We start from the raw sequence: 57,671 nt of genomic DNA, 5'->3' as shown, positions 1-57,671 counted from the left end.
GAAAGCAGGCATCTGTTAACCATAACCGGACCTTCTACCGCTTCCAGCACATCTTTTAGTGTGATCTCCGCAGGTTTTTTAGCCAGAGAGTAACCTCCCCTGTTTCCACGCTGGGATTCGACGATTCCCGCTTTGATCAGTTGAGGAAATATTTTTAGTAAAAAACGAGTGGGGATATTCTCGTCTTCTGCTATGAGTTTTGCTTCCACTACTTGGCCGCGGGGGAGAAGAGATAAATAAAAAACTGCTCTAAATGCATAGTCGGTTGCCTGATTAATTTTCATTGTAGTCTCCCTTGGCGGGTTTAAAGTATACTTATTGAGTGAACTTTGGTAATAATATACCTTAGATAAAAACAGATGTCAAGTAGATATTATAAAATTTTCATGAGAAACAATCTAGCTTTTTTCAATAAAGGCAACCAGTTTATTTTCCCAGGTGCGCAGTGTAATCTCATTATGTTCGTTGAAAAACAGGTATTGAGGTTGAATAGGGACTTTACCCAATCCGCCGTTGACATTTACTATATAGCTTGGAATAGCCAGTCCTGAGGTATAACCTCTTAGTTTCTCCATTATTTCCAAGCCTACTGATAGTTTTGTGGAAAAGTGCCGTGTTCCTTTGACAGGCATGGCGTGAAATAAATAATATGGTCTTACCCTGATTTTAAGCAATTCCTGGTTTAATTTTTTTATTATATGGGGATTATCGTTGATTTCTTTTAATAAAACACTCTGGTTGCTCAGAACCACACCTGCTTGAATCAACTTATTGCAAGCGGTTGCTGCCTCAGGCGTAACTTCCAGCGGGTGGTTAAACTGTGTATTGATATAGAGGGGGGGATGATTGCCGAGTATGCCGCATAATTTTTCTGTAATTCTCATAGGCAGGGTCACCGGGACACGTGTGCCGATTCTCTTGATTTCTACGTGATTAATGTTATCTAATTCTGTAAGCAGCCAATCCAGTTTTTTGTCGCTCAATAAAAGAGCGTCACCTCCGGTAATCAAAACATCCCTGATTTCAGGATTTTTTTTAATGTAGTCTACCGCTTTTTCAATGTTCCCGCTGCTTGTATGCAAATCCTGTTTGCCAATTGTCCTTTTGCGCTGACAGTGCCGGCAAAAGGAGGCGCACTGGTTGGTAACTTTGATAATTAACCTGTCCGGGTAGCGCCTTACCACTGCTTTCGTAGGAGAGGTATTCTTTTCATCAACCGGATCGCTCAAGCCCAGTTCATCCTGCAGTTCCAATATGCTGGGGATAAACTGTTTTCTAATAGGGCAGTTGACGTTGTCTACAGCGGACAGACTCAAATAGTAAGGTGAAACTGCCCAGCGATATACTCGTTCAACTTTTTTTATATCTTCCAGTTGAGGGCAGGTATTTAAGATTTTTTGCAGTTGTTCAACATTACTGAACCTGTTTTTAATTTGCCACTTCCAATTTGACCAGTCCTTATCAGTGGCCTTGAGAGTCGTTATTATTTTACTTTTGGTTTGAGAGTTTTCCTCAATCCGTTCAAGCCCTGTTTGAATATTATCCCGAGCATTTAAATAATCATTTATTTTACTTTTTAGTTCCTTGGCCCTTTTCATAGAATTAACATGTTCTTGATCGTTCATTATCTATACGCCTCCTGAAAACTAAGGGCTTCTTAGGCTTTTTCGCACTCTGGGAAATTATGCTTATGATGAATTTGTGGATAAGCCATTGCATAATGAAGTAAGAATTTATATTGCATAATCAATGTCAGCACTGCATAATTTTCAACGAGCACGAGTGCCTGTGGCTGCTCGAAAGTCGCTTTAAGCGACTTTCTTGAGCGCATTCCGTATTTGCTGATCAATCTTCAGATTGAAGTATTTGTGAGACAGCTATTTCTCCTGCCAGTTTATGCTCCAGTCTACTGCAAATTAATCCTGCTGTCTGTTGAACTAAATATAAACTGTATTTTATTGGTGTTGCGTAAAATTTATAGGCCTGGCTTTCACTGCAGAGATCTATATAGTCCATAATACTGGGCTTACTGTTAACCTCTAACAACCATAACCTTCCTTTAGTGTCAATAGCCACGTCAAGTCCTAATATCCCCTGTCTGCCAAAAGAGCACTCAATAGCCAGTGCGATTTTTCGGGCAAAATCAACCAGGTATTGCATACTCATTCCCGGTATATGGTGCTCCAGTTCATGTAGCGGCGGTACAAACTCGGTTCCGCCGGAGCTTATATTGGTGATTAAGCTGCCATATGGAGCCAGCCTCAGGGAAACCAGATTGATTTGCCAGTTTGCTTTATCATCTTTTTGCATCACTATACGCAGGTCGAAGGTTTTGCCTTTATAGGTGCTAAGTTTAATAGCTTGTTGAACTACCGCCATTGTTTCGCCATACTTAGTTTCTATGAATTGAAATAATTCTTTAAACTCCTTAAAGGTAGTGTATTTATTCCTTCGACCGCCGGTTTCGCATTTAAAAATTCCATCAGTTTCCTCAATATAAGTGACTTCATGGCCATGGCTGCCATATTCGGATTTAACAAAGACACGTTTCCAATTGAGCAGTAGTTCTTGAAGATTGTCAATGGTTAAATGGCGCGTTGCAGGTATTAAATCTTTGGTTTGATTTAAAAATTTTATAGACTGAATGGTTTGATATTTACCAAAAAAACGGCGGCTGTTGATTAGAGCTGTGTTTTCTCTTTTTCTAAGCAGTCTCATCATTTCTTTGGCCGTTTCCCGCACAACTTTTTCTGGGAAGGAACCGAGATCATATACTATATCAGGAAGTGGAAAATATTTATCCTCCCATTTCCCTGTTATTCTGTTGAAAAATATCCCAACCATTTTTTCATCAGACCAGTTTATATCCTGAGCAGTGAAATAAAACAGCGTGCAGCCAAGTTCGTAAGCAACTTTTTCAATATATTCGATCTCTTTATATTTGGTATTTTTAATATATTTGTATTCAATAGGTGACTTCAAGACTGCCAGAAGTGGTCCAAGGCAGATAACATTATTGCTGCAGGCAAACATATTTATTTTTATACCCGAGCAGCAGCCCATTGCGGTCATAATATCAGAACTGATACCAATCTGTTTATGATTTACCAGCGAATTGCTGATATGAACACCTGCAGTAATTTCACTTGAACCCAGTTTGATCAGAACAGGTTTTCCCGGATCGATTGTCTGAAAGACCTCGCTTTTATTGATAGTTATAGTTTTTGGGGGCAGTGTGGTAAGCTCAATCAATTCCATAGTTCCAGCAGCTGAGTGTGATTCTGTACTTTTGCACGGAAAGCCATCTAAAAAAGCTCCGAAGAGGCAAGGATAGCGATTTATTTTAATATCAACAGGCTTGCTGTTTAATCTTTTCATGCTTACTTTTAGAGGTTTTCCGTTAACCTCAATCATCCAGATAGAGCCATCTGAATCTACTCCCATGTCGATACCCAGTTCGCCAATTAATCCATATTCCGCTTCCATCGCCAGTCCTATCTTAATAGCATAGTTTTCAATGTTTTGCTTGATTTCTCTTTGCCTGCCGATTTGGCCCGGAAAAGCGCTGGATAAAGCTTCTGAGAGACGTATAACCTGGCCCCCGCTGCGTGGGCTGGTAATTAAGCAATTCTCAGGGCCAACTCTGGCTAATACCCCGCTGACCTCCCATTCTCCTAGACCGTTTTTTTGCAGCATAACTCGCACATCAAAAGGATTGCCTAAAAAAGATGCCAGGCTAATGCTTTTTTGAATAACGTATCTTTGACTTAAATGTCCAAAATCCTCCATTAAATCAATAACTGACATTAAATCACTGGTTGATTTTCTGGTGAAAAGCTTATCACGATGGTGTTCCAGAGAAAAATATTGACCGGTTCGGGATACTTTGATAATGCCTTCACCCTTATATAAAAGATCTGGTTTAATATAAACACTATCATATTTCTCCATAAAACCAGTTAAGCTCTGAAAGCTGAACTCCGAATAGGGGAGAGTTATTTTTTGCAGATCTTTATTCTTTGAACATAATTCATAGGTCTCTAATTTCCCTAATTTAACCATGCAATTATATATTTTAATATCTGTTAATCCAAATTCATTTATCTTTTCCCGAAAATCAGCCCCTACTAATCTACCCTTAGATCCAAAGCAGCGGTCGTAAATCACTCTGGGAAAGGGAACGCATACCTCATGGTACAGGTTATCCGTGCCAATTAAATGTCCTTTGATTAGCAATTCATTCCAATCAATATCATCTATAGTGAAGAAGACAAGCAATCCCCCAAGATTCCTCATATGATTAGTTAATTTTATGTAAACATTATCCTGATATCCTTCCAGCACATGCTCTTTTTTAGCGGCAGAAATTAATATTCCTAAAAAAGGACCAATTCTCATGCAATCTGATTCATCGTAAAATATGTTTATATGCTCCAAATTTTTTATTTTATAGAATGTATTATTAAACTTTGCATGTTTGAGATAACTGTTATAGATAACATCGCATCTATGTATACCCCAAAAAATTTGACTGGTATTATCAAAATAGTTCTGGTTTAAATCCAGCATCAGGTGATTATTTTCCTGTAATATTTTTACTAACATGGGATACCTCCAGTAGATTTCATAGAACCAAAAAAGAATAACGGCATATCTATAATATATGGAAAAACAAAAAATCTGACACCATTATGCATAATTATTGTAATGCTTGGATAATAGAGGGTGGGGGTTAATATGAAAAACCTGAATCTAAAAGAGATGCTTTCAATAATAGAGGGGAAAATAATACGAGGTACTGACGAACTATTAATTGATCATGCAGCAATAGTACCGCATAAGTTAAAAGACAATTCACTTTATTTTAATATGCAGGATGACCCTGTAGATTTTAATAGTTTTAAAAATTGTGCTATGGTTATAAATAGTGAGCATTATAATGTTGAAAACAGTAAATGGACTGTTGTTGCGGTAGAGGATGTAGAAAAGGCTTTCTGGCGATTCGTAAAATATTATCGCAATCTCTTTAATATTCCTGTGGTTGCTGTAACAGGAACTTGTGGTAAAACCACTACAAAGGAAATGATCAAGCATATTCTGTCACTGCATTTTAAAACAGCAGCCACTTACAAAAGTATTAATGGGTGGAGGATGCACTTGCCTTATCTGCTTGAAATAGATGAAACAACGGAAGCGGCGGTTTTCGAGACTGCTGTGGCATACCCAGAGGATTTAATTGAGAGTTGCCGGTATTTCAAGCCTGATATAGGCATTATAACGAATATTGGTGTTGATCATTTGTCCGGCTGCAGTACATTTGATAATTATTTAAACGCAAAAGCAGAAATGATGGAGGGTTTAGGTTATAGAGGAACATTGATATTAAACGCTGATGATAAAAACATCAGCAGGATTGATTTACAGCCTTATAAAGGAAGAATTATTTATTTCGGACTGAGTAAAAAATCTCATTTTAGAGCATCTGAAATTAGTTTGACAGACAAGGGGATGCAATTTTCACTGGAATATAAGAAATTAAGATATGATATATTTGTTCCCGGCTTCGGTACGCATAGTATTTATAATGCTCTTGCAGCGATTGCTTGTACTCACGTATTGGGATTGGGTATTAAGGAAGCGGCACTGAGGTTGGCTTCCTACAAGCACCTGGAACGTCATTTACAAGTTGTTCCAGGTGTTAACGGAAGCACAATTATTGATGACACCTGGAGCTCCAACCCCACATCTATGCAAGCAGCGCTGAAGACCCTGCAAAATCTTTCCGGGAACAAGAGAAAGGCAGCTATACTAGGGGATATGTTTTACCTATATAGCTGGGAAAAGGAATTACACAGGGAAATTGGTAACCTGGCAGTAGAGATCGGACTGGATATATTATTAACAGTAGGTGATGCCGCTTCAGAAATAGCCAGGGGAGCTCTGGAAAAAGGAATGAATAGTGAAAATATATTTATTTGTGCAGACGCCGATGAAGCCTATCAAGTAATTTGCCCTTTGCTGGATGATAATACAATAGTCTTGGTGAAGAAATCTATGAAGGTTTCTTTCAATAATTTAGTTAATAAAATAATGAATAATGAATAATATTTTTATACTACCCAATTGGCCAATTTGTTTGGGTTAACAATTTTAATATCCTTACCCTCTACAGTAATACTCTGTTCCTGTTTGAATGTATTAATCAAAGAAGTTACTGTTTGTCGAGACGTACCAATCATATTGGCTATTTCCTCATGAGTTAGGCGCAGCTTAATCAGTGTTCCGTTCTCTGTGTTGATACCGCAGCGCTCGCCTATTTTCAGCAGCATGAGAGCCAGCCGGCCCGGTACCTGCCAGCAGACTAGTTCGTGAATAATTGATTCTGCCTCACGCATACGAGTTCCCAGGAGTTTGGCCACCTTAATAGAGAGATAATGATGATCAGTCATAAGCTTTAGAAAGTCCTTGTAAGTAACCACATATAATACTGCATCAGTCATAGTACCGGCAAAACAGGTTCTTTCAGTTTCATAAAGAGTCTCTGCTATGCCCATAATTTCTCCCGGGTTACGTAAACTGCCTACATTAACCTTTCTGCCGTCAGCATTTAACCTGTATATTTTTACATAACCGCTTTCGATATAATATATTTGGTTAGCTTTATCACCGGCGGAAAAAATCACATGGCCTTTGGGGTAATTTATTTTTAGACCGGTTTGCATTATAGCCTTAGTTTCTTCTTCCTCTAAAACTAATGTGTCCATATTGTTATTGTTTTCAATTAATTCTGTATTCTTAGTGTCTTTCATGCTTCTGATCGTCCTTTCTTATGCTCAATAAATTAAGACATTATATATTCTACAACATATTAATTGATTTAACAACAATCTGAAATAGTTAATACAAAAGTTAATATTAATTTGTATGAATTATAAACTAATGCAGATAATATAAAAGGGACTGAATTAATCAGTCCCAGAAATTCATATCTACGCATGTGTTAAGTATTTGACTGTGAAAAAGTTGATATAAATATCTAAAAGTTAACTGCCAATAAATTTTTTTCTATAATAACTGGAGTATACCACACCTAAGGGGTTATGGGCCAGTACCCTGTCTTTAGCGACAAAGGTAGTTACCGGTGCTTCTGAGTATTTTTGAAACAAAATATCATGCCCGACACACAATCCCACAGATATATTCAGCTCGGTATTGCCCTTATTTAAAATCATAGCCTGACCTATCGGATTGCACAGTGCTTCAAACTTTTTATCTTTTTTAGCATAAGGCACTTCATAGTCTTTTTTATCCAGACCGCAAACCTTACAACAAACAGAATCCACATTAAATCCCTTATTTCCCAGCATCTTAGCCAGAATGCTTGCCTCGTCTGCTAAGCCGACACAAAAAGCCATGCCCAGTTTTTTATATTGCATTCTGGAAGCAAAGTTAACCAATTCCTCAAAACGCGTTAATTTATTTCCAAATTCAGCCTGCAGGTGTCCGCTGATCACGTGGCAGCCTTGGTTGAAATCTTCCTTATAGGGAGTTAAATCCTGTTTGCCTCCGGTACAGTCAAAACCTTCCTTGTCACACCTGTTTTTTTGCTCCTGTTTACAATCGGCACATTTCATAAAAAAAGACCTCCTTACCTTCCTAAACCCTAATTAGCTTAAATGACTATTACGGATTAAATTATATTACATTTTAAAACCTGTTAGTTGAAAAATTAATTTGCCAAACACATATTGAGTGCCGGAATAGGTTAAGATTACTGCTAAGAGACCTTTAAGATAAATTGCTTTAACATGTTTTGACAGTTTGGGTCCAAGGTAGGAGCCTATAACAATACCGACTAATTCAAAAGCTAACATATTATAATCCACGGTGCTTCCCAACTGCATATAATTTGCAATACTTGCAAGTGAAGTAATTAAAATGGATAGTGCTACGGTGCCTGCAACAATATACATGGGAAAACCCATGAAGCTTGAGATAAAAGGTACCAGCAGGAAACCTCCGCCAACACCCATGGAAGAAGATATAATGGCCACTACAAAGCCTGCCAGGAAAGGAACAACGGTTTTATATTCAAAAGTTTGTCCGGCAAATGTGAACTTATTGTTTCCCAGACCGGATTCTATAAAATTAACACCGATATTTTTAATCTCACTCATTCTGCCGCTTGCTTTCAGTTCTTTAACCTTTGCTTCAAATGTTTTTGTTGCTTCCTTAACTTTAGCCTGACCGTTTCGGAAACCGGGCGTCAGTTCATACCAAAGTCTGGCTGCCACTATATAAGTTACCAGACCAAAGAAGGGCTTATAACTACCCATATCAGACAGAAATGAGTGCGATAACCAGGAACCCAATAAAGCACCGACAATTCCGCCAACTGCTAAAGCTATAGAGACCTGTATAACCAATCTTTTTTCACGAATGTACATGGGTGATGAAATAACCGGACTGACGGTAGTTAAAATTTGATTCATAGGCTTAACTATATTAGCGTTTTTAATACCAAAAATAGATATATGGCCTATACCTCCAAGGATCCCTCCTGCGGCACCTACCGAGGAAAACACATAGCCTGTAACAATTGACCAGAGTATAAGCAATACCGGGCTTACTGTAACATCAGCCACACTGAAATACATAAAATTTACCTCCTTATGATATAGATGTTTTGTCCCTTGCAATCTTATATCGTCCTGTTTTTGACAAGGACAGCCCTGATTAATTTAAGAGTTGCCTTATAGAGAATAATAGCGGCTGGATACCATAATAAAATGCCAATCCTGTAGCTCCCTATAATTATTTCACTAAAGATAAAACTAAGCAGCCAGATACATAATATATGAGGCAATAAAGAGTATAGGTTTTCACAGAAGGAAATGGCCAGCAATTCCATATAAGTTTCTTTGTATAGGGATTGAACAGCCTTGTAAGCCTCCACCTCGCCTAATGTATAAGCTGTTGACGACAGTTCCTGGTAACTTTTTAATTGGGTTTTTAATTCCATAACTTTTTTAGTATGAGGATTTCTTTTAGTAAAGCCACTAAAACATTTTTTTACCAGATGCATATTGCATACCCTCTCTCAAATAAATTTCGATAGCCCACCTCCTGTTTCGGTTTTGGGGATCATAAATCTGTTATAACTAAGGTAATGAATACCAAAACCAAACAACAATAAATATAATTTATGTTAGTAAAAAGCTATATTTATTTATCATAAATATTATGACATGTCAATGATGATTCGTCTGTCACTTTCACGACATAAAAATGTCACTTTCATGACATAAAAATGTCTTTTATCCGACAAGAAAGTTGTTTTAAGCTATTTCGAGGCAGCCATAGGCTTATTTAGTATAAATTTGTATTTACATTAAGGAATGAATTATCGGCAAATCTTTCATAAGCATGATTTGCCGGAGTGCAAAAAAGACGCCTTAAGCGTCTCTAATGCCGTATAATCCTGCATGGGTTATACTAAGCTAAAATTTATTTCTTGTGAAAATAGCAACCTGATACAATTTCATAGTTAAAAATATTTCTATAAAAGGTTATAATATAATATAACGTTATTATAAACTTATATATGGGAGGATTATCTGTATGCTGCCTCAAAATAACCCCCTTAAAAAGGTACTGGTTATTATTGCCGGGATTTTTGCTGTGATTTTAATTTCAAAATTAATTTTCGGTATAATTAAGTTTGCTTTGATTATAGCTGTTATTGGCGCAGTCGTGTGGTTTATAAGTAAAAGGTTAAGAGGGTAAGACTGTCCGGTAGAATTTTATTATTAAAGAATTTGACAATTAGTTTTTAGCTAAATGTTTTAAGAAAGGTGACTGAACATCCTCGAAAGCGGGATTATCAGTCATCTTTTCTTTAATACCGGCTTTGAATAGAGATTTGTCAACAGTTCTTATACAGTGTTTCTTCTTTTTGGGGTTAAGATTTATTATAATGAATTACCTGATCACAAAGGAAAAACGTTTTTGCATATTGAACTATGTATAATCAATTTTATGACTATACATGGCTATACAGAAAATAAGAAGGAGTAATTGCATGCAAATAGAGATTAACTGGCTGGAACTTATTAGAGCCAACGAGGGAGAAATTTTGGAGGCAGGACGTCGGGCCTTTAAAAATGCTTGTGGTTCAAGTGGACCGAAAGAATATACGGAAGACGCAAAGATCAATATGTATGGGGCAGTGGAACAATATGAAAACCACCAGGATTATTGTCCTTTAGATGTATGGCTGGGTCAGGCGGTCGCTATTTTTAGTTTCTCAAGGTTTGACCCCTGGGATTATGAACAGGAAGTAGAAAAAACTATTTTCGCGCTGTTGGATGCGATTCAAGCTGAGGAATTTCGAAAGTATTTGAAACAGCAAAACCTTGAGCGAATTGACAGAATTGATCTGGAAAATTGGTCAAAAACTGTTTGTGAAACTATAAACAGTAAGTACCTTGAGTATTATATAAACAAACATATTGAAGAACAGGTACAACAGCAATACAATAAATTTTTGGAGGATCTGATGAAGCCGTGCCCTTTATAGGTATTAGGCCGGTAAAAATTTCATATCTGCAATCTGATGCTGGTTGGGGGGTATAAGAAATCAAGGTATATGTTGAATACCGGCAGACCTGTTTCCCTGATCCTGATATGGAAACAAAAATATACTCTTCGGCAAATATATCATTTGACTGTTTTTTTCGTGAATGTAATAAATTAAAAGAAACCGGTGCAGGCAAACTTAATTTAGAACCGGTAATTAAGGAAATGCTGAGCCAGGGTGTAACTCGCAAAAACGGTGATATCATGTGTCTTTTAGGCGATTCTACTTGCAAGAATAAATTGTTTTATGATATTACTATAGAAAAACAGTAATTTGTAAAATAATTGAATGATTTGTATTTTATTATTTGGGGGAATTAAATTTGAGTTTAACGTGGGAAATGAATAATTGGAAATATGAACAGAGATGTATGAAGGCAGTGGAAGCTCTCAATAAAAAGGGATTTACAGCTGTTTATTGTGCTGACTCCGGGAAAGCGGTTGACTATATTTTAAAAGAGTCCGGAGAGGCTGTTACAATTGGCTTTGGCGGTTCTATGTCTGTGACAGGTTTACAACTGGGTGACAAGTTAAAGGAAATGGGCAAGCAGCTTTTAAACCATGGAGTGGCTGATTTATCCCAGGAAGAAAGACTGGAAATTATGCGCCGTCAGTTAAACTGCGATTTATTTTTGACCGGTACAAACGCCCTGACACTTACAGGTTGTCTGGTTAACACAGATGGTGCCGGAAACAGAGTTGCGGCTATGATTTTTGGACCTAGGAAGGTAATTGTAGTGGCCGGTCGCAATAAGTTGGTCAGTGATACTGAAGGTGCTTTGCATAGAATTAAGGATTATGCGGCACCTCCTAATGCCAAGCGGTTGAAGTGCAATACTCCCTGTGCTGTTACCGGTTTTTGTGCAGACTGCAGCTCCCCGGATAGAATCTGCCGGATAACCAGTGTTATAGAATACAAACCCAGGTTTACAGATATACATGTTTTAGTGGTCAATGAAGATCTGGGGTTTTAAAAACACCTGAAAGTCGCGTAAAGCGACTTTTTTTGTTGATTTCAGAACAAAAAGTCTGATAAAAAAGGCCATAAACCTCAGGTTAAGTTATATTAACATGTTCCTGAACATTTCACCGTTCGTTCACATAATGTTCACAATTGCCCTTTATAATTAGGCCCAGACAGCAGAGGAAATAAATATTAACATGACCGGAGAAGTGCTATTTGTAGATCTATACAGATGAAACTTCTATAAGATAGATCGAAATAAAGTTTATAGGAGGGAGAAGGTTTTGCATAATACGGATTCCGCTGTTAAGCAACCAAATAAAATTCTAGCTCTTTTAAAAGGTAAAAAATTTCTGTTTCGTTTATTAGCCATTCTGGCAGTAGGATTGGTTGGCGCCTATTTTTTTCAGAGATCTAATAAAACTGAGGTAAGTTATATTACTGATACTGTTAAAAAGGGATCTGTAACCAATACCATTCCGGCTACCGGTACCATAGAGCCGGTAAGCACAGTATCCTTAAGTTTTGAGAATGCTGAGGTAATAAAGAAAATATATGTAAAAACAGGGGATCCGGTTACTGCCGGACAACTGCTGGCTGAGCAGGAAGAAGATAGCCTGCAAGCTCAGTTGACTCAGAGTTCAGCAAGTTTAAAGTCAAATGCCGCTAAACTGGCACTTCTGAAAAAAGGTTCTACTGAAGAGGAGATAGCTAAGGCTGAGTCAAGTGTAAAGGTGGCTCGTTCAGCGTATGAACTGGTAAAATCAAAACTTGATAAGAATCAAAAACTTCTTGCTGAGAAGGTTATATCACAGACTGATTTTGACGATATAAACAATGAATTTATCAGCGCGGAGGGTAATTTAAAACAGGCTGAGGAAGCCTTAAAATCGTTGCAAAAAGGAAACAGAATAGAAGAAATAGAACAAGCTGAGGCTCAGGTTGAAAGCAGTAATGCACAGCTTAAAATAGCTCAAAAAGACCTGGCTGGTACAAAAATGATCAGTCCTATGGATGGTATAGTAAGCGAAGTAAATGGGGGGGAAGGGCAGAGGGCAACGGCCAACAATAACAGTACGAGCAGCGGGACAGGCTTTATAGTTCTGATTTCGAAATCTCTGCAGGTTGAAGCTCAAGTTAATGAAGCTGATATTGGCAAGTTAGAAATTGGCCAGACAGCGGAATTTACGGTCAATTCTTATCCAAACAAAGTTTTCACCGGAAAGGTAAGCAGTATTTCTCCGGAGGCAGAAACTGTATCTAATGTGCAGGTTTACAATATAATTATTCAATTAGAGGGTGAGCAGCAGGAATTGAAAGCCGGTATGCCTGCAAACCTAAACATAATAATTAATAAAAAAGAAAACACATTGACTGTGCCTAAAGGAGCAGTTACTTATGCCACCAGCTATCTCAGTAAAAATGAACAGAGCACTGCTTTAAAAACGGAAGCAACAGGCAATCAAACCAAAAGCAGCAACAGCGGCAACAATTCCGGCAGCTCAAAAGGTTCAATTAGATCCGGCAGCGGCCAGGCAGCTACAACTTCAGGAGCGGCCAAGGAAAGCAGTCAAAAAACACAGACCACTATAATCGGTAAAGATGAATCGGGTAAACCGGTTTCTCATCAAGTGCTATTAGGCTTGTCGGATTCGAAAAACTATGAAATATTGGAAGGTCTTAACGAAGGTGACATTGTAATAGTAGGGGACAGCAGCGCAACAAGTACCGGGACTGCGAGCACCAGTAAGAGCAGTAGTGGCGGCGGCGGTTTGCTGGGAGGCGGAGGGCCTCCGCGGTAAAAGTTTTTTATACTCGTTGGAAATTGTGCTTATTATGAATCCGCGGATAAGTTAAGGCTGCTATTGCATAATTTCCAACGAATGCCTGTGGCTGCTCGAAAATCGCTTTAAGCGACTTTCTGGTAATAAAAAGATAGTATAAAACAGAGCTTGGGATGGTGCTGTCAATGTCCGAAAAAACAGCGATTTTGCTGAAAGATGTAAAAAAAGTATATGACATGGGAGAAACGCAAATTTTAGCCTTGCAAGGCATTAATCTGGCCATACGGGAAGGAGAAATGGCAGCCATCATGGGATCTTCCGGTTCGGGCAAAAGTACCTTGCTAAACATTTTAGGTTGTCTGGACACCCCCACTGAGGGAAGATATGATCTTGACGGAGAAAATGTTTCCAGAATGGATAAAAATCAACTGGCTGCTATTCGCAACAGGAAGATTGGTTTCGTTTTTCAGGGTTTTAACTTGTTGGGAAAAGTCTCTGTAATGGCTAATATTCAATTACCGATGGTTTATGCCGGTACTCATAAGAAAGATATGGTGGACAGGGCCAAAGAAGCTCTGGAATGGGTAGGGCTCTCGAAATATATGCACCACTATCCCAGCCAGATGTCGGGCGGACAGCAGCAGAGAGTGGCTATAGCCAGGGCTCTGGTAAATAATCCTTCTATGCTTCTGGCGGATGAACCTACAGGTGCTCTTGATTCGAAAACCAGCATAGAGATAATTTCGGTAATTCAGATGTTAAATATCGAGAAAGGCATTACTGTGGTAATGGTTACTCATGAAAAAGATATTTCATTATATTGCCGCCGTTTAATCAATGTTAAGGATGGTCGTATTATTAACGATAGTCCTGTTTTGAAAAGAAGAAACGCCGCCATGGATTTAAGTGAATTTAACAGAGAAGCGGAGGGGGCTCTGATTTGAATTTTATTAATAATTTTGAAGTTGCTTTAAACGGAATTAAGGCCAATAAAATGAGATCTTCTTTGACCATGCTGGGTATTATCATTGGGGTTGCTGCTGTCATTATAATGATTTCCGTGGGGCAGGGCGCCAGCAAAAAGATTTCCGATCAAATTTCCAGTATGGGTTCAAACCTGCTGATGGTTTTCTCAGGAGCCGGAACGGGTCCCGTGCGGGGGGCTTCGGGAAACGTTAATACGCTCACCCTGGAGGATGCTGAGGCTATAGCGGATTTGAATATGGTCAGCAATGTTGTGCCTGAATTAAGTACCAGTGCAACTGTAACTTATGATAACCAAACCTGGACATCCACGGCTGATGGAACTACACCTGAAATGCTATCGATAAAAAAATGGTCTGTGAGTCTGGGATCATTTTTTACCAAGGAAGACATAACCGGTGCCAGTATGGTAGCTGTGATAGGTAATACAGTTGCGGAAAACCTTTTCCCGACCGGTTTTAACCCGGTAGGCTCAACGATTAGAATTAATAAGCTGGCTTTTACTGTTGTCGGTGTGCTTGCCTCCAAAGGAGCGGCTATGGCCGGGCAGGACCAGGATGATGTCATTTATGTGCCTGTCAGTACGGTTCAAAAGCGGATGATGGGTGTAAATTATGTGCGCACAATTAATGTGCAGACTGCTACGGAAGACAGTATGACTTATGTGCAGAGCAGCATAGAAACCCTGTTGCGTGAGAGGCACCGCATCAGCGGCGATAAAACAGATGATTTCAATGTGCGCAATTTGACCTCGGTACTGGAAGCCGCACAAACCACCACCGGTGTTATGACACTGCTTCTGGCCAGCGTGGCTGCCGTTTCTCTTTTGGTAGGTGGTATTGGTATAATGAATATTATGCTGGTTTCTGTTACGGAGAGAACCAGGGAGATAGGACTGCGGATGGCGGTCGGAGCAACTGAAAGCAATATTCGCAACCAGTTTCTGGTGGAAGCTCTGGTGCTCTGTATGGTGGGTGGTATTATTGGTATTATTACCGGAGTCATAGGGGCAAAAATAATTTCCCAAGTATCCGGGTGGTCAACCTACATAACTATGTCTTCAATTTTATTGTCAACCGGTTTTTCAGTGGCTATCGGAGCTTTCTTTGGCTATTATCCTGCTAAGAAAGCAGCCGGTCTTGATCCTATTGTGGCTCTCCGTTTTGAAAAATAATTTTTACCAATAACTGCATTTATTCAATTTCAGAAATAAACCCGTATTATCTAAAAAGATTACGGGTTTATGTATTGTATATTGTTTTCTATTTTTTATCTTCATTTAGGATTTGAGCAGTTTCTTTTTTTGGCAGCCTGCCGGCCTTGCCGGCCGCGTTTCGCAGAATGTATTCAATTTGTGCATTAACACTGCGAAATTCATCTGCTGACCACTTTTCCAATACTTCATATAGTTTTGGATCTATTCTGAGTAGAAAACTTTTTTTAGGCGGCACGAATATCACCTGCTAATACAGACTGCCAGCATTAATCACCGGTTGAGCAGCTTTTTCCGAAACAATTGCTACCATGAGGTTATTGATCATAGCAATTTTACGTTCATCGTCCAGGGAAACGGTTCCTTCTTTGAGTAACTTTTCTATGGCCATTTGAGCCATTCCGACAGCGCCTTCTACAATTTTTTGTCTGGCCGCTATGATGGCGTTTGCTTGCTGCCGCTGCAGCATGGCACTGGCTATTTCAGTAGCATAAGCCAGGTGGGTTAAGCGGGCCTCCGTTACTTCCACTCCTGCTAGAGTAAGACGGGATTGAAGCTCTTTGGCCAGTTCCGAAGCAACTTCCTCGGTATTGCCTCTCAGTGAGTAACCGGCTTCCTCAAAGTTGTCATAGGGGTATTTGGTGGCAACATGACGCAGAGCTGTTTCACTTTGTATTTCAACAAATTGTTCATAGTTATCAACATCAAACAAGGCTTTTGCTGAATCCACTACTCTAAAGACAATTACAGCAGCAATCTCAATAGGATTGCCTTCTACGTCATTAACCTTTAGCTTTGCGCTGTTAAAATTGCGGACTCTTAAGGATACCTTCTTGTGCTGGGAAAAGGGAATTGTCAGCCAAATACCGTTTGTATTGATGCTGCCCATGTATTTGCCAAAGAAGGTGACAGCTTTTGCCTGGTTTGGTTGAACAATAACCATTCCTGCCGATAAAACCACAAATAAGATAATTAATATTACTGCTATACCAATCCTAAGAAAGACTAATGAGCTGAGAACAGCTGCAAGAAGAAGCAGCAATAGCAATAAAGCCAGAAACCCGTTAATTTTCCAAGCCGAGCGTTCTTGCATTTTATGAGCCTCCTGTCTGATAGATATTTAAAGCATATTAATATGATATCACTTTATTGTGAATTGTCAAGAGGCTTGGTTTATTTGCTGTTCACAATATGTTCATAATATGTTCACAATTTAAGTTTATAATATAAAAATTATACATGATATTAATATGAGCATATCGTTAATTTCATCTTAATTAAACTGTACTGCTTCCGCATTGACATTTTTTAAATCAATCAACAAGGAAAAAATAATTACGCTATAGAAATTTATGTCATGACTAAGTATTGGGGGTTTTTTCTTATGGCTTCGGTAAAGAAAATTTTAATAGCTGATGATGAGCCGCGCATGTTAAAACTGGTATCCGATTTCTTAAAAAAAGATGGGCATAGCGTTTTCGTAGCTGATAACGGTCGACAGGCCTTGGATATTTTCAATGAACAGCAGTTGGATCTGGTTATTTTGGATGTTATGATGCCTGAGTATGACGGTTGGGCTGTATGCAGGGAAATCCGCAAAACTTCTCATGTTCCTATAATTATGCTGACAGCCAGGGCTGAAGAGTCGGATGAACTGTTTGGGTTTGAATTGGGAGCGGATGAATATGTTACAAAGCCCTTTAGCCCCAAAATATTGGTAGCCAGAGTTCAAGCCTTATTGAGAAGAATAGCGGAGCACAAAAATCAGATGATTTCCATTGAAGGGCTGGAAATAGATGAGAGCGGTCGTTGTGTGACAGTTGACGGGGTGCCTCTGGATTTAAGTATGAAGGAGTTTGAGTTGTTAAACTACCTTGTAAATAACCAGGGCAGAGCGTTGAACCGGGATCAGATTTTGAATGCGGTGTGGGATTATAATTATTTTGGAGATGCCAGGACCGTTGATACCCACATAAAAAATCTAAGGCATAAACTTGGTGCTAAGGGTTTGTTTATTAAAACTATTCGAGGTTTGGGGTATAAGTTTGAGGTGAGATCATGAATTTAACTATCACCAAGAAGCTATTTTGGGGAATGAGCGGTCTGATAATGATGTTTGTATTATTATCGCAATTTTTCAATAGCCGTTTTCTGGAGGACTATTACGTTTCTGAAATAAAGAAACAATTAACAAATATATATGCAAGTATTAATGATATATACCAAGGAGATGCTGAAGAAATTTCTTTGCAGTTAGAGAAATTAGAACGAACTACCGGTATTCATATTATTATTTTTAATTCAAATTTTGAACCGATATATCGTTTACAGCGAATACCTGAAGAACACTTTGAGGATCAAGAATATGATGAGCAATATCACCAAAGGAGTTCTGATGATAATCCCTTTATTCCTTCACCAAATAGGAATTTGCAAAATCCAGATCCCTCGCCTCCCGGAATAAAACAGGGTTTTGAGAAGAATCTTCTGCAATTGAATCAAAAGGAAGTTAAGGAAGGTAAAATGGTTTTTAATATTTCAAAAGATCCCAGAATTCAGACAAACTTTATCAGTTTATTGACTTCATTGAATAACGGTGATTACCTGATTCTTAGCACCCCTTTTGCTTCAATAAGTGAGAGTGTGCGGATAGCAAATCGGTTCTTTTTATTTACAGGTTTGCTGGTTTTTGTTCTAGGCAGTATTGTTATTTTTATCTTTTCCAAAAAGCTCACTATGCCTATATTAAAATTAAATGATATCGCACAGAGAATGGCCAAACTGGATTTTAGTCAAAAATATCAAGTTGAGTCTAACGATGAGGTTGGCCAGCTTGGTGAAAGCATTAATTCCCTGTCAACCCAATTGCATATTGCCATATCAGAGTTGACTGCGGCAAACCATAAGTTATTGGAGGACATTGAGCGGGAAAGAAAAATTGATGAAATGAGGAGAGAATTTATTTCCAATGTCTCTCACGAGCTAAAAACTCCGATTTCTCTAATCCAGGGTTATGCTGAAGGTTTAAGGGAAAATGTCAATGAGGACGAGGAGAACAAGAATTTTTATTGCGAAGTGATTGCCGATGAGGCTAATAAAATGGGCAAACTGGTAAGAGAGTTATTGGACCTTGCCCAGATAGAAGCCGGTACATTTAAGTTGGAAAAAAGCAATTTTGATATATCCCGGCTTATTGCAAATATTGTGGAAAAGTATAAACCCATTCTCTTAGAGAAAAAAATTGATTGTTCTTTGCAAGAAGAACCTGAATTTGCGGTATCAGCTGACCGTTTTCGAACAGAACAAATAGTTTTTAATTATCTTAATAACGCTATTAATCATGTTAATGATCAAAAGAAAATTACTATATCTATTCAGAAAATCAACAGCAAGGCCCGTGTAACAGTTTATAATTCCGGTTGCCCGATAGCCCCCGAATCGTTGGATAAGGTTTGGGAAAGTTTCTATAAAGAAGATAAAGCCCGGACAAGAGCTTACGGAGGCACCGGACTAGGTCTATCTATTGTGAAAGCTATACAGGAAATAGATAATAACAAGTACGGTGTATTAAATAAAAATGCCGGGGTGGAATTTTGGTTTGAGTTGGATATTGCCGGTTAGCACTCCAATGTTATAAAACTTAGTGTAGTTTTTGAATATGTTGATCTATGTCTCTTATCCAATCAATTAGGGCAAAATGAGGTTTTCCCGCTATTCTGCGGTACTCATCGGAAAACTTAAACCGTATGCTGATGTTGTTGCCTTTATGTACCTTGATGTGTTAAACCAATTCAATCAGAATTTCCCTTGTTAGTCTGTCGGTGTTTATATATCTGCTAGATATGGTTGAAAATGGGTTTTTGTTATCACGCCTTTTTCAAGCTCGGCCTGTTCCGCTTTCAAATTGCCAATGACAGTTTGGGCTATATTAATAGCAACAAGGTACTTATTAAAGACCGAGGGTATGCCAAAATTTCACGTATGGATAAATATGAAAATGATAGTCATCTTTTCGTCGTTTGGTTACCTAAAAAATTATACCTTGAGCGATAAAGAGCCGTTAGCACTGCTTTCTGTGGAAGATTCCAATGCAGTACAAGATTTTACCTGTTATGTTAGATCCGAGCAAAAACGTTCTGAAAATCGTTCTCGAATTGTGATTATTGAAGATAAACCAGAACATTTTATTATTTTAGCAACTAACTGTATGGATATCCCGGCTAACGAGATTGCAAATACGTACAAAAAACGTTGGTAAGTGGAATTATTATTTCGTTTTATCAAACAACATTTAAATATTACAAATCTGTTTGGAAAATCAAATAATGCTGTATATGGGCGATTATTTGATGCATTAATTGCGTACGCGCTAATTCATTGGTTATACTATGAGACAAAAATGAATTGGTGATTTATTAAATTATCATTAATTTAGTTTGTTCGACAATTTTCTTTGGGGCTACTCCTATTAGAGGCAATAATATGCATATGTATATATTTAATTAATTTAGATATTTAAGTGGATAATGTTGACTTTTAGGAATAGGTAAGATGTAGATAATCAAAGGACTGATACGATATATGTTATCAGAAAGATTATAACGTGTTCAGTTTTTGGGGAAAGTTTTTTATCTTTCATTTTATTTTATAGTGGGATCACTGAATATGTACGTTTGAAAATATTTTTTATGTCGGATAATATTAAATATTGTCGGAAAACTTATCCAGCAAATTTGAAGGATTTTGTTATTTATTAGAGAATATGTTTTTTAATATCTAATTTTTTTTAAAAAATTAAAATATTTTATGGAAGGGATAACTGGGGTTCTATACCGTAGTGTTTGCATGAAAAGTTTTAGACAGGTATTTTAATGGTGTTTTTAAACCTATTGCAAAAACTGTGATACCTAAAATAACCTTTCGGCATCACAAATCCTTGTATTACAAGGATATTTAACTTGTTACATTTATTATTTCTTTCCATATCGGGTATCAGTAGTTTTATGCAAATGCTACGTATACACAAATCGTCCCAAAGTCCATTAGCAGAATATATTTTAACATTGAGCAAGAAACACTGGTATTCTCTAATATTAAGTAAAGTTACTGCGCCAGGATTCTTTTCGTTGTACCTCTCACCAACCCATTGAAGAAACTTCGATGCATTATTTTTGTATGTCTTCAATGTATACGGCTGTATTCCCTATCTGACGACAAAAGGTAATTTGTATATTTTTCTAGCATATGATCACTGTGTAAAACTTATTTATTTTGTTTATGATACCAGGTTATTGCCAAACTGTCTATATAAGTTACGTTATATGGACAGTTTACCACGAATCGTTGTTATTAACCGCTATCGGACTTTGGACGATATATGTATAGAACCCTAATTATGGGCTATTTGCAATGGATAATATGCCGTTGATTGCCATTTTTCTTCAATCTGTTCCTGAATGTTTTATATTTTACTGGCTAGCTCTTGGTTGGACGATTTTACTATTCAAAATATTACAGGTGAAGTAGTGTGGGAAAATGGTACTTTCGGAACATTAAACGAAGAACTTGATCAGACTAACTGCTATGAAATAGACAGTGAGGCTGGTTTCTGTTTTGATATTGACCTTTTAGCAGAAGCTTTAGAACAATACGGCTGGGGAAGAGCTGATGTTTATCATAGAACTAATGAATCTGGTAGTGCCAGTGTTTGTATTGATTACTGGCACAAGAGAAATTTTACCTGGTATTCCTTCTGTAACAATTGGTTCTCCGGGAATTACACTATCTACCACAACAAATTGGGATCACGCCGTTAGATTCATAGATTTAGACTATTAAAATTTAGACCAACCTCTTTTGAGGTTGGCCTAAATTTTAATATAAGTTCTATAATATTCATGTATGAAAGGAGAAGTCTTTATGGACTTTATTTTTGGAATCATAACCGGTACGGGAGCTACTTTATCTTTTTTTGTTAGTCTCCATTCACTTTTTATCAAAAAAAATAATATGTGGATTTTTTATTCAATAATTAGCGGTATAATGGGAAGTCTGTTTATTTCATATTCAGTACAGTTTTAATACCAGTTTTATTTAAAAATAAAAAGCATATTCTCGGCCATATTTAATCCTTTAAAACCGAACATATTGCCGAGAATCCTACTCTTCTAGGGAGACCCAACTTCCACACTTAAATTCTTTTTCTCCAGTACTGTCTTCGCATATTTCTAGACTGTTTCAAAAATACTCTTTTTTTGATTTATCCTAATGATTTTAAGAACACTACTGGTATTAACAGGTAAAACATCAATATTTGGTGATGGTTTCTATCAAAAGCTCATCCAACAATGCAATTAAACAGCATAATAATGCATACATAATGTTGGTTTCCATATAACCCCTAACGAGTAGGCACACTTGTCCCTAAACAACTATTTCAGGATTTTTTTCAGCTAATAGTATTGTTTTGATATTATGTAAAGCCGCATGGAGTTGCAACTTGAATCCATTTTTTTCAAGTCCATTATATCTACCCTTTCGGGCTCCATTTTTAGTAACACAATAAATTATTCTTTCAATCCGACTACGGAAACGATATTCCTCTTTATACTCTTCGGTTTGTTGTTGTTTGCGCACCTTTTGCAACAATGCTTCATGTGGATGTATTCTTACTGTCCTGCCATCTTTACTTTTGGTGCATTGATTTCTTAGTTCGCAATTTTGACACTGTTCTTTAAAAAAGGCTGATAAAAAGAGATATCAAGAGTTAAAGATATAATTATTGAGATAGGGGGTGTTTTTTTATGACATAGCTTTTCTTGAGACTCATTTCCCATATACACATCCTTGCAGTTATTCTCACAAAGCGTAACGTCTCTTTCGATCTTTTATAGAGGCGCAATACAAACAACAACGAAGGTTTTGAGGAATCAGTGCTGCAACAGATTTGGCAAACAATTTTTAAGCAATAGAAAAAATTTAAAGCCAATACATTTATTGTGTTTTGTGCCTTGAGCGAAGCGAAATAAATGGTAGTTGTTTGATTATTTAGCTGTTTAATGCTTAGGAACATAAAAAGTAGTTTATTGACAATTTAATAATTATTAAGTGAGGATGATTTTTATGGTAAAAAAATTTATGATATATACTTTTTTTTCGTTTCTTACATTATGTTTGGGGCAAATTATTCATATGCTGGTACATGGAGCCCAAACGTAACATGGGGTGCATAATAATCAGCTAGCTATGCCCCAGATTGGGGAAATACCTCTTTTTATGAGTATGAAAGCCAAGGCCTTAAAGTTTCCCCAAAGGCTAGGTTCAACTTTACTATATAGAAACGATTAATAAAGTAATGGTAATTTTTACTCCTATCCTGTAGAATAGAATCAAGTGTGGGGAGGGGTATTATTACCATGAGGAAATTGCATTTAAACAATCCACAAAATTTAACCATTGAGGATTTGAATAAGATAAAAAGAGAAACATCATATAAACTAAGACGCAGAGTTCAAGCTGTTATTCTTGTCATGAAAGGGAGACAAGCAAAGCAGATTGCCGAATATCTTGATATAAGTGAACAAACCATAAGAAAATACGTTGCTTACTTTAATGAAGGTGGAGTTGAAAAACTGCTTCATGTATCAAAAAAACCGGGAAGACCGCCAAGGCTAACCAATGAACAAAAAGAAGAGGTCAAAGAGGTACTGAAAAAATCACCATCAGAGGTTGGTTTTAGTACCCATACTACTTGGAATTGTAAAACCCTCGCTGCTTACATTCATGATACATACGGCATTAAATATACATCAGATGGTGTTTGGCGCATGCTTCTTAAGATGGATTTTCGTTATAATCGTCCCACTTATGTATTAGCCAAAGCTGATCCGGAGAAGCAAAAAGCTTTTCAAGATGAGCTGGAAGAGTTAAAAAAATCTCACTGAATGTGAAATACTCCTATATGTGGATGCATCTCACATTAGGGACTATCAAGGTTTACAACGAGCATGGTTCCCAAAAGGTGAGCAAAAAAAGATTAAGACCTATGGACACCATGCAAAAGTTACATTATACGGTGCTTTAAACTACTATACGGGTAAAGTTTTTTGTGTAAATTATGACAAAATTGATGCAGAAAAATTCAAAGATTTTCTTGAAAAATTGGTATCACATTTTTTAAAAGATGACATTTCTAAAATTTACATTGTTCTTGATAATGCAAGAGTTCATCATGCAAAACTACTTAAAGACTTTTTAGACGAGCATAAGGATCATCTGTTTTTGAAATTTCTTCCACCTTACTCACCCAATCTGAATTGCATAGAAGAGTTATGGAAATGGTTAAAAAATACAGCTATTTATAATCGCTTTCATAAAAATGCTTCAGAAATTCAAAAATCTGTTGACTCGTTTTTAGAGGAAATCAAATGCTGTTCGGAAGATGTGAAAAAGAGACTTTGCGTTTAATTTATAGCGATATTTATTATTTCGGTTCTATATACATAAGGAGAAAGACCGGCTTCCTTAAGCACATGGTGTACAGGAATCCAATAAACACCGGAACTTTCCATGGCTACACATTACTGTCATGCTCTTTAAGCCAGTTAGCAAGTTCAATAAGACCGGGAGTAAAAGCAGAAAATTCTCTAAAGGATATAATTGGTTCTTCGTTTTGTAGTGCCTTTATAACGGTGGCGGAGATAGTCCTTCTGTGAAAAAGCAGTAGATAATATTTTTAAAGGGCAGCCTGAAATGTGTAGGCTGTTTAATGTAACATCTTAATTTAAGCAACATAATGCTATTGTTATGTCCTGGTCAAAAGATGAAGCAATAATTCCAGAGCTTGAGAAAACCGACGATATCTTTGTGCTTTTAACCAACCACGACAAAGAGAAGGTTGATGCTAACGAACTGCTTACCCGCTATCGTGGTAGGAATGATATCGAAATCAGTTTTGAGTTTTTGAAGGGTTCTCTTGATTTACAACAGATATTCCTTCGCAATCCTGAAAGGGTAGATGACTATTGCTTTTTAAAAGTATTGGCTATGCTTGTGCTTAATTTAGCAGCCTGGCTGTTGGCTAAAAATGGCAAAAAGATGTCTCCCCAAAAAATACAGAAAGAACTTGGCGACCTAACTATCTTAGAACAAAGGTTGCAGCCTATTGGTATACGCCATTGGAATGGGACGAATACTCCTAATACCATTGATGTATTGGTTAACCTGTTTAACTTACCACATACACTTGAATTAATAAAGGTTATTAATTCAGCAATCAATTTTTCTTATCATATTGAGAAATGGTTTAAGGATAATTTAAGAAAATAAGGTTTGGCAGTGGTTCCCAGTTTAATAATCCCTTAGTGCGAAACCTGGGAATTTAATCTTTGATAAAGGAGAATATTGAAAAATATAAAGTGAGGTAGGATGAATGGATTATAAAAAAATACTATTAAGTTTGATTATGGTAACAATTATGTTAACAATGGTACTAAACTCTACACATGCAAACACCGTAAAATCAGAAAAAACAGATTTTCGTCCAGTTGATGAGAATTTTAAGACAATAAAAAATAGCAAAACAAATTTCCTAGAATATAAAAAATTGATAGATGCTAAGATCGAGAAATTAGTTGTTGGGTTAGAAGATAATGAGGAAGTACAAGTAACGATTACCCTTGCAAAAGCATTAAATGAAGAGGAAGTTGTTAGAATAATAAATGATAATAATTTAAAAGTGCATCATTTTATATTAAGGGCTATCGAAAAAGATACCAATCAAAGAGTCACGATTTCTTTATCTCCAAATAAGGATAATCTTATAGATAAAGAAACATTAAATGAACTTATGGAAGGCAATAACGATATTCTGAAAGGTTTTATTGAAATATGTGCTTATGTACCTGCAATAAACTTAGAAGGTTTAAAGAGTAACAATAACATTTTTTTAGTAGATGTTTCGGCTGATCAACACCTTGTAAATAACCCTAAAAACAAATTTATGAAAGGTTTATACTGGCAATTAGAGGAATTTGAAATTGCTAATTAATTCTGTGCAACTGTATCGGTTACTGTTTGCTAAACATTAATGATAACTCATACAACGAAAGGGGTAGTCCAATGAAAATTAAATAGTGGTTCGTGAGGAAAACCTAGTATAACATTAACCATTGTCCAAGCTTATCCTACACAAACCACTTTGCTTAAATTTTATAATACCAAGTTTATTAAGTATAATACTGCAGGCCTTATAATTCACATAATCTAAGATGAATATTGTGAATGGGTGAGAAAACTAAAAATAACCTCAATTTATTGAGAGAGGGGGAACCAATGCGTGAAAAAATTGCTTGCTAGTTTAAGCATATTAGTATTAGCTTTTAGTTTGTATTTAAGTAATAATGGAACATGGGCATTAGCTACGGAAAATGAATCCATATTACCTCAAGTAGAGAAAATTAAAGTAAAAGAACATTATAATGATTTATTAAAAATTAAACAAAAAGATGAGTGCGATAAGTATTTAAATGAGCTAAATGAAAAAGATCTGTTGCTTGCCATTGCTGAAACTGCTGAGGAATTAGATAAACAAGGTGCATATTCCGAAATATCAATGTTTGCAGAATTTGTAGACAAAAAATTGATAGATAAGTTAACAGAAAATGACTATATTTCCATTATAGAAAGCTCGGAGTATTCAAATCTTTTCAAAGTATTTATGATTGATACTTATACTTATTCTAAAAAAAGAGTTAATGCAAAAAATAGCGAGATATTTAACGATAAACTCAAAAAAATAATTAAAGATAACAACTATGATTCTAGTTTACGTTTTTATGCTTTAAAACATGTTGATAATTTTAACGAAAACGATGTCAATACATTAAAAGAAATAATAAATTCAGAAAAAGAAATAGATTATTTAAAAACTGCAGCTTTAAAAGTTCTTAAAAAGATAAATGAAAAAGAAGCTTATGATATATTGAAAAAAATAATAAAAAATCCTGAATTATATTCAGTAGAGGAAGTAAATGTGGGAATGAAGTTAATGGCTCGTATTTCTGAGAATACAATTCAACTAATAAATGATAAAGATACTAGGGTAAATGATATTGAAAACATTATACAAACAACAAAAACTCCGTCAATTATTAGCGGTGCCGTTTATGCTTTATGTGAATTTAGAAATGAAAAATCGGTACAAACAATTATTAATAATAGAGCAATAATCAATGATGATAGCCTGATAAGATACTATATTGATAAAAATTACTTAATTGTAGAAAAAATGCTAGATAAGACCAATGATACAATTATTATTATGGATGCCCTTGCTTGTGTTGATATAGCTCCTTTTAAAAATTTCACTCCAAAATTAGAAGAGTTAATTAATGAACATGAAAATGAAGATATAAAAGAGAAAGCAGGGTTACTTATTGATAAGATTAATAATAACTCATATGAACACAACTTAAAATGGGATTATAATAAATAAGGTTGGTGATGACTATTTAATCAACGAAAAGATTTTCTACGCAAGACCAGTTTAGACGTGGTTCAGAACCATGACATTATCATCATGGAAGCCCCCGCTTCTTAGTGGAATGTAAGCGGGGGCATTTCACGAATGTTTCTTCACCAGATTCTTATTGCGGGCTTTCCTCTACGAATTCCACCGGCGCAGCGCTTGTCGGGATTCGCAGCAGAATCGATGGATAGCTAATCACCTGCGCAACTATCTCACAGAACGCCGGATTGTTTATTTTGTAACGAACTTTTAATTTGCTGCTGTTGTCCGAATAAATGCCGATTATCCCCACACTATAACCGGCTGTAGGCTTTTCTCCAGCCGAAATAAACATGTAGCTCCATTCACCGGAGATTTTGGTGCCGCTAAAAGACCGTAAAGAGTTGGCAGCCGCCCATTCCTTGACTTTCGGCGGAATGCTTTCGTCATTAAGAGATAATATCTTAAAGGGCACAGACGATCCGAACAGGTGAGAAGAGCTATAGTAGGGTGATTCCAGGTCTGGCATTAATTTTTTTGCTTTTTCCAGCATGTCCCCATCAGGGTATTCTTTGATAATTTTTTGCAGGTAACCGGTGTTGCCGGTATAAGAGCCAAGTGCCAGTAACGCGTCATCAGCCATAGAACTGTCCGGATATTCTTCGACAAATTGCTGGTAAGTGGAGATTATTTTCTTCCTGGTATCCAATGAGTTGAAGGCGAAAGCGGCGTCTTCTCCCCAGTCATGCAGGCCGGTGTAACAAAGGCCGGTAGAGTAAAGGGCTTTGGCCTTTAGTTCCGGTGAAGAGGACGGATCCAGGTAAACCTGCTGAAAATACGGCAGGCTGTGGTTATAGTTGATCATCTCCCGCATAAAAGCAGCCATTTCCACGGGTGCATGTCCGCGGCCCATTTGGTAGGTGATATACTCCAGCCAGTTATAATATTGCCGCTGTCCGGCCCATAAGTGATTATAGTAGAGCATTTGGTTATGAAAGATAGCCGCCGCCAGGTTGTACAAATCAATTGTTGTTTTTGATTTTTCCCATTGAGATTTTAAATTGTCCAGCTTATTTACTTCGTCTAACTGCTTTTTAACCGCGCCGTGGAAATCATATTGCTCATTGCCAAGGAAATTGTCGAATGGTAATATATGCTTGTCAGTGGCCAGGTTTTCTTCCTGCTTTAAAAATTCCTCCAGTTGGGAAGCTGCCCGGGGATAATCCTCACGGCGAATTTCTCTGACGGCCAGGGAGTAGTTGATAAAAGCCTGCAGAGCCGGGTCCAGTTTTTCCAAAGACAGCTCCTTTAACTGCTCGTAAGTCATCCGCACATCCAGTATGTAGACCATCCTGCCGGCGGCTGCATAGCGTATATCTCCGTCGGTTGAAAAGCGCGCTTTTTGTATCGTTTTTACGGCATCGGCAAAACGCCCCTTGATCTCGTAACACCGAGCCAGACGATAGGCAGCGTCATCCGAAGCGGGATGGCGGGGGAATTCAGCTAAAAACTTTTCCCAGCCGGGAATTTCCCGGTCTGGCTGATACTGCTCGTCCCCGTAAGGGGGATACTGTCCGTCCCAGTAAGGAGGTTCCCCGGCAGCTGGAGATTGTTTTTCATTGATGCGGTCTATTTCAAAATAAGGTATGCCCCGCACTGCTTCGTACGCTTTGATTCCCCGGGCCAGGTAGCTTTGCGGGTATTTTTGGCTGGCGGCTTTCAAAAACTGCCAGTTTAGACCACCCACCATAAAAACCTGATTTTCCTGAGTCAGACCCATTACCCCGTTTTGGTCCGTATCCTGTACATACTGTTCCAGTGCTTTTTCCTGACCCAAATCCGTGTATAGCACAGAAAGGCATTCCTGACGGCAATATGGCGATGTATCTGTACCGGCAACTTTCCACAGCCAGTCGATTAAAGCGTCTTGACCGGCTTCTTTCGGCTGCCAACGGATGAAATCAGTAATTCTATGGATTAATTCAACTCTTTTTGTTGGAGACGTAGTACCGGAATAGAGGCTGTCTATTGCTTCCAACGCTTTGGCTTCTTTTAGTTCGTAAAGGGTGATCAACTGATCACATCGGTAATCCGGGTCCGGTTCTTTTTCTTGAATGCGCCACAGCCAACCGGTAACAGCCGGGAGGTTAATCCCGCTCAATTGTTTTTTAGCTGCCGTTCCAACGGCACAAACAAGGTTTTCCCGGGTTGTGGAACTGTTTAATTGGCTATAAGTGTCATCCAGCCATTGTACTCCTGTGGCTGGGTCGGTAAAAATTTTGGGCCAGGTTTGTGTCATAAGTTGCAGGTATACCTCGGAAACATATTCATCTTGCAGAGAAAGCATGGCGTTGGTCAAATCATTCGGGTTACTGATGCGGACAGCCAAAACCGAAACCAGGTACCGGTAAGAATTAGCCGGACTGTAGGTGCCGATTTCCTTAGCCAGTTGACTGATCTGCTCCTCTGTCATCAACTTAACCAGGGCATCTACAATGTTTCCGGCTTCTACCCTGAGATCGTCTTTCAGATAATCCAGTAGAATATGTGCCGCTTGGGCATCAGGTCCCGGTATGGCGTTAAATATCGCAACAATATTTTTGATTTCTTGCCTGTCCGTGGCCTTCCACAATCTTTCTTTTAATTCAGGCAGCGACTGGCCTGCTGCCTGTCCGGCCTCATTTGCCGGCTGATTTTGTTCGGTGGCCCAAATTTCCTGGGGTTTGCCGGGGAATCCGGTGATAATGGCGGAAATTAAAAAGAATTGGACTAATATAGTAATCGCCGCTTTGATTTTAATCATTTTAATACTCTCCTATCTCAACTTCTTGCTTTAATTATAATTGAAATAGGGTACTAAAACTATAATTTAATCAAAATCATGTTAAAATTTACTTTCTAGAAGTTTCTTTGATATGAGTTTATAAAAAATTTATTAAGTCGTGATCTTTTTGACCTACTGGTAATTTTTAAAGAGACCGTTAACAGCTTATCCTTTAGCAACAGGTTCTATAAATATTTTTACTTACCTCACAAACAGGCGAAAAATCCCATATAACATATCAGTCTGGACAAATAACAACTGTAACTGATTCATCGGGCCGAAACCTTAATTTTACTTATGATTTTAATAATCGTTTGCAAGAAATTAGCGACCCGGCCAACCGGACCGTGGTTTTTACCTATAATGATAATGGTAACTTATCCACAGTCCAGGATGTTTATGGAGGCATTACCCAGTATAATTACGATGCCCACGGTCTGACAGACATTATTGATACCGAAAGTAATCACATTATCCAGAATACTTATGACAGCATCAGCCGGGTAATAAGCCAAACAGACGCTAAAGGAAATCAAACCCAATTCGCATATGACCCAGAAGCTCAACAAACAACAGTGACCGACCCACTGGGTAATTCAGTAACTATTAATTATGATGAAAAATACCGCATTGCCGCAATGAATTATCCTGATAATATTTCTGAGTCCTTCACCTATGACGAAAACAACTGTCGCACATCAGTAACTGATAAAAACGGACATAAAATCACGTATACTTATGATAACATGGGTAACATGCTGACCAAAACTCAACCGGTGCCATTTAACTATACCACTGCATTTGTGTACGATAGCCTTAACAACCCCGTTCAGGTTACTGACGCCGCCGGTTATGTTACCGATTACACATACGATGAAAGGGGTAATTTACTTTCTGTCAGCAAGGCAGTATATGGTGGAACAGTCATAACCTCGTTTTCATATGACCAGTTTGGACAGGCTATCAATATTACTGACCCAAATGACAATAGCACTTCGGTGACATACGACGTGTACGGCAACCGCACCTCGGTTACCGGCCCGCTGGGCAACACCACCACCTATACTTACGACATAATTGGGCGCAAGATAACAAAGACTGGCCCTAGGGGCAACGAGCCGGACGCAAACCCGGAATTGCATTGCTATAGCTATACCTATGACCAGGCAGGCAATGTTCTTACGGTAACTGACCCATTAGGCAATGTAACAACCAACACTTACGACGCTAACAACAACCTGATCAGCACCACTGACCCAAATGGTAACACAACTACATTTACTTATAATGAGAACAGCAAGCTGGTCACTGAGACAGACCCGCATGGCAATACAACCACATATCAATATGACACCAACGGTAACTTGAGCTCAATAACCGATGCCAATGGACATATCACCAGTTACCAGTATGACGCTCTTGACCGGTTTGTATCTACTATGTACCCGGATGGCAATACAGAAAATCTCACTTTGGACGGAAACGGTAATGTACTTGCCAGAACAAATAGCAAGGGCAACACCACCAATTACCAGTACGATGAACTTAACCGCCTGATCAAGATAACTGACCCGGCAGGCGGCAGCATCGCCATGCAATACGACCCCCTGGGCAACCAAACCGGTGTCACCGACCAGCGCGGCAACACCACGACATATACCTATGACCAGGCATCCAAACTGCTTTCTGTTACTGACTCGTTAGACAACACCACCAGCTACACATATGATCCGGTGGGCAACCGGTTGACTGAAACAAACCCGAAAGGAGCTACCTGGATCTATACCTATGACGCAGCAAACCGCCCAGTAAAAACAACCGGCCCGTTGGGCCATGATAGTAGTGTACAATACGATAGTGCCGGCAACGTTATCACCAGCACCAATACCAACGAAGCCAGCACATCATTTTCATATGACGCCCTTAACAGATTGTTATCAGTCACTGACACCCTGGATAACACCACGGATTACACGTACGATGGAAATCACAACCTGACTGGGGTTACCGACGCCAACGAACACACAACAAACTACACATTCGACAGTATGAACCGCCTGGTGGCTATAACAAACCCCTTGGGCCAAACCACAAATTACTCATACGACCCGGTGGGCAACCGCGTTACCAGAACCAAGCCGGACGGTAACAGCATTAACTATAGTTATGACAGCAATAACCGATTGGTTGAAATTACCTATCCCGATTCCAATCAAGTCAGCTTCAACTATGACGCAAACGGTAATCGGACAGCAATGACCGATCCTAAAGGAACCACCGTTTACAGCTATGATAACCTTGACCGGTTGACCTCGGTAACAAGGGCCGTCTATTCCATTGATTATAATTACGATTTGGCTGGTAACATCACGGGTATAACCTACCCTGATGGGTTAAATATAAGTTACACGTATAACCGGCTTAACCAACTGCAATCAGTATCAGACATCGTGTATACCGCCACATTTACCTACGACGAACTGGGTAATATAATTGGGGAAGAGCTGCCCAACGGTATTACAGTAAGCTATCAATATGACGATAACGGCAGGCTTACTTCACTGCAACATGTTAATGGCGATACCGTTCTGACTGGCGTGGAATACACCCTGGACAACGTAGGCAACAGGTTAAGCGTTACTGACGAAAACGGTCAGACAACCAGTTATACTTACGACAATCTGAATCAACTGACTAAAGTAAAATACCTGGATGATAACCCGGTCACCTATACCTACGACCCAGTGGGCAACCGACTCAGCGCCGGTGGCGTAAACTACACCTATGACAGTGTCAATCGGCTGATACAAAAGGGTGGCATTCCTTACGGCTACAACGCCAACGGGAACCTCGTATCGGTTGGTGAATCGGTATACTATGATTATGACTACGAAGACCGGTTGGTACGCTTTAATGACGGTAATAACACATACCGATACACCTATGACGGTGACGGCAATCGCTTGACTCAAACGGTCAGCGGAGTGGTTTATGGAAGTTACAGTTATATTTATGACATCAATGCAGGACTTCCGCTCCTATTGGTAGAAAAAGACAGTGAAGGCAACACCAACAACTATCTTTACGCTAACGGTCTATACGGTCGCACTGGCCCTGAAGGAAGGTTATTCCATCACGCGGACGGTTTGGGTAGCGTATCAGTGGTAAGCGATGTTTACGGCGAGGAGCTCAACCGTTACACTTATGACCCGTTCGGTAATCCCTTAACGGTTAATGAAACCGTTGACAACATGTTCCGCTTCACCGGTGAACCGTATGACCCGAGCGGATTAGTATTCCTGAGAGCGCGGTACTATGACCCGTCCACGGGCAGGTTTCTCACCCAGGACATCTACTCCGGTGAGCTAAACACCCCGCTGTCGCAGAACCTTTATATTTATTGTAGTAATAACCCGGTAGTTTATATAGATCCGTCTGGGAATATCAAAATCTGCCAATTGGATGATTTAGGGAAAGGTTTGTGGGACTCCGGAGGTGAAGCCGTAAGAGAACTTATGTCTTCACCAGGCGCATTATGGGAACTGTCAAAAGCAATTTATCGTAATGAACTGTCAAAGGAGGATTTAATCCTAGCTTTGGGAAGTGCCGGAGCTGATATAGCCGGAACAATTAACTATGTATGGAAACATTCAGATAGCGTCTGGGTTGGGAACCCATCCGACAAAGAAGTTTACGAGTACGGCAGAAACTTGGGGGATGTACTACAAATAGCCGCCGGCAGCGGTGCCGCGTTAAAAGCAATTTCTAAAGTAGCGCCGAAGGCGGCGGGTGCCCTTGGAAAGGGAACGAGTAAGAGTATTTTAAAAGAAGCTTCTCAATCTGCTTTTAAAGCGGCAGACAATGTTTCTGATTTTTCAGTTTCAAATAAGCACTTAATGGACGCAGGGGGAAGGTGGCAAAAGTTTGCTACCACAGATAAGGGCCAAGTGAATACTTGGGTGCAAGAAGGCTTACGCTCAGGAAATGCCCAATTTTTACCTAACAATCAAGAAGCATCATATAAGATTATAACTGATTTAGGCAAGACTATTGGAACAAAGGGAGAAACAAAAATTCAAGTTATTATAGGAGCTGATGGGAAGATATGGACTGCATACCCAGTAAAATAGCTATACAATTTGATATTGATAAATCTAAGGAAGTTGATAAAAATCTGATTGATACTAACAATAGGAAACTATTGGCTGATATTGAGGGAAGCTTGAATATCAGTATTAATGGCAATGATTTCTTCCAAGAAGATTATATACTTTTACTTGAGTTTGCTATAGCTATCTCAACATGGTTAGAAAAAGTTGAGAAAGGTATATTTCAAGATTTTGTATATGAAACAATGGATTACAGTGAAGGAGCAATCATTGAATTCAATCAAAAAAATGATAGAACATGGGTAGTTACTTCTATTTGGGGAAATGACAATATAGCGACGAATCTTTGTATACAAGATATTATTATTGCTGTAAAGGATTTTTTAACTACTTTCCAAAAAAATATTTATAAGACGTATTCAATTAATCTTAATAAATTTATGATTTGAACGATAGTATATTGCAAAAAGTTTTGAGAATTTCATGTTAAAGTTAAAACCGTAAAGACTCAACTATGTTAAGGTCACACAGTTCCGGCTGTTGTGACCTTGTTTTCTTATGGCGATCCAGCATCTACTTGAACCAAGGAGTGAGTTGGGAACTTACAACCATCAAAACCGTTATGTAAGCTTGCCCTCTGTTGATTTGAATCACTTATATCGCTCCCTGGACATCCTTTGTGAACATAAAGAAATGCTTGAAGAACAACTGTTTCGCAAAAACCGCAATCTTTTTAAAATGAAAGTTGATGTGGTTTTTTACGATGTACCCACCTTTCATTTTGAGAGCGTAAAGTCAGATACACTAAAAGACTTTGGCTATAACTGATAAAGTTAGGACAAACTATTATATGCCGCAAATCTATACGGCATAATACAAATCCTATTTAATTTTAATTATCAATTCTTTTATTCGCTGTATGCCAGCCCAAACTAATAAGATATCAGAACTAATATCGAGCATTTAAACGCTCACTCAATCCGGCACAGTTTTTGCCATGAACTGGTTAGCCGTAAGACACCCCTGGATGTGGTAGCACGTTTGGCAGGTCATGTTAAAAACGATGGCACCCCAAATATTCAGCAGATATTAACATACACAACCGGGCGAGGATGGTTTACAGAGGGTTGTAGATGAGTTAAGATGGGTATAAGAAACGATAGATTATTAATCACATACGTTAAGAAACGAAGGAGCTGCAAGGCTTCTTTTTTGTTGGGGCAAAGGGATACGAATTAAACTCTTACCCTTTATATGCTGGTGTAGTTTAACGGTAAAACGGGTGGCTTATAATCGCTTGATGCCGGGTTCAACCCCCACCGCCAGTACCAGAAGATCCTGCCATGCCTCTTGGCCAGACGGTCAATGCGTACCAGGGCGGGACTTTTTACACTGAAATACTTAACTGTAAAAAATGTTAAGATTGTATACATTTCATGAATTAATACATAAAATTATGTTTAAACTACTGGTATCAATTGATACCTTTTTGTTGACTTTCCTAAATATCGAAATTATAATAAAAGTGAAGATGTAGTGCTATTCTAATATCAGACGATATTTAGGGGGCTGTTATGAAAAGAGTTGAGCCAACAGATAAAGTTAAAGAATTTTTAGATAAAGTGCAATCAGTATTAGATGAATCGTCTGATAACTTGTACATAATTAAAAAACTAGAATCTATATAGAACCGAAATAATAAATATCGTTATAAATTAAACGCAAAGTCTCTTTTTCACATCTTCCGAACAGCATTTGATTTCCTCTAAAAACGAGTCAACAGATTTTTGAATTTCTGAAGCATTTTTATGAAAGCGATTATAAATAGCTGTATTTTTTAACCATTTCCATAACTCTTCTATGCAATTCAGATTGGGTGAGTAGGGTGGAAGAAATTTCAAAAACAGATGATCCTTATGCTCGTCTAAAAAGTCTTTAAGTAATTTTGCATGATGAACTCTTGCATTATCAAGAACAATGTAAATTTTAGAAATGTCATCTTTTAAAAAATGTGATACCAATTTTTTAAGAAAATCTTTGAATTTTTCTGCATTGATTTTGTCATAATTTACACAAAAAACTTTACCCGTATAGTAGTTTAAAGCACCGTATAATGTAACTTTTGCATGGTGTCCATAGGTCTTAATCTTTTTTTGCTCACCTTTTGGGAACCATGCTCGTTGTAAACCTTGATAGTCCCTAATGTGAGATGCATCCACATATAGGAGTATTTCACATTCAGTGAGATTTTTTTAACTCTTCCAGCTCATCTTGAAAAGCTTTTTGCTTTTCCGGATCAGCTTTGGCTAATACATAAGTGGGACGATTATAACGAAAATCCATCTTAAGAAGCATGCGCCAAACACCATCTGATGTATATTTAATGCCGTATGTATCATGAATGTAAGCAGCGAGGGTTTTACAATTCCAAGTAGTATGGGTACTAAAACCAACCTCTGATGGTGATTTTTTCAGTACCTCTTTGACCTCTTCTTTTTGTTCATTGGTTAGCCTTGGCGGTCTTCCCGGTTTTTTTGATACATGAAGCAGTTTTTCAACTCCACCTTCATTAAAGTAAGCAACGTATTTTCTTATGGTTTGTTCACTTATATCAAGATATTCGGCAATCTGCTTTGCTTGTCTCCCTTTCATGACAAGAATGACAGCTTGAACTCTGCATCTTAGTTTATATGGTGTTTCTCTTTTTATCTTATTCAAATCCTCAATGGTTAAATTTTGTGGATTGTTTAAATGCAATTTCCTCATGGTAATAATACCCCTCCCCACACTTGATTCTATTTTACAGGATAGGAGTAAAAATTACCATTACTTTATTAATCGTTTCTATATAATAAAGATAAAACAAAAAGGTTTATGAACGAATATGGATTAACAAGAGATTTAGTTTGTGCGGAGTTACTGAGATTAGAGGTATCTAATTATTCGTATACTGACAAAGACCACGATACTAAAAGAGGTGGAGATGTTTGGATTTTTGGTCAAATATTCATTCCAGCAAACCCTAAAAACTATATAGAGGTATATGTTAAGTTAAAATTTACAAGTAGGGTAGTTTGTCTATCTTTTCATGAGAAAGACCGTGATATAAATTATCCTTACTTATAGGAGGTTTGTATTAATGGATACTAAGAGTTACTGTTATTACTGTGATGAAAATGTATCTTTTATAATCCAAGAAAAAATAATAACTGAGAACATAAAAGGAATAGAATTTGATTATGTTGCTAATATCGCGTATTGTAAAGAATGCGGGGAAGCTATATATATTGCTGAATTAGATGACGAAAATGTTAAAAGAGCTAATAAGAAATATAGGCAATTGCATGACATAATTCAAGTTAACGAAATTGAGGAATTTCTTAATAAGTATAATATTGGTCAAAAGCCTTTAGCAAAACTTTTAGGGTGGGGAGAAACCACGATAACGAGATATTTACAAGGACTGACTCCCTCAAGGGAATATAGTGATAGGTTAAGAGAATTATTAAACGACCCGGTTAAAATGAGAGAACTTTATGAAAAGAACAAAGGTAGAATTAGTGACGTAGCATGTAAAAAATTAGAGTTGTGCCTTAATGAAATTCTGGAACCTGCTTCTTTTGTAGCAAGCGACAAGAATGCATCTAATACTTTAAACGTGTCAAAATTTTTTATTACTAAAATATACCCTGAAGCAGGGGAAGTTATTACCCATCTTAAACTACAAAAGATGGTTTATTATGTTCAATCCTGGTATCTTGCATTTTTCCAAAGTCCGTTTTTTCATGAAGACTGTGAAGCATGGGTTCATGGGCCGGTATTCCCTGGTTTATATGACATATATAAAGATTTTGGTAATAAGCCTATAACAAAGCTAACAAGATTTAACGAAAATATTTTCAACAACGATCAAAAATTTATATTAAATATGGTTTGGCAAGTTTATGGAAAATATGACGCTAAATATCTTGAAAAACTAACACATATTGAATATCCATGGAAAAAAGTTAGAGAGAGTTACAAGAAAGATGAAAGAAGTAGCGAGGTAATAGTTAAAGAAGACATAAAAGACTACTATACTCATATTAAAATCAAACACAATATAAATTCTATCGAAGATTTAAATAAATATGTTTCTAATATTACAATCTTGGATTAATATTATACAAGAATACCATTCCTCCAAACATTAAAAAATAATTTTTTATATAGTAAACGATCCCTGCCGCGCCTCTGTCCGGAAACAGTTATGCGTACCAGGGCAGGACTACATATTCAGAAGGTTAGATTTAAATTCAATATAACCTTGGTTGCACCTGGGGCGTTTCATAGAGATAAGCGTAGGCAGGCAGGTAGGTAGTGGGCCTGAATGTGATTGAGCCCCGTAATGGTCAAACGGGAAGGTTGACGGTTTCGAAACTCCGGAAAACTATATCTTGGTACGCGATATGGCGAGTTTATTAAGACTTCCCCGGTGTCTAAGAGCCAGGCATGCTATACAATGATATCACGGAAACCCGGGAGACCCCATGTGCTCTTCTGTTTAGGAGGGACCCGCCAGCGCAGCGATCGTGTTCCAGCCTGATTTTTTCATCTGCTTTCCTCCCGAAAGAACTTCATATAATCCGGTAATTCTATAGGTTTGCCTTCTCATTGCTTCAAAAGCCCTGCCTTCTCATGCAGCCGTCCTATTTTTCTCATGTCTTGTTCCGACAGGTTGTGGATATTATTTATCATTTGCAGCGTATACCCGCGTTTGAATACGATACACCGGAGGCCCCGCAGCACCCAGCAGACCGGAAGTAGTTTAGGCACCCTTTCAAGGAACGGGTATTGGATTTTCATGGTGTCAAAGGGCGGAAAAAACAGCTTCAAGCTGTACAGCCATTTTGCCATCCTGACCGAATGCTGTTTACCTGACTTGATGCCCATAGAGGATACGACAGCGTGTTTTCTTATGCCATAAACGCCGCTGCAAGAAACATACTCCGTCATTCCATCGTACAACACATTGCTCCCGGCATTCCCAAACCATACTTCACAAAGGCCGAAGATGTTTTCCGCAAATTCCAGAAAGTTGATTTCATTTAACTCCGCCTGTATGTAGTCCCAATCCATTTCAGCTTTGTAACGCTCTTTGTACACCCATATGTCCAGAAAAGAACGGATACCGGTCCCGCCGTTGGCATAATGCTTGGTGAGGTGAATGACCAAATAGATGAAAAAGTCCTCGTGAGAAAGCTCATAGGTATGCCGGCAGCCTGATTTCAAGAGGACCCTGTCCCAGGTTTTTTTCAGATAATCGCTGTAGGGACTATCTTCTGAAATAAGCCTGTGGTGCATTTCTATATTCATGTAGGGCTTCCGATAGTATACATCATGGTTTCCGCCCTGGTGCTTGGCAGTATAGCCGTGCTCCGGCATGATTTCCTTTACTTTTTCTGCCTGTTCTGTTTTGAAGTAAATATCGATATCGGCCATCATGCGCATGTCGGGACGCGGATACAGATATTTAAGCAGACAGCCTTTCAGGGGCATACTGACAATTCCCTTTTCTTCAAAGGCTTCTAAAATCTGTTCAACAGCTATATGCTGGGTGGCTTCTCTTGCTACGGCCTTTTTGCGGTCGTTTTCAAATTTCTCCAGAATGTCCTGGGGTGGCTGATTGTCACAAGTCAGCCTGTTGAGGCCATAGCAAGCCATATTCGATACGCCATGCCAGGCCGCAAACTTATATAGTTTTTCCCAATCCAGCTTATACGGTGGATTTTGTGGCTGTGTATCCTTTAATAACGCGGACAGCAGGTGAATTAAATAATAGCTTTCAAGCTGTATGGACTGCATGTTGACGCCTCCTAAAAATTTTTTCATTCTAAAAAAAGTTGCTTTGCCCTAAAATACAGCCAACGGAGGGGATATATCCATACCCAGGCCCTGCAATATGCCTGATACCAAAAATCTTCACAGGATATGTATTTTCCGTTTCGCCAGATTCCTTTGACCACGCCTATGACCTGAGAATGCTGCACCCGGTATTCCTTGACGTACTGATTATCTCCGATGATGACATAGCCGTCCGCTTTTACCGCCAATATCCTGTGCAGGATATATTGGCCGTTGTTGCGGACAAACAAAGTCATATCATATTTCTTCAGAGGGTTTTCCTGCGGTTTCACTATGCACACCTTCTCTTTGCGGTTGCGCAGCAGAGGAAGCATACTGCTGCCGGATGGTGTAAAAATAACTTCTCCGCCTTTTTGCAGAGTTTCCTTCATCAGTGGAGAAAGCTCCCGCATGGCAACTCTTTTATTCAAGGAGATCAGCTTCCTTTAACTTCTTGAGGAATTCGGATATATCGGCTCTGGCGGTAGCTTTCTCCGTTTCATATTCCTCCAGCATCGCGGAAAGCAGATCCTGCTCACTTTTATCTTCTGCAAGCTGTTTCCATAAAAACGCACCGGTGCCGTTTAGGCTGATCATACCGGAAAAATCTATGGACGTCTTGCCTGTGGGCACCACCACATAGGTTCCGGCAACCTCACGCATGACATAATCGGATTTTATCTTCATCTTTTATTCTCCGTTTCCATTCTTAATTGACATATTTCGTTATATGCCGTTTTTACCGCATTGAAACTGATGTCGCAGTCCATTTGATAGACCGGTATCTTTTGCAGCAGAGCGTCCATCAGGGTTAAAAGCCTGTTTATCCTGTCCCTGTCACTGCCCGGACGCTGGCTCTGATAAAACAGCATTTGTACCGCTTCCTTATTACTCAAGCGCCGGATATGATTTTCCCTTGCCTGTTTCAGAAAAACAACCGCACTGAGGAGAACGCGGATATTCGTATTCAAGGCTCTTTTCCCGCTCCAGGGTGTGCCGTAGACGTAAAAGATATCCTCTATCCGGCGCAGTACCGGCTTGTCGTCATTAATGACCACCACCCGATCCGGGCCAAAATATTGCCGCCACAGATGGGTGTGGGTGGATTTGCCCGTACCGCAGGGGCCGGAAAACAGGACCGCCCTGCCATTCAGCGCGACTGCCGAGGCGTGGAGGCAAAATCCGTCAAAGTCCGGCAGCTTGCAGGCAAAGGCATAGCCCGTCTGAATGTATTCCCACTCGTCAGGTGACAGATGGGGATATTCCTCTCCGGTCTTGTGCATTTTTTCCCTGTCGATACTCATGGTGATATCCGCTTTTCCATTTATATTTGCCCCGTAGGACTTCATCAGTCTTTGCAGGGTTTCACACGCGCCTTCCATTGCTATGGTCAAGCCAGCTATTTTGTAATGGTTCAAATTGATTTTCTTCCCTTCCGGCCCGATAAGGCATACACATGGGCTAAACATGGCAGGCGGGTTTAACCGCCTGCCATGAGCCATCAATTCTTTTTAACGAATGTCGCCCCAGCCGAATTCGTCGCCGGTTCCGCTGCCCCCGTTAAATAATGTACTCGCCAGGATATCTTCCGGTTCAAATTTTATAATTTCAATCTCAGGTTTTTCATAAGCCTTTTTCATAACAAACACCTCCCTAATCAAGTAAATCCGCGACAGTGACTGTCGTCACCGGCGTATATTTGGTTAGTGTTCCTACCGTTGAAAAAGCTCTCACATAAAGTTCGACGTTGATATCCTCTACCGGAATTCCGGTAACGGTACACGCAATGATATACCTTCCTCTCAGTCCTTCTGCCGTTACGGGTGAACCTGACGCTGTTATTTCCGTATATACTATTGATGTTGCTTTCACGGAAGCATTCTCTCTGGTCGGTACGGTTTCGGTTTTTGAGAAAACAAAACCGACTTCCTTCGCATTCAGGGTATCAATGACGGCAACAAAGCGAATATCATAGACGTCCCCGTTCTGTCTCACTTGCGCACCCTTGTATGTTGCCAGGGAAGCTTCCGGGTCATAGTTCAGGGTGATATCCACTTCCGGAGTGATTGCATCTGCTGTCACTTCCAAACCTGTCACGCTTGTGCTGGCATAGCCAGGTTTGCCGGCTGTCACGGTATAGCCTGTCCCGGCAGGCACGTCGGTGATACTGTAGATTCCGCTTGTATCTGTTATCGCCGAATAGATGCCGGTGCTCACTGTCAGGTTCACTTCCGCTCCTAAAATCGGGTTGCCACCGCTGTCCTTGACCATGCCGGTGATGGTGCCTGATGGAGTCGCACGGTTTATATTAACCGTATAGGTTTTTGTGGCTTCGCTTTCGGCGGTTACGATAATGGCGACCGTATTGTTTCCTATGTTCAAATCAATGGATACGGTGCTTCCGCTGGTTACGGAATCTCCGTTGACTGTCATTGTCGCATGGCTGTCCTCTAAGACATTTATTACATCAATGCTGCTCACACCGCTGCCAACATTCACGGTGTAGATGGTTACATCCGGATCAAATTCCGGAACCAATGTCCCTGCGCTTAAGGTCAAGCCGCTCAGGTTTGCATTATCGGAAGGGATATAGCTGTTTACCGTATTGATTGCCAGCGTCAGCAGGCTGTTGTCATTGAATGTAATATCTAATTCTATTATGGTCCCTTCCTCCAGGCTCAGGCTCTCCAGGTAGCTCTGTTTGACGGTCAGGGTATCCCCGTCTATTGTATAATCCATATCCAATACCAAAGGATTGCTCTCATAGCTCACCTTTGCTACGCTTACCGCCGTGCTTCCCCAGGTGATGGAAACAGAGATGCCGGCGGGGGCCGCCAGATCAAAGCTGGCTGCGGCAGGATTAATTCCCGGATTGATATGCTGAACCTGCACCGTAACGGTTGCCGTTACTTCAAGAGGAGTTTCCGGGTCTGTTTGTTCCACTCCCGGAGGTAAGGCAAAGGTCCCGGCAGCCGTGTAATTTCCGGAGGCGGTTCCACTGTAACCGGTTATGCTCCAGTTCAGATTGACGGTATGGCTATTGCCTTCACTGTCGGTTATGGTCGTGGTATTGGCCAGGGCCGCAATCGCCTCCGTCTCATCTGTGCCGTAGGCCACCGATACGCTGTCCACCGGTGTGATACCGGCTATCCTGATGCTTGCCCTGAGGATGGTAAGATTAAATTCCTTTATTTGTGACATGCCTCCGGGATAGCTTACCATTGCTTTTAAAGTGACTTCCTTATTCCCACCCGTCGGCCTTGTAAGACTCCCGTCTGCCATGCTGATATAACCCGCCGGGTTGCAGCTCCAGTTAATGATTGTTTCATTTGTCCCCGACAGGGGGAGTACAAGGTTGGTACTTATACTGTCCGGCCCGCTGTTTTCACCGGCTATATCAGCCCAAGCCAGGCCGGTATGGTCTGCGGTAATCCGCTCATCCGGCTGCCAGGGCTGCCAGCGCAGGGTGGGGCAGGAGATATTTTCTCCTATTTTCCATATGGTTGTAAAGCTCCAATCTGTGAAAGTGCTCTGATGCTTCATGGCCGGGGTATCCAGGGGTAAGCCCTTGCCGCTGTCGTCATCCCGCTCTGACTTCTCCCTGTCGTAATAGCTCTTTGATACGGTCCCTGAATTGTTATATCCGACCAGGCCGCCTGTGGAGTTGGTTCCGCTGACCTTGCCGGTGGAATAACTGTTTTCGATGGTACCGCTTGCGTATCCGTTCCACCCCACCAGACCGCCTACATCACTTTTGCCGTTCACATTTCCTGTCGCATAGCTGTTTTTTATCTGTCCATTCCAGTTATCCCCTGCCAGTCCTCCGATATAAAGGCCGTTACCGGCATTGACATTACCTGTACTGAAGCACTCCTCAACTTGGCCCCGGTTATTGCCTGCCAATCCTCCCGCATAGTTGCCGGATGCGGTCACTGTACCTGCAGCAAAGGATTTTTGCACCTTATTATTACCGTTTTCCACTATATAGCCAACAAGACCTCCCACCATCTCGTGCCCTGTTACATTACCCGATACGGAGCTGCCTGTTACCTTTCCGCCCTCTTCGATACGCCCGGCCAGAAGTCCTACATAATAATTTCCGGTTACCTTCCCTTCCTCTATATGCAGATTATCCACCGTTCCCCCGGTGATGGAGGCGAAGAGTCCCACATTATTAACCGCGGGCAGGGTTGCAAAAAGTCCTTGTATGGTATATCCATTGCCGTCGTACCGGCCGCTGAAAGCGGGTATGGGTACCCAGAGTTCTCCCGACAGGTTGATATTCCCGGTCTGAAGAAAATATACTCCCGTACCTGTTTTATTGCGGACATCCTTCAAATGTCCGGCTGTTTCTACCCGGAAGGGATTGTTACTGCTGCCGTCCCCGGACCAGATCAACTGCTGCCATACGGCATACAGTTCCAGGTTCTTCGCGGGCATAGTTATGGCTTGCCCTGCCTCATAGCTGTCTCCGGTTCCATCGTTCTTCGTATTCCAGCCGGTGAAAAAATACCCCTGCCTGGCTAAAGCGCCTGTGTTTTTCTTAATTTCCAGATCTTCTTCGGGCTTATAGACGCTGTTATCCGTGGGTACGCTTCCCTCGGTATGGTTGTTGCCGTAATAGATCACATGATAGGTTGCCCGAAGCGTTACGCCAGATGCTGCCGAAAGAGTCCCTCCGCCCGTCGAATCATTGTATTCGTCAACCGTACAGGTAACGGTTACATTTGTTATATCCGATGTATAATCAATTTGTGAATTGCCGGACAGTGTGATTTCCACCGTATTGGCATCAGTACGGGTAACGCTTCCCTTACTCACACCCTGGGGCAGATTGGATACGGTCCAGTTTGCCGCGTTAATGACAGGTGCAAAGGTTCCTCCGTTCAATGTTACGGTAATCACCTTTTGATCTTCCTGTTCCTCCCATATATCATCGCTATCCGTGATCGTTAAGGACTCTTCATCATTATTAGCGGTTATCTCCAATGTATTTTTGGAAGTTAAAGGCATATTGACGGAGGTCAGGGGGGTATCCAGAGAAAGCTCCGCCGGAGCTATGGTCAGCCCAAGCTCCATATTCCTGTCAAAGTCGGTGCCGTCAAAGGTCAGATTAATTTTACAGGCAACAGGACTTAAGTACTGCACATTTTGGATGGTTAAGCCGGGGGGCGCGTTGTTGAGGGTAAAATTATTTTTATCCGGAACGCCATTCGAAAAACTGAGCCAGGATAATTCGACATCAATACTGTTCCCATTCAGATCAGCCTCGGTCAAAGGCTGCCCCGGCGTTATCACGGCAGAGGGAAAGGGCAGCTTCTTTGCTCTCATCTGCCAGTCATATCCCTGACTGCCAACAAGCCGGCTGGATTCCTTCCACAGTACGTAAAGATCATTTTTATATACGGTTATTGCCGAATTCTGTGCATGCTGCATGATTTCTTTATTAATTCCGGTGGAACTGTTTCCGTCGATGAAAATTTTATTCATCCCGTCATAGCTCATCACCCGGATCTGATTAAAATAATTGTATCCTTCAAACTCCGCAAACTCGCTCCAGGACAGGAACAGCTTATCGTTATGCACCAGCAGGGCAGGGTTATACGCACTCATTTCGGGATTATAGTTAAACCCGGCATCCGAAGACGAATCTATAATGTTCCATGTCCCGCCGGTGCCCCTGTATTTTGCCAGCCTTATTGAAGGAGTGTAAAGTTCCCAATAATCGGAGTAATAGCTAGTCTCCACCCAGGCCAAATACAACTCCCCTTTGTAATCCGCTAATACAGGCATACTGCGTTCGTAGCTGTCGGGATTATAACATACTCCGCTTTCCCCGCCTCCGTCGATAAAGGTCCAGTTTCCATTACCGTCATGCCTTCTTACATGTATACGGCCGTCTCTTTCTTCCCAGGCAAGATATAATTTCCCGTTATGCATTGCAAGGCTCAGATTGTTGCTGTCCTTTTGCGGATTATAGTTCAATCCGCCTGCCTGTTCTCCGTCTATGGTGCTCCATTCATCGGCAGTTTCGTTATATTGAGCAGCCCGCACCCGATAGATGCCCTCTCCCATATATTCTGTCCAGGCTGCATACAGTACACCGTTATCCGCCATCAGCTTTACACCTCGGGCGGACATAGCGTCCCGGTAATTCAGGCTTTCACCATCCTTGTATTCCTGGAATTCCGCATTATAGGTTTCTACATACTGCCAGGAGCTGCCGTCATACTTTTTTACCCTAATCCGGGTATCGTAAGAACCCATTCTCTTTTCCTTCCAGGCCATATAGATATTGCCGTTCAGCTCTGCAATTGCCGGATTCTCAGCATAGCTGATACCCTCATCCAGTCTGGAGCTGCCTGCCGTATTTCCCGCAGGTATCCAGTAATCCCCGTTATACTTTTTAATGTGGAGCTCACTACCCGCTCCGGTCCCCTCAATCCACGCCGCATACAGGAAATCCCCGCAGACAGCCATAACAGGGTTATCTCCCGGAACTGCAATAATTGATCCCAAAGGCCCAAAAGCTGCATTCAGGTGATCTGCCCCGCCGCTTTTCACAAGAGTCCATCCCGGTAACTCACCTGCGGCATGAACTATATCGGCAAGGCAAAAAAGCATAACCATGCACAGGAATACCGAGATGAGATTCCGTAACTTTCTTGGCAAACCATTTACCCCCCATCAGTTTTCCTCCTGCCTCATTCCCCATGTTTGTCACCCCTTAGACCGCTTCCCCTTGTGACCGTGACGGTATAGGTACCCTTTGCCGTACCGACTTCCAGCGTTACTTCCGTATTTATCACATTGGGTCCGGGACTCAGATTAATGATTGCCGAGCCGCCTTTTTCCACGACGATATCGTTGACTTTTATTGTAGAATGTTCTTTATCCTCCGTAGGAATGACATTTATCGCCGCAACGGGAACGCCCACTCTTGCAGCATAAGTAAAGTTCTCCCTGGTAAAGGGAGGATTCAGCTGCACCGGCTGCCCGGTCTGATTCGTCAGCTTAAGTTGGGAAAGGTATGCCCTCTCTATTTCTTTCCTTACATCAATTTTATAAGTTTCACTCATGATGCCGTCGGGTGAGGCCGTTTGTATTTCAATAAAATTACTTCCGGTGCCTATGCTGATTCCTTCCGACGCGCCTCCGCTATTCACCGGTTTACCGTTTACCTCTATCAATGTACCGGCACTCATTGCCGTCGGCATGACAATGACCTTCTCTACTTTGATTGCCGCCAGTGCCCCATATTCAAATCTCCTGCCGGAAAATGACGGTTCAAGCGCTATTAACTGCCCGTTATCCCCTTTCATGGACAGGGCCGACAGGTAAGGAACCGTTGCCGGCTCATGGAGTTCAATCTCTGCGGCAGAAGCCAGGGAATGATTGGCATTCAATCCCTTTGCAACATAAATCCTGAAATATCTATGCTTGCAAACCGGTATCCTCCGCCTTGTTAAACCTTCCGTATTGCCTGTTACCGCATCTAAATCAATCCATTCAGGTTCACCGTCCCGGTCAATTTCTGCCTGCAGTTTATAATCTCTCATATTATAACTCTGTACAGGCCATCCGGCGCTTCCCATATGCTTTACCACCCATTGGTCCACCCAATGAGGTACTCCCAGATCCACGCAGAGCCAGCCCGGCACATAACCGGCCCATCTTCTCACCAACTCCCGGCTGCCGTCCACCGCCCTGTCCGGCTTATAGGGAGCCAGAAAGCTGCTTGCTATTGCGCTTTTATTTAAGGCAACATTACTCATCTGCTTCTTCACCTTTTCTATTATTTAATTGATTATCTTCCTTAACTTCTCTGTGGATAGGAACCGTCCAGTGCTATATAATAACGCATATTGGCATCCGGTTCCGCTCCTGTAAGATTGGGCAGCCCAAAAGTGGTACGCCCATCACCGCCGAAGGTCGTGCCGAGCAGTGAAAAAAGAGCCAAATTCTCATTAACCTGTAATAATCTTCCGTCGCACAGCACCCAGTTATGGGGTGCAAAGGTATAAGGAAATGCCTGTATCTGCCCTATATAAGGCACCATTAGAACACCTTCTTTCGGATTGGAATTTTTTTGAAGCCGTAAGAAGCTCTTGGTACATTTAAAAAAGACCTCGATATCCCGGCGCATTTCGTAGATACGTACGATTTCTTGCTCGGAAAGAGTAGTGTAAGTCTTTCTCAACATCTCCTCTGTGAGAAAGTTTAGTTAATTATTAATCCGGTCATGCAGATCAATTTTCATGGGGATAAACCCCCATGATCGCCATGTAATAACACATCTGGTCCGGCTTACCCGTGGGCTGTGCATAGGTCAGATTTGGCAGGCAAAAGGTATTTACCCCATCTCCGCCGAATCTGTTCCCCAGCAGTTCGAATAATGCCCGATGTTCCCTGACATATAATGTTGCTCCCTTGCATATTATCCAGCCTTTGGGAGCGAAGCCGAAGGCAAAAAGCTGTATCTGCCCTAAAAAGGGGTCATACATTAAAGATTCCTCCTTCCGTAATCATCTTTGGGGCGGCAGAGTTCCTGCTGTTGCAATATAATATTTCACAAAGGGCCAAGGCTCCGTCCCGGCCAGATTAGGCAGGGCAAAATTATTTATGCCGTCGCCGCCGTAGGATGTACCGATAAGCCTAAACAACTCTTCATATTGCTTTATTGAACAGAACTGCCCGCCGCACAACTGCCAGCCCGCCGGCGTGAAATTATAAGGAAAAAGCACAATGGTACCGATGTATATATCCTCCATACGAATCACCTCCTCACAGAAATTTTATTTTAATATTTTATATCTTATCTATTGTAAATGGATTTTTTATCCTTCGCATTGACACTTTTCAGGTCCTGAAAAATATTTATATATTTCTTTATGAAGGACGGGGGAAAGTCCTCATACCGTGTTTGCGCCGCCAGTCCTTCCGGCCCGACTTTGTGACGTTTGCGGAATTCGGAGGGGGTGCAGCCGTAAAACTGTTTGAAAGCCTTGATAAGGTACTTGGGGTCGGAGAAACCGCTGGCCGGTGAAATTTCGTAAATCATTTTATCCGTGCTTAAAAGCAGCCGGACTGCTTCCATACAGTTGCCGCTGTATATCAGCTCCCGCAGGGTAAGGCCGAATTTTTCACTGATGTCACCGGACAGATGCTGGGGAGAGACACCCGCGGCCTTTGCCAGCTCCGAAAGAGGGTTTTTGGCTCCCGGCGTTTGGCGAAGGTACTCATAAATCATTCTGTACCGTTGTACCAGCTTTTCAGGGATGGGTTGGGTTCCGGCACCGTAGTGTAAGTAGTCGAAGCCTTGAATCATATGGTTGAGCAGTTCATTCAGTCCGGCTCTGACATCAGCCTCCTGGACCGGGCTGCCATCCTCGTCAAGGAGAAGCGCCAGATGGGTGATGCTCTCCTTCATGCGGCGGTATTTTTCCGGTACCTCGGCCTCGTGATAAGTGGAACAGCAAAAAAAGATTACATCGTCGAACTCCGGATCAACGCTCCTGCAAAAGGCGGGGTCTATCTGCAAAAGCAGCAGCCGGTTTTCCCCGCCGCTTTTTTTGATGCGGTGCGGCTCATTCACATTGACGACGGCAACGCCGCCCTTTTTCAGCAGATGGGTTTCACCGCACAGTGTTACCTCGGCCCGGCCGTCCAGCACCAGAATGATCTCCACGGCATTGTGCCAGTGGTAGGGGTATTCGTCGATCCTCTGCACCGAGACTTTGGCCGGTATTTCCTCTGAAAATTCAATTATTTCCGGGTACATTCATCATCACCTGCCTAATCTTTATGGCTATACTTTATTTCATTTCTGTGAGGCTCACATTGACACTTTTCAGATTTGAAATTTTTTTTTTGTTTTTAAGCAAAAAAATAAAACCCGCTTTTCAGCGGGTTGATGTGCTCGATATATTTATTTGCAAGGAACATTACTATAATACAACCATAAAAAACCATATAATCATGGCAATTTCTACCGTCAGTTTCATCATTAGCCCGCCTAAAAATCCGATTACAGTACCCCAGCCGCTGCGAAGCGCCTGTTCGGCAGATTTTTTCATTAAAATTTCGCCGGCGATCGCTCCAAGGAAGGGACCTAAAATAATACCTAAAGGTCCAAGGAATATTAAGCCTATGATAGAACCGATAATACTTCCCCATACCGCTATCTTTGAACCACCGTAGCGTTTAACTCCCCAAACACCGGCCAAGTAGTCCAGAAGAAAAACAATAATTACAGCCAGGCCTTGCAGCAGGTAGAAAGTCCAATTCAAATGAACGAAGCCATCAAAATAGCCATAAATAAGCATACCCAGAAAAATAAGAGGAGCGCCCGGCAGTGCCGGGATAAAGGTGCCGGTAAGACCAAATAAAAAAAATAATGATGCTAGTATAAGGCCTGTTGTAGACAAAATCTCATCCCTCATTAAATTTATTTACAACCATGGATAACTTATGCTGCTAACTGTTATTTTAACATGGGTTTAACTTCTTACCCAACTTTTATTAATAGGATTTAAACTAATATTTTGCTCAAAAGCAGTCGGATACTAATTATATATTATTTCCACCTGGCAGTTTAATGCCGATTAAAATAATTTTAATATATTTTTAAGTGTTTGAGCGGAGGTATAATGTATATAACTTGACATTCTCCCCATAGCTAAAGCCAGGAGATTCCGAGGTCGAACCCCGAGGGCAGTACAATCACCTCTAAGCAGTCGCTTACGCCGCTGCATTACTTTTCTTTTTCTGGACTATCGGTGGTTTCTTACGGGGTGTATTTAGAACCTGCACCCGGTAGGGATTTAAGAATATATCCTTATCCAGAACGGAAAAATCCCCATCCGACCGGTATTTGCGGATGATATTCGCTGCACCGTTGATGTCGGCATGAATAACACAACCGTTTTTTGTTCGATACAACCCCCGCTTAATCCGTCTACCGCTGAAGGTATATTCATTTTTGTTCGCGGGATCGTACTCCGGCAAAAAATCCTTATCAAGGAAGCTGGCTTTACTGGTGTAGCTCTCCTCTACCTCAATATAGGTGATACCGTACTTATCGCAGAGGTTTTTCAGAATACGCCGGAACTTCCAGAGGGGGATTTGTACAAAGTTCTGGTTGTTAACGTGGCCAATGTTGACTCCCTGCTTTTGTTCCTTATTTACACCAACTACCACTGTGCCAATCTCCAGGGAGATACTGAATTCTACAATATGTTTGGCAGCTTTCCGCAAGTAGTCGGTGATAAAATTTTCCCGGGATACGGCAAGGGCAGCCAGCTTGTAGGTTTCACTCTTAATGTTGTGCAGGTCTTTAATCGACTGCAGCCTGGCTCTTTCTTTGTTATACCACTGGTTGGCGGCCTTGAGTTGCTTGCCGTCAATTAATAAGACATGCCCGGTGGTGGATGCACAGGCAGCCAGGTTATCTACACCCAGATCTATACCCAGGATGCGATTGCTATCCAGGGAAGGCAGCACTGCCGGCTTGTCACGGTAGATATACTCCACTTCAAAGAAGTGGGCCTTATGAGCCGGATTGATGCGTACCTCCCGAATACTGGTTTTATCTAATCGCTCGGGAAACGGAAACCGGATGTCCTTGGCCTCCGGGTGGTCTTTTTTGAATACGTTTGATAACGGCAGCTGCAGGTACCCGGCATTTATGGCTATCGCGTTGGTTGACAGTACCAGTTGAAAATAGCCGTCTTTTTTCAGGTAACGTGGGATGCGGACTTTCTCTGCCGGGTACTGGCCTTTAGCCACTAACCTTTTCAATCCGAGAAAGCTTTTGAAACTTTGAGTAGCTACCCGGATAATCTGCTGGGAAACACCGGCCTGCAGCATCTTAAAGTTTTCGTTGGTTTTGCACAGGGCACAGTTTTTGGCATAGCTTAGAAGCTTGCCGGTGACAAAGTAGTGCTGCCGTATGTTGTACAATGCCACATTGTACAGGTTTTTAGCATACCGGCAGAGGTTTTGCAGTAGAGCATATTGCTCTTTAGTTAGATGTTTAATACGGTTCTTTTGGGTTGCAAACATTTGGTTTCACCTCCTTTCTATGTAGAAGTTTAGTGTCTTATACTTTCTTTTGGTTCTCAATTTACTGTTTAATAATTTCTAACTCCGGGATTTCTGATTGATGTTCGCTGCAAATCTGATGTATCAACTCTTTTAGTCAAACATCTACACCTTGGGTTAGCACTTTACGACGATATTTAGGACACCATACTACATGATATTTGCATGGGTACACTACATTGTTGTTGGATTTATATTCCATGATGTTATTGTACACTATAAAGCTATATAACTAAATAACAAGATTGCATAATTATCGGGCTTCGCCCGATGGCCCTTATATCCCCATGTCTGAAGCCAAGGGCTTTACGGGCCGTCCCGGTAAAAATTTATTTTTTTAAAAGAGGTGTTTTGCATTTGGAGTTTGGTATTGTAATTAGAAAAGCACGGGCAAAGGATATAGAGGCAATGGTTGGTCTTCTAGAATTACTGTTTAAAATTGAGACAGATTTTGACTTTGATTGGGATAAACAACGCCGAGGATTGGAAATGATGCTTGATGAAGAGAATCATCGTTGCCTGATAGTTGCTGAACTGCATCAAGAAATAATCGGCATGTGTTCCGCACAATTGCTGGTTTCAACAGCCGAAGGAGGCCTTAAGTCAATTATAGAAGACGTGGTAATAGCTAAAAGTTTTCGAGGTCAGGGTGTTGCCAAAAGACTCCTGCTTAAGCTTGAGGAATGGGCGCTTAACCAGGGGGTCAAGCGCCTGGATTTAGTGGCAGATAGGCATAACGGTACTGCTTTGAGATTCTATAAAAACATGAACTGGCAGTCGACGGATTTAATATGCTTGCAAAAAAAACTTCTTTAATAAGTTTGAGCTTGGCCGTAGAGGTTAGCATGTGTCTCAGAGGTTTATTTACCAATTTAGATGTTGTATAATGTACTATCATGGATTAGATTCAGAAGGGGAGACGGATTAGATGGCAGAAAAAATTCAAATGAATGTTCCACTGGTTGAGATGGACGGCGACGAAATGACCAGGGTTATCTGGCAGGATATAAAAGATATTCTATTGACGCCTTACATAGATTTAAAAACCGTTTACTATGATCTGGGACTTAAGAAAAGGGATGAAACAGATGACAGGATAACGGTGGAAGCAGCGGAAGCTACCAAAAAATACGGTGTAGCGGTTAAGTGCGCCACTATTACACCTAATGCCCAGAGGGTTGAAGAGTATGATTTAAAGCAGATGTGGAAAAGCCCTAACGCTACTATTAGAGCTATTTTGGACGGAACTGTTTTTCGTACGCCGGTAATAGTTAAAAACATCAAGCCCTTTGTTAAGACATGGGAAGAGCCCATTACTATTGCCAGGCACGCCTATGGAGATGTTTACAAGGGTGTTGAAATGAAGCTTTCTGCAAAAGGTAAGGCGGAAATCGTTTTCACCGGTGAAGACGGGCAAATTACCAGAGAAGTTATCCACGATTTTGACGGGCCCGGAATTGTTATGGCTATGCACAACGTGGATAAATCCATCGGGAGTTTTGCCAGAGCCTGCTTCAACTATGCACTTGATCAGGGACAGGATTTATGGTTTGCTACAAAAGACACTATTTCCAAAAAATACGATCATAATTTTAAAGATATTTTTCAGGACATTTATGATGATGAATATGAAGATAAATTTAAGGCTGCGGGAATTGAATACTTTTACACATTGATTGATGATGCTGTAGCCAGAGTAATTCGAAGCTCGGGGGGTTTTATCTGGGCTTGTAAAAATTATGACGGTGATGTTATGTCTGATATGGTAGCTACCGCTTTTGGCAGCCTGGCCATGATGACATCTGTTCTGGTTTCGCCCGAAGGATATTTTGAATATGAGGCTGCTCACGGGACGGTAACCAGGCATTATTACCAGTATCTCAAAGGTGAGGAGACCTCGACAAACCCTGTGGCCACTTTGTTTGCCTGGACAGGGGCTCTGAGAAAAAGAGGGGAATTGGATGGTATCAGCAGTTTAGTCCAATTCTCCGGTGATTTGGAGCAAGCTGCTTTAAATACCATAGAAGCCGGGGTTATGACCAAGGACCTGGCTATACTGGCGGAAGGCGAGAAGAAGATTGTTAATACCAGAGAGTTTTTGCAGGAAATAAAGGCCCGTTTAAGGAAATAGTTTTATTTAAGCTTAGTTATTTGGGGCATCTGCAAGATTGCATTCTTGTACCATATAGATAATTTACGGCTATATTTAAATATTTGACGGTTATAAAGCGGTGGCAGTTTAAAGTTGGAAACTGCCACCGCTTTATTTAATATATGGTAAGTTATACTTATTGCAGGTCTGCAGATAAAACACTGTTTAATTATTTTTTTCCTCGTATTCTTCTTTTGACGCTCAATATCTGAACTGATAAGATAATGCCGGTTGTTGACAGTATAATTAGACTAATAGCTACTGCATCAAGAAAAACAGAGATATCGGTATTGCCTATTCTTCCGCTGTGAAGCCCCTTGATCAAGCCCATCAGGCTAAAGCTATTGCCGGGATTTTTATAATCAGCGCCTCCCGGTGCCTTTCCGTCAAAGTGTGCTCTGTTGTCCGATTCACCGGCGGTTGTGGGCAAACCGGATTTGGACATCTCAACCTCAGTCCTGGAAGTATTGTGATTTACACCTATAAGCCATGGCTCAAGCATGATCAAGCCTGTAACAGCTTCTATCAGAATAAAAACGGAAGTAATTAAGCCAATCCACAGATGCAGCTGCCTGCTTTTAATCATTCGAAATCCTCCCATTAAATAATATCTATAATTATACATTCGTATTGTGAAGCTAAAGTGAAAATTATGAAAAAATTATAGATAGAAATATATATGGCAGTAATAGTTAGGTGTATGAATTTTTCCAATTATTCTTTTTTAAATTTTTAAGACTGTTGCTGAAAAGAGTTGAGCCGTTTATGTTAGAATAAAGACATATGCCTTAATATAATTAATGAATTTCTACATAAAAAATGTATACTAAAGCAAAGGAACGGGATGTAAATGAGAACATTTGTGGATTGCGTGCCTTGTTATTTAAAACAGGCAATTATTTGCATGACAATTGCCGGAGCAAGTGAGGACAGGCAGCACCGGATTCTCTATGAATTGATGGATACCATCAAGGGTTTTGACAGAGACCAAACACCCTGTGATAATTCCACTGAGATTTTGCTGCAATTATATAAGAGCCTGGGTATGGACGATCCCTACCGGGAGGCCAAAAGGGAATCTAATGATTTGGCTCTAAGTATTTTTCCAAAGCTAAAAGTTATGCTGGAGAATTCAACAGACAGGCTCTATGATTCACTTAAATTTGCAGTGGCCGGTAATGTGATTGATCTGGGCATAAACAAAACCTTTGATATTGACGAAAGTTTGCGGCAAAGTAAAGAAGCTGGTTTTGCCAGAGATGATTATGAAAAGTTTGTTGCCGGCCTGAATAATGTTGACAGAGTTTTGATACTGGGTGACAATTCCGGAGAGATAGTTTTTGATAAACTGTTGGTGGAAGAACTGGTTAGCCAAAACAAAAAGGTTACTTATGTGGTTAAGGGTGCGCCTATCTTAAATGATGCCACTGTGGAAGATGCTGAATATGTGGAAATGCACAGGGTGGCGGAAGTTATAACAACCGGTTCCCAGTACCTGGGTACTTCACTGGCTAATATTTCACCTGAACTTCTGCAATTGCTGCAAAAAACGGACTTGATCATTTCAAAAGGCCAGGCTAATTTTGAATCACTGGAGCAGGAGGCGTGGGCCAGGGAACGGATTTTCTTCCTGCTGAAAATAAAATGTGATTGTGTTGCTGAGGTAGCCGGAGCACGGCTGGGTGATCTGGTGTTCTTTACCCGGGATAAGGTGGCAATATAAAAATTCCTAAGTATTGGATTGCAATTTTGAAAAAGCTAACAAAGAAAGATGCTCTAAATTGACAACTCCGGTCCCTTATATATTGGAGTTGTTGATTTGTTTCCGAGCCTGGAGCCAGGTAGGAGAGAAAGGATACATATATGAAAAAGTTACTGATTATTAAAACCGGCACAACTTTTCCTTCCATACGCGAGACTTACGGTGATTTTGATGATTTTATAATTAATCAAGCAGATATCTCGCCTGCCGGCGTTATGGTTTCAGCTATCTACAAAGATAAATTTTTGCCGGATTATAAAGACGTTTCAGCGGTTATAATAACCGGTTCCCATTCCATGATTACGGACAATGATAATTGGAGCATATATCTCTCCCGGTGGCTGCGAGCTTCTGTTCATGAATCCATACCGGTTTTGGGCATCTGTTATGGCCACCAACTCCTGGCCAGAGCATTTGGCGGGTATGTGGATTTTCATCCGGGGGGCAAAGAAATTGGGACTGTTAATATAGAACTTACCGAGCAGGGGGAAAATGATCCTTTGTTGAGTGTTTTGCCTAAAAAATTTCTGGGTCATGTAACCCATGCTCAGTCCGTAATAAATCTGCCGGTGAGCGGACAATTATTAGCCAAAAACTGCTTTGAGGGACATCATGCATTTTCAATTAACAATAATATTTGGGGTGTTCAGTTTCACCCGGAATTTAATGCCGGTATTACACGGGAATATATTAATGAACAAGCACCCTGCTTGATCAAGGAAGGCTATGATATTAATCAGCTGCATAATTCTGTGCGGGAACATGTATATGGAAAAATCCTGTTAAAACGCTTTTGGGAACTCATCTAAATTCACCGAATCTTTATGAGGGTGTGTAATGAATGACGAAAAAAGTATTGATGAAACTTAACCGGGTAACCAGAACTTATGTTATGGGTGAGGTCACTGTCGAGGCCTTAAAGGAGACCTCCCTGGAGTTATACGAGGGCGAATTAATGGTTATTCTGGGTCCCAGCGGTTCCGGTAAAAGTACCCTGCTGAACATTATGGGAGGTATGGATCTGGCTTCCGGCGGGCAGGTGTATTTCGGGCAGGAGGATTTAACCCGGGCCGGCGATAAACAGTTAACCAGGTACAGGCGTTACGAACTGGGTTTCGTCTTTCAATTTTACAATCTCATTCCTGATTTGACAGCCAGAGAAAACGTTGAACTGTCCGCTAACCTGGTGGCTAACCCTCTGCCTGTGGAGGAAGTGCTAAGGGATGTGGGATTGGGAAGCAGGAGCGATCATTTTCCCTCCCAGCTCAGCGGAGGTGAGCAGCAGAGAGTGGCCATCGCCCGGGCGGCGGTGAAAAATCCACGCCTGCTGCTCTGCGATGAACCAACCGGTGCCCTGGACCACCAAACCGGCAGACTTATCCTTGCTTTACTCGCTAAAATTAACCGGGAGCGGGGCAGCACGGTAGTTATAGTTACCCACAATACCCCTATCAGCGCCATGGCTCACCGGGTTGTTCGCATGAGCAGCGGGGCTGTTGTAGACATTTCAGAAAACCGGTTTCCTTTGCCGCCCGAAAGGATTGAATGGTAATGAGCGTCTTGAGCAGAAAATTATGTCGCACCATCATAAATACCAGAGGGCAGTTCCTGGCAGTTGTAGCAGTTGTTATGGTAGGTATCTGTGTTTATATTTCCATGTCCACTGCTTATTATAATATGAGCAGGTCTCAGGAGATTTTTTACGAAGCAACTAATTTTGCCGATTATTATTTCCAGGTAGTCAGAGCAC

General features: G+C 40.5%; 54 protein-coding genes and 2 pseudogenes (2 of these 56 only partly in view). 28 read left to right on the top strand and 28 right to left on the bottom strand.

Going from position 1 to position 57,671, the window contains the following annotated elements; genetic code table 11:
• The 3 genes from DTOX_RS14205 to DTOX_RS14190 form a co-directional block, all read right to left on the bottom strand.
• Positions 1 to 284, bottom strand: the 5' portion of a protein-coding gene (locus DTOX_RS14205) for an RrF2 family transcriptional regulator (protein WP_015758380.1). It extends 148 nt beyond the left edge of the window; the window shows 284 of its 432 coding nt (coding positions 1-284); the start codon lies at positions 282 to 284; its stop codon lies beyond the left edge, outside the window.
• 114 nt (positions 285 to 398) lie between these two features.
• Positions 399 to 1,625, bottom strand: a complete 1,227-nt coding sequence (eam, locus tag DTOX_RS14200; protein ID WP_015758379.1) for a glutamate 2,3-aminomutase — start codon at positions 1,623 to 1,625, stop codon at positions 399 to 401.
• 220 nt (positions 1,626 to 1,845) lie between these two features.
• A complete protein-coding gene (locus DTOX_RS14190; RefSeq protein ID WP_015758378.1) occupies positions 1,846 to 4,605 on the bottom strand; it encodes a YheC/YheD family endospore coat-associated protein in 2,760 nt (919 codons plus the stop codon).
• A 132-nt stretch (positions 4,606 to 4,737) separates the two neighbouring features.
• Here DTOX_RS14190 and DTOX_RS14185 point away from each other — a divergent pair, with 132 nt between their 5' ends.
• Entirely contained in the window at positions 4,738 to 6,105 is a 1,368-nt protein-coding gene (locus DTOX_RS14185; protein WP_015758377.1) for a UDP-N-acetylmuramoyl-tripeptide--D-alanyl-D-alanine ligase, read from the top strand.
• 5 nt (positions 6,106 to 6,110) lie between these two features.
• On the opposite strand, the gene DTOX_RS14180 is transcribed toward DTOX_RS14185, so the two are convergent.
• The 4 genes from DTOX_RS14180 to DTOX_RS14165 all read right to left on the bottom strand — a co-directional run bounded on the left by DTOX_RS14180 (position 6,111) and on the right by DTOX_RS14165 (position 9,085).
• Positions 6,111 to 6,809 (bottom strand): Crp/Fnr family transcriptional regulator, encoded by a 699-nt coding sequence (locus DTOX_RS14180; RefSeq protein ID WP_015758376.1) that lies wholly within the window; start codon positions 6,807 to 6,809, stop codon positions 6,111 to 6,113.
• 234 nt (positions 6,810 to 7,043) lie between these two features.
• Positions 7,044 to 7,634, bottom strand: a complete 591-nt coding sequence (locus DTOX_RS14175; RefSeq protein WP_015758375.1) for a DUF1847 domain-containing protein — start codon at positions 7,632 to 7,634, stop codon at positions 7,044 to 7,046.
• Positions 7,635 to 7,700: 66 nt separating this feature from the next.
• Positions 7,701 to 8,657 (bottom strand): sulfite exporter TauE/SafE family protein, encoded by a 957-nt coding sequence (locus DTOX_RS14170; RefSeq protein ID WP_015758374.1) that lies wholly within the window; start codon positions 8,655 to 8,657, stop codon positions 7,701 to 7,703.
• 44 nt (positions 8,658 to 8,701) lie between these two features.
• The gene (locus DTOX_RS14165) at positions 8,702 to 9,085 is read right to left on the bottom strand and encodes a hypothetical protein (protein ID WP_015758373.1); all 384 of its coding nucleotides are present in this window, start codon (positions 9,083 to 9,085) and stop codon (positions 8,702 to 8,704) included.
• A gap of 536 nt (positions 9,086 to 9,621) precedes the next feature.
• Here DTOX_RS14165 and DTOX_RS23100 point away from each other — a divergent pair.
• From DTOX_RS23100 to DTOX_RS14135, 7 genes are all read left to right on the top strand, one after another.
• Positions 9,622 to 9,786, top strand: a complete 165-nt coding sequence (locus DTOX_RS23100) for a hypothetical protein (RefSeq protein WP_015758372.1) — start codon at positions 9,622 to 9,624, stop codon at positions 9,784 to 9,786.
• Positions 9,787 to 10,081: 295 nt separating this feature from the next.
• Positions 10,082 to 10,579: a hypothetical protein gene (locus tag DTOX_RS14160; RefSeq protein WP_015758371.1), complete on the top strand. Its 498-nt coding sequence runs from the start codon at positions 10,082 to 10,084 to the stop codon at positions 10,577 to 10,579.
• A gap of 107 nt (positions 10,580 to 10,686) precedes the next feature.
• Positions 10,687 to 10,911: a hypothetical protein gene (locus tag DTOX_RS14155; RefSeq protein WP_015758370.1), complete on the top strand. Its 225-nt coding sequence runs from the start codon at positions 10,687 to 10,689 to the stop codon at positions 10,909 to 10,911.
• A 50-nt stretch (positions 10,912 to 10,961) separates the two neighbouring features.
• Complete coding sequence (locus DTOX_RS14150) at positions 10,962 to 11,612, top strand: lactate utilization protein (protein ID WP_015758369.1); 651 nt, start codon at positions 10,962 to 10,964, stop codon at positions 11,610 to 11,612.
• Between the two features lie 274 nt (positions 11,613 to 11,886).
• The gene (locus DTOX_RS14145) at positions 11,887 to 13,404 is read left to right on the top strand and encodes an HlyD family secretion protein (RefSeq protein ID WP_015758368.1); all 1,518 of its coding nucleotides are present in this window, start codon (positions 11,887 to 11,889) and stop codon (positions 13,402 to 13,404) included.
• Between the two features lie 167 nt (positions 13,405 to 13,571).
• Positions 13,572 to 14,330, top strand: a complete 759-nt coding sequence (locus DTOX_RS14140) for an ABC transporter ATP-binding protein (RefSeq protein WP_042315891.1) — start codon at positions 13,572 to 13,574, stop codon at positions 14,328 to 14,330.
• On the top strand, positions 14,327 to 15,544 hold the full coding sequence (locus tag DTOX_RS14135; protein ID WP_015758366.1) for an ABC transporter permease: 1,218 nt from the start codon (positions 14,327 to 14,329) through the stop codon (positions 15,542 to 15,544). The genes DTOX_RS14140 and DTOX_RS14135 overlap by 4 nt, the downstream gene beginning before the upstream one ends.
• A gap of 88 nt (positions 15,545 to 15,632) precedes the next feature.
• On the opposite strand, the gene DTOX_RS14130 is transcribed toward DTOX_RS14135, so the two are convergent.
• Together DTOX_RS14130 and DTOX_RS14125 are read right to left on the bottom strand one after the other, a co-directional pair.
• Positions 15,633 to 15,821 carry a type II toxin-antitoxin system antitoxin gene (locus DTOX_RS14130; protein WP_015758365.1) on the bottom strand — a complete coding sequence of 63 codons (189 nt, stop codon included), beginning with the start codon at positions 15,819 to 15,821 and terminating at the stop codon, positions 15,633 to 15,635.
• A gap of 12 nt (positions 15,822 to 15,833) precedes the next feature.
• Positions 15,834 to 16,676, bottom strand: coding sequence for an SPFH domain-containing protein (locus DTOX_RS14125; RefSeq protein ID WP_015758364.1), 843 nt, complete (start codon positions 16,674 to 16,676; stop codon positions 15,834 to 15,836).
• A gap of 291 nt (positions 16,677 to 16,967) precedes the next feature.
• On the opposite strand from DTOX_RS14125, the gene DTOX_RS14120 reads away from it, so the two are divergent.
• From DTOX_RS14120 to DTOX_RS14105, 4 genes are all read left to right on the top strand, one after another.
• Positions 16,968 to 17,645, top strand: coding sequence for a response regulator transcription factor (locus DTOX_RS14120; protein WP_015758363.1), 678 nt, complete (start codon positions 16,968 to 16,970; stop codon positions 17,643 to 17,645).
• Positions 17,642 to 19,204: a sensor histidine kinase gene (locus tag DTOX_RS14115; RefSeq protein WP_015758362.1), complete on the top strand. Its 1,563-nt coding sequence runs from the start codon at positions 17,642 to 17,644 to the stop codon at positions 19,202 to 19,204. The genes DTOX_RS14120 and DTOX_RS14115 overlap by 4 nt, the downstream gene beginning before the upstream one ends.
• A 343-nt stretch (positions 19,205 to 19,547) precedes the next feature.
• Complete coding sequence (locus DTOX_RS21595; protein ID WP_157862971.1) at positions 19,548 to 19,841, top strand: hypothetical protein; 294 nt, start codon at positions 19,548 to 19,550, stop codon at positions 19,839 to 19,841.
• A 1,228-nt stretch (positions 19,842 to 21,069) separates the two neighbouring features.
• The gene (locus tag DTOX_RS14105; RefSeq protein WP_157862969.1) at positions 21,070 to 21,399 is read left to right on the top strand and encodes a hypothetical protein; all 330 of its coding nucleotides are present in this window, start codon (positions 21,070 to 21,072) and stop codon (positions 21,397 to 21,399) included.
• A 607-nt stretch (positions 21,400 to 22,006) separates the two neighbouring features.
• Here the strand turns inward: DTOX_RS14105 and DTOX_RS14100 are convergent.
• Positions 22,007 to 22,324, bottom strand: a pseudogene (locus DTOX_RS14100) (transposase); the annotation flags it as partial.
• Between the two features lie 674 nt (positions 22,325 to 22,998).
• Between DTOX_RS14100 and DTOX_RS24890 the strand changes: the two are divergent.
• The 5 genes from DTOX_RS24890 to DTOX_RS14075 all read left to right on the top strand — a co-directional run bounded on the left by DTOX_RS24890 (position 22,999) and on the right by DTOX_RS14075 (position 27,077).
• On the top strand, positions 22,999 to 23,526 hold the full coding sequence (locus tag DTOX_RS24890; RefSeq protein WP_042315887.1) for an IS630 family transposase: 528 nt from the start codon (positions 22,999 to 23,001) through the stop codon (positions 23,524 to 23,526).
• A 19-nt stretch (positions 23,527 to 23,545) separates the two neighbouring features.
• Entirely contained in the window at positions 23,546 to 24,049 is a 504-nt protein-coding gene (locus DTOX_RS24885; RefSeq protein ID WP_278184556.1) for an IS630 family transposase, read from the top strand.
• 339 nt (positions 24,050 to 24,388) lie between these two features.
• Positions 24,389 to 24,910, top strand: a complete 522-nt coding sequence (locus DTOX_RS14085; protein ID WP_042315883.1) for a transposase — start codon at positions 24,389 to 24,391, stop codon at positions 24,908 to 24,910.
• Positions 24,911 to 25,013: 103 nt separating this feature from the next.
• Positions 25,014 to 25,631 (top strand): hypothetical protein, encoded by a 618-nt coding sequence (locus DTOX_RS14080; protein ID WP_015758358.1) that lies wholly within the window; start codon positions 25,014 to 25,016, stop codon positions 25,629 to 25,631.
• Positions 25,632 to 25,919: 288 nt separating this feature from the next.
• Entirely contained in the window at positions 25,920 to 27,077 is a 1,158-nt protein-coding gene (locus tag DTOX_RS14075) for a hypothetical protein (RefSeq protein ID WP_015758357.1), read from the top strand.
• A gap of 151 nt (positions 27,078 to 27,228) precedes the next feature.
• Here DTOX_RS14075 and DTOX_RS14070 read toward each other — a convergent pair whose 3' ends face one another.
• Positions 27,229 to 29,892: a protease complex subunit PrcB family protein gene (locus DTOX_RS14070; protein WP_015758356.1), complete on the bottom strand. Its 2,664-nt coding sequence runs from the start codon at positions 29,890 to 29,892 to the stop codon at positions 27,229 to 27,231.
• A gap of 335 nt (positions 29,893 to 30,227) precedes the next feature.
• On the opposite strand from DTOX_RS14070, the gene DTOX_RS14065 reads away from it, so the two are divergent.
• The 4 genes from DTOX_RS14065 to DTOX_RS25390 all read left to right on the top strand — a co-directional run bounded on the left by DTOX_RS14065 (position 30,228) and on the right by DTOX_RS25390 (position 35,159).
• On the top strand, positions 30,228 to 34,043 hold the full coding sequence (locus tag DTOX_RS14065; RefSeq protein WP_015758355.1) for an RHS repeat-associated core domain-containing protein: 3,816 nt from the start codon (positions 30,228 to 30,230) through the stop codon (positions 34,041 to 34,043).
• Entirely contained in the window at positions 34,019 to 34,471 is a 453-nt protein-coding gene (locus tag DTOX_RS14060; protein WP_015758354.1) for a DUF7878 domain-containing protein, read from the top strand. The genes DTOX_RS14065 and DTOX_RS14060 overlap by 25 nt, the downstream gene beginning before the upstream one ends.
• Before the next feature lie 145 nt (positions 34,472 to 34,616).
• The gene (locus tag DTOX_RS14055; RefSeq protein WP_042315880.1) at positions 34,617 to 34,850 is read left to right on the top strand and encodes a hypothetical protein; all 234 of its coding nucleotides are present in this window, start codon (positions 34,617 to 34,619) and stop codon (positions 34,848 to 34,850) included.
• Between the two features lie 114 nt (positions 34,851 to 34,964).
• Entirely contained in the window at positions 34,965 to 35,159 is a 195-nt protein-coding gene (locus DTOX_RS25390; RefSeq protein WP_083773454.1) for a tyrosine-type recombinase/integrase, read from the top strand.
• A 578-nt stretch (positions 35,160 to 35,737) separates the two neighbouring features.
• On the opposite strand, the gene DTOX_RS24450 is transcribed toward DTOX_RS25390, so the two are convergent.
• Both DTOX_RS24450 and DTOX_RS24445 read right to left on the bottom strand, forming a co-directional pair.
• Positions 35,738 to 36,241, bottom strand: a complete 504-nt coding sequence (locus DTOX_RS24450; protein WP_242652418.1) for an IS630 family transposase — start codon at positions 36,239 to 36,241, stop codon at positions 35,738 to 35,740.
• A 19-nt stretch (positions 36,242 to 36,260) separates the two neighbouring features.
• Positions 36,261 to 36,788 carry an IS630 family transposase gene (locus DTOX_RS24445; protein ID WP_042315521.1) on the bottom strand — a complete coding sequence of 176 codons (528 nt, stop codon included), beginning with the start codon at positions 36,786 to 36,788 and terminating at the stop codon, positions 36,261 to 36,263.
• 373 nt (positions 36,789 to 37,161) lie between these two features.
• Here DTOX_RS24445 and DTOX_RS14040 point away from each other — a divergent pair, with 373 nt between their 5' ends.
• Complete coding sequence (locus DTOX_RS14040; protein WP_015758351.1) at positions 37,162 to 38,181, top strand: type II TA system antitoxin MqsA family protein; 1,020 nt, start codon at positions 37,162 to 37,164, stop codon at positions 38,179 to 38,181.
• Positions 38,182 to 38,672: 491 nt separating this feature from the next.
• On the opposite strand, the gene DTOX_RS14035 is transcribed toward DTOX_RS14040, so the two are convergent.
• The 14 genes and pseudogenes from DTOX_RS14035 to tnpA all read right to left on the bottom strand — a co-directional run.
• Positions 38,673 to 39,866, bottom strand: coding sequence for a nucleotidyltransferase domain-containing protein (locus DTOX_RS14035; RefSeq protein WP_015758350.1), 1,194 nt, complete (start codon positions 39,864 to 39,866; stop codon positions 38,673 to 38,675).
• A 23-nt stretch (positions 39,867 to 39,889) separates the two neighbouring features.
• A complete protein-coding gene (locus DTOX_RS14030) occupies positions 39,890 to 40,336 on the bottom strand; it encodes a hypothetical protein (protein ID WP_157862967.1) in 447 nt (148 codons plus the stop codon).
• A complete protein-coding gene (locus DTOX_RS14025; protein ID WP_015758348.1) occupies positions 40,329 to 40,592 on the bottom strand; it encodes a PqqD family protein in 264 nt (87 codons plus the stop codon). The genes DTOX_RS14030 and DTOX_RS14025 overlap by 8 nt, the downstream gene beginning before the upstream one ends.
• Positions 40,589 to 41,323 (bottom strand): hypothetical protein, encoded by a 735-nt coding sequence (locus DTOX_RS14020; protein ID WP_042317277.1) that lies wholly within the window; start codon positions 41,321 to 41,323, stop codon positions 40,589 to 40,591. The genes DTOX_RS14025 and DTOX_RS14020 overlap by 4 nt, the downstream gene beginning before the upstream one ends.
• Positions 41,324 to 41,416: 93 nt before the next feature.
• Positions 41,417 to 41,545 carry a hypothetical protein gene (locus DTOX_RS24880; protein WP_015758346.1) on the bottom strand — a complete coding sequence of 43 codons (129 nt, stop codon included), beginning with the start codon at positions 41,543 to 41,545 and terminating at the stop codon, positions 41,417 to 41,419.
• Between the two features lie 13 nt (positions 41,546 to 41,558).
• Positions 41,559 to 46,577, bottom strand: coding sequence for a cadherin-like beta sandwich domain-containing protein (locus DTOX_RS14015; RefSeq protein ID WP_015758345.1), 5,019 nt, complete (start codon positions 46,575 to 46,577; stop codon positions 41,559 to 41,561).
• Positions 46,578 to 46,609: 32 nt separating this feature from the next.
• Entirely contained in the window at positions 46,610 to 47,680 is a 1,071-nt protein-coding gene (locus DTOX_RS14010) for a cadherin-like beta sandwich domain-containing protein (protein ID WP_015758344.1), read from the bottom strand.
• 41 nt (positions 47,681 to 47,721) lie between these two features.
• Complete coding sequence (locus DTOX_RS25385; protein WP_422698382.1) at positions 47,722 to 48,105, bottom strand: phage tail protein; 384 nt, start codon at positions 48,103 to 48,105, stop codon at positions 47,722 to 47,724.
• A 49-nt stretch (positions 48,106 to 48,154) separates the two neighbouring features.
• On the bottom strand, positions 48,155 to 48,409 hold the full coding sequence (locus DTOX_RS14000) for a phage tail protein (protein WP_015758342.1): 255 nt from the start codon (positions 48,407 to 48,409) through the stop codon (positions 48,155 to 48,157).
• Positions 48,410 to 48,430: 21 nt separating this feature from the next.
• A complete protein-coding gene (locus DTOX_RS13995) occupies positions 48,431 to 48,676 on the bottom strand; it encodes a phage tail protein (RefSeq protein ID WP_015758341.1) in 246 nt (81 codons plus the stop codon).
• Positions 48,677 to 48,720: 44 nt separating this feature from the next.
• On the bottom strand, positions 48,721 to 49,686 hold the full coding sequence (locus DTOX_RS13990) for an AraC family transcriptional regulator (protein ID WP_015758340.1): 966 nt from the start codon (positions 49,684 to 49,686) through the stop codon (positions 48,721 to 48,723).
• Positions 49,687 to 49,852: 166 nt separating this feature from the next.
• On the bottom strand, positions 49,853 to 50,332 hold the full coding sequence (locus DTOX_RS13985; RefSeq protein WP_015758339.1) for a DUF456 domain-containing protein: 480 nt from the start codon (positions 50,330 to 50,332) through the stop codon (positions 49,853 to 49,855).
• 313 nt (positions 50,333 to 50,645) lie between these two features.
• Positions 50,646 to 51,968, bottom strand: a complete 1,323-nt coding sequence (locus tag DTOX_RS13980; RefSeq protein WP_015758338.1) for an RNA-guided endonuclease InsQ/TnpB family protein — start codon at positions 51,966 to 51,968, stop codon at positions 50,646 to 50,648.
• A gap of 70 nt (positions 51,969 to 52,038) precedes the next feature.
• Positions 52,039 to 52,227 (bottom strand): annotated as a pseudogene (gene tnpA / locus DTOX_RS25380) (IS200/IS605 family transposase); the annotation flags it as partial.
• Positions 52,228 to 52,364: 137 nt separating this feature from the next.
• Between tnpA and DTOX_RS13975 the strand changes: the two are divergent.
• Both DTOX_RS13975 and DTOX_RS13970 read left to right on the top strand, forming a co-directional pair.
• Positions 52,365 to 52,823, top strand: coding sequence for a GNAT family N-acetyltransferase (locus DTOX_RS13975; RefSeq protein WP_015758337.1), 459 nt, complete (start codon positions 52,365 to 52,367; stop codon positions 52,821 to 52,823).
• Positions 52,824 to 52,935: 112 nt separating this feature from the next.
• On the top strand, positions 52,936 to 54,138 hold the full coding sequence (locus tag DTOX_RS13970) for an NADP-dependent isocitrate dehydrogenase (RefSeq protein WP_015758336.1): 1,203 nt from the start codon (positions 52,936 to 52,938) through the stop codon (positions 54,136 to 54,138).
• Between the two features lie 190 nt (positions 54,139 to 54,328).
• On the opposite strand, the gene DTOX_RS13965 is transcribed toward DTOX_RS13970, so the two are convergent.
• Positions 54,329 to 54,745, bottom strand: coding sequence for a PepSY domain-containing protein (locus DTOX_RS13965; protein ID WP_015758335.1), 417 nt, complete (start codon positions 54,743 to 54,745; stop codon positions 54,329 to 54,331).
• A gap of 264 nt (positions 54,746 to 55,009) precedes the next feature.
• Here DTOX_RS13965 and DTOX_RS13960 point away from each other — a divergent pair, with 264 nt between their 5' ends.
• The 4 genes from DTOX_RS13960 to DTOX_RS13945 all read left to right on the top strand — a co-directional run.
• A complete protein-coding gene (locus DTOX_RS13960) occupies positions 55,010 to 55,882 on the top strand; it encodes a damage-control phosphatase ARMT1 family protein (protein WP_015758334.1) in 873 nt (290 codons plus the stop codon).
• A gap of 140 nt (positions 55,883 to 56,022) precedes the next feature.
• Positions 56,023 to 56,730, top strand: a complete 708-nt coding sequence (locus DTOX_RS13955) for a glutamine amidotransferase (protein ID WP_015758333.1) — start codon at positions 56,023 to 56,025, stop codon at positions 56,728 to 56,730.
• A gap of 32 nt (positions 56,731 to 56,762) precedes the next feature.
• Positions 56,763 to 57,473, top strand: coding sequence for an ABC transporter ATP-binding protein (locus tag DTOX_RS13950; RefSeq protein WP_015758332.1), 711 nt, complete (start codon positions 56,763 to 56,765; stop codon positions 57,471 to 57,473).
• A protein-coding gene (locus DTOX_RS13945; RefSeq protein ID WP_015758331.1) for an ABC transporter permease crosses the window boundary here: on the top strand, positions 57,473 to 57,671 show its start. The gene runs 2,180 nt beyond the window's last position; only the first 199 of its 2,379 coding nucleotides appear in the window; the start codon lies at positions 57,473 to 57,475; the stop codon falls past the right edge of the window. The genes DTOX_RS13950 and DTOX_RS13945 overlap by 1 nt, the downstream gene beginning before the upstream one ends.

Origin of the sequence: Desulfofarcimen acetoxidans DSM 771 (genome assembly GCF_000024205.1) — a bacterium.
GTDB lineage: Bacteria > Bacillota > Desulfotomaculia > Desulfotomaculales > Desulfofarciminaceae > Desulfofarcimen > Desulfofarcimen acetoxidans.
This window is presented reverse-complemented; position numbering and strand designations above follow the sequence as displayed.

Coding starts and splice junctions, on each gene's coding strand:
- DTOX_RS14185 (WP_015758377.1), top strand. CDS start 4,738: ATGAAAAACCTGAATCTAAAAGAGATGCTTTCAATAATAGAGGGGAAA.
- DTOX_RS14115 (WP_015758362.1), top strand. CDS start 17,642: ATGAATTTAACTATCACCAAGAAGCTATTTTGGGGAATGAGCGGTCTG.
- DTOX_RS13990 (WP_015758340.1), bottom strand. CDS start 49,686: ATGTACCCGGAAATAATTGAATTTTCAGAGGAAATACCGGCCAAAGTC.
- DTOX_RS14080 (WP_015758358.1), top strand. CDS start 25,014: ATGGATTATAAAAAAATACTATTAAGTTTGATTATGGTAACAATTATG.
- DTOX_RS21595 (WP_157862971.1), top strand. CDS start 19,548: ATGCCAAAATTTCACGTATGGATAAATATGAAAATGATAGTCATCTTT.
- DTOX_RS14170 (WP_015758374.1), bottom strand. CDS start 8,657: ATGTATTTCAGTGTGGCTGATGTTACAGTAAGCCCGGTATTGCTTATA.
- DTOX_RS14165 (WP_015758373.1), bottom strand. CDS start 9,085: ATGCATCTGGTAAAAAAATGTTTTAGTGGCTTTACTAAAAGAAATCCT.
- DTOX_RS13960 (WP_015758334.1), top strand. CDS start 55,010: ATGAGAACATTTGTGGATTGCGTGCCTTGTTATTTAAAACAGGCAATT.
- DTOX_RS24880 (WP_015758346.1), bottom strand. CDS start 41,545: ATGAAAAAGGCTTATGAAAAACCTGAGATTGAAATTATAAAATTTGAA.
- DTOX_RS14010 (WP_015758344.1), bottom strand. CDS start 47,680: ATGAGTAATGTTGCCTTAAATAAAAGCGCAATAGCAAGCAGCTTTCTG.
- DTOX_RS13950 (WP_015758332.1), top strand. CDS start 56,763: ATGACGAAAAAAGTATTGATGAAACTTAACCGGGTAACCAGAACTTAT.
- DTOX_RS14155 (WP_015758370.1), top strand. CDS start 10,687: ATGGAAACAAAAATATACTCTTCGGCAAATATATCATTTGACTGTTTT.
- DTOX_RS13965 (WP_015758335.1), bottom strand. CDS start 54,745: ATGATTAAAAGCAGGCAGCTGCATCTGTGGATTGGCTTAATTACTTCC.
- DTOX_RS13955 (WP_015758333.1), top strand. CDS start 56,023: ATGAAAAAGTTACTGATTATTAAAACCGGCACAACTTTTCCTTCCATA.
- DTOX_RS14175 (WP_015758375.1), bottom strand. CDS start 7,634: ATGAAATGTGCCGATTGTAAACAGGAGCAAAAAAACAGGTGTGACAAG.
- DTOX_RS13970 (WP_015758336.1), top strand. CDS start 52,936: ATGGCAGAAAAAATTCAAATGAATGTTCCACTGGTTGAGATGGACGGC.
- DTOX_RS24445 (WP_042315521.1), bottom strand. CDS start 36,788: ATGAGGAAATTGCATTTAAACAATCCACAAAATTTAACCATTGAGGAT.
- DTOX_RS14180 (WP_015758376.1), bottom strand. CDS start 6,809: ATGAAAGACACTAAGAATACAGAATTAATTGAAAACAATAACAATATG.
- DTOX_RS14025 (WP_015758348.1), bottom strand. CDS start 40,592: ATGAAGATAAAATCCGATTATGTCATGCGTGAGGTTGCCGGAACCTAT.
- DTOX_RS14190 (WP_015758378.1), bottom strand. CDS start 4,605: ATGTTAGTAAAAATATTACAGGAAAATAATCACCTGATGCTGGATTTA.
- eam (WP_015758379.1), bottom strand. CDS start 1,625: ATGAACGATCAAGAACATGTTAATTCTATGAAAAGGGCCAAGGAACTA.
- DTOX_RS13980 (WP_015758338.1), bottom strand. CDS start 51,968: ATGTTTGCAACCCAAAAGAACCGTATTAAACATCTAACTAAAGAGCAA.
- DTOX_RS14035 (WP_015758350.1), bottom strand. CDS start 39,866: ATGCAGTCCATACAGCTTGAAAGCTATTATTTAATTCACCTGCTGTCC.
- DTOX_RS23100 (WP_015758372.1), top strand. CDS start 9,622: ATGCTGCCTCAAAATAACCCCCTTAAAAAGGTACTGGTTATTATTGCC.
- DTOX_RS14040 (WP_015758351.1), top strand. CDS start 37,162: ATGGATACTAAGAGTTACTGTTATTACTGTGATGAAAATGTATCTTTT.
- DTOX_RS14120 (WP_015758363.1), top strand. CDS start 16,968: ATGGCTTCGGTAAAGAAAATTTTAATAGCTGATGATGAGCCGCGCATG.
- DTOX_RS24890 (WP_042315887.1), top strand. CDS start 22,999: ATGAGGAAATTGCATTTAAACAATCCACAAAATTTAACCATTGAGGAT.
- DTOX_RS14160 (WP_015758371.1), top strand. CDS start 10,082: ATGCAAATAGAGATTAACTGGCTGGAACTTATTAGAGCCAACGAGGGA.
- DTOX_RS14000 (WP_015758342.1), bottom strand. CDS start 48,409: ATGTATGACCCCTTTTTAGGGCAGATACAGCTTTTTGCCTTCGGCTTC.
- DTOX_RS14070 (WP_015758356.1), bottom strand. CDS start 29,892: ATGATTAAAATCAAAGCGGCGATTACTATATTAGTCCAATTCTTTTTA.
- DTOX_RS13995 (WP_015758341.1), bottom strand. CDS start 48,676: ATGGAGGATATATACATCGGTACCATTGTGCTTTTTCCTTATAATTTC.
- DTOX_RS14140 (WP_042315891.1), top strand. CDS start 13,572: ATGTCCGAAAAAACAGCGATTTTGCTGAAAGATGTAAAAAAAGTATAT.
- DTOX_RS14085 (WP_042315883.1), top strand. CDS start 24,389: ATGTCCTGGTCAAAAGATGAAGCAATAATTCCAGAGCTTGAGAAAACC.
- DTOX_RS14125 (WP_015758364.1), bottom strand. CDS start 16,676: ATGCAAGAACGCTCGGCTTGGAAAATTAACGGGTTTCTGGCTTTATTG.
- DTOX_RS14060 (WP_015758354.1), top strand. CDS start 34,019: ATGGACTGCATACCCAGTAAAATAGCTATACAATTTGATATTGATAAA.